This is a genomic window from Fictibacillus enclensis, from assembly GCF_001457035.1.
Lineage (GTDB): Bacteria > Bacillota > Bacilli > Bacillales > Fictibacillaceae > Fictibacillus_C > Fictibacillus_C enclensis.
The window spans coordinates 1-56489 of sequence record NZ_KQ758617.1; the positions used below are offsets into that span (position 1 = coordinate 1).

The 56489-nt window shown below is 44.0% G+C and carries 63 protein-coding genes, 14 tRNA genes, 1 pseudogene and 1 riboswitch; of the genes and pseudogenes, 71 read left to right on the top strand and 7 right to left on the bottom strand.

The window, feature by feature from the left end; genetic code table 11:
- Window position 1 precedes the first annotated feature (1 nt).
- From AS030_RS00005 to AS030_RS00075, 15 genes are all read left to right on the top strand, one after another.
- Window positions 2-76: transfer RNA gene (locus AS030_RS00005), tRNA-Glu, on the top strand.
- A gap of 69 nt (window positions 77-145) precedes the next feature.
- Window positions 146-221 (top strand) — tRNA-Val (locus tag AS030_RS00010).
- A 157-nt stretch (window positions 222-378) separates the two neighbouring features.
- Window positions 379-455 (top strand) — tRNA-Met (locus AS030_RS00015).
- Window positions 456-458: 3 nt separating this feature from the next.
- A tRNA-Asp gene (locus AS030_RS00020) sits at window positions 459-534 on the top strand.
- 23 nt (window positions 535-557) lie between these two features.
- Window positions 558-633: transfer RNA gene (locus AS030_RS00025), tRNA-Phe, on the top strand.
- Window positions 634-644: 11 nt separating this feature from the next.
- Window positions 645-720, top strand: a tRNA-Thr gene (locus AS030_RS00030).
- A gap of 80 nt (window positions 721-800) precedes the next feature.
- Window positions 801-884: transfer RNA gene (locus tag AS030_RS00035), tRNA-Tyr, on the top strand.
- Window positions 885-913: 29 nt separating this feature from the next.
- Window positions 914-987 (top strand) — tRNA-Trp (locus tag AS030_RS00040).
- Between the two features lie 4 nt (window positions 988-991).
- Window positions 992-1067: transfer RNA gene (locus AS030_RS00045), tRNA-His, on the top strand.
- 6 nt (window positions 1068-1073) lie between these two features.
- Window positions 1074-1148, top strand: a tRNA-Gln gene (locus AS030_RS00050).
- A gap of 5 nt (window positions 1149-1153) precedes the next feature.
- Window positions 1154-1228 (top strand) — tRNA-Gly (locus AS030_RS00055).
- A gap of 18 nt (window positions 1229-1246) precedes the next feature.
- Window positions 1247-1321, top strand: a tRNA-Cys gene (locus tag AS030_RS00060).
- Between the two features lie 14 nt (window positions 1322-1335).
- Window positions 1336-1424: transfer RNA gene (locus tag AS030_RS00065), tRNA-Leu, on the top strand.
- A 32-nt stretch (window positions 1425-1456) separates the two neighbouring features.
- Window positions 1457-1541 (top strand) — tRNA-Leu (locus tag AS030_RS00070).
- 305 nt (window positions 1542-1846) lie between these two features.
- Window positions 1847-3481: an APC family permease gene (locus AS030_RS00075; protein WP_061967009.1), complete on the top strand. Its 1635-nt coding sequence runs from the start codon at window positions 1847-1849 to the stop codon at window positions 3479-3481.
- A 194-nt stretch (window positions 3482-3675) separates the two neighbouring features.
- On the opposite strand, the gene AS030_RS00080 is transcribed toward AS030_RS00075, so the two are convergent.
- Window positions 3676-4338, bottom strand: a complete 663-nt coding sequence (locus tag AS030_RS00080) for a B3/B4 domain-containing protein (RefSeq protein WP_061967012.1) — start codon at window positions 4336-4338, stop codon at window positions 3676-3678.
- A gap of 88 nt (window positions 4339-4426) precedes the next feature.
- Between AS030_RS00080 and queG the strand changes: the two genes are divergently transcribed.
- The 20 genes and pseudogenes from queG (at window position 4427) to AS030_RS00175 (ending at window position 23016) form a co-directional block, all read left to right on the top strand.
- Window positions 4427-5572: a tRNA epoxyqueuosine(34) reductase QueG gene (queG, locus tag AS030_RS00085; protein WP_061967014.1), complete on the top strand. Its 1146-nt coding sequence runs from the start codon at window positions 4427-4429 to the stop codon at window positions 5570-5572.
- Between the two features lie 60 nt (window positions 5573-5632).
- Entirely contained in the window at window positions 5633-6172 is a 540-nt protein-coding gene (locus AS030_RS00090) for a methylated-DNA--[protein]-cysteine S-methyltransferase (RefSeq protein WP_061967016.1), read from the top strand.
- 83 nt (window positions 6173-6255) lie between these two features.
- Entirely contained in the window at window positions 6256-7143 is an 888-nt protein-coding gene (locus AS030_RS00095; protein ID WP_061967018.1) for an amidase domain-containing protein, read from the top strand.
- Between the two features lie 72 nt (window positions 7144-7215).
- Window positions 7216-7689, top strand: coding sequence for a tRNA (uridine(34)/cytosine(34)/5-carboxymethylaminomethyluridine(34)-2'-O)-methyltransferase TrmL (gene trmL / locus AS030_RS00100; RefSeq protein WP_061967020.1), 474 nt, complete (start codon window positions 7216-7218; stop codon window positions 7687-7689).
- A 420-nt stretch (window positions 7690-8109) separates the two neighbouring features.
- Window positions 8110-10005 carry a PrkA family serine protein kinase gene (locus AS030_RS00105; protein ID WP_061967022.1) on the top strand — a complete coding sequence of 632 codons (1896 nt, stop codon included), beginning with the start codon at window positions 8110-8112 and terminating at the stop codon, window positions 10003-10005.
- A 175-nt stretch (window positions 10006-10180) separates the two neighbouring features.
- The gene (gene lepB, locus AS030_RS00110) at window positions 10181-10738 is read left to right on the top strand and encodes a signal peptidase I (protein ID WP_061967024.1); all 558 of its coding nucleotides are present in this window, start codon (window positions 10181-10183) and stop codon (window positions 10736-10738) included.
- Window positions 10739-10786: 48 nt separating this feature from the next.
- Window positions 10787-10969 carry a hypothetical protein gene (locus AS030_RS00115; RefSeq protein WP_074440504.1) on the top strand — a complete coding sequence of 61 codons (183 nt, stop codon included), beginning with the start codon at window positions 10787-10789 and terminating at the stop codon, window positions 10967-10969.
- Window positions 10970-11122: 153 nt separating this feature from the next.
- Entirely contained in the window at window positions 11123-11350 is a 228-nt protein-coding gene (locus tag AS030_RS00120) for a FeoA family protein (protein WP_061967029.1), read from the top strand.
- A complete protein-coding gene (gene feoB / locus AS030_RS00125; protein WP_061967031.1) occupies window positions 11347-13353 on the top strand; it encodes a ferrous iron transport protein B in 2007 nt (668 codons plus the stop codon). Before AS030_RS00120 ends, feoB begins: the two co-directional genes overlap by 4 nt.
- Before the next feature lie 26 nt (window positions 13354-13379).
- Window positions 13380-13559: a FeoB-associated Cys-rich membrane protein gene (locus AS030_RS00130; RefSeq protein ID WP_061967034.1), complete on the top strand. Its 180-nt coding sequence runs from the start codon at window positions 13380-13382 to the stop codon at window positions 13557-13559.
- Window positions 13560-13769: 210 nt separating this feature from the next.
- On the top strand, window positions 13770-14936 hold the full coding sequence (yhbH, locus tag AS030_RS00135) for a sporulation protein YhbH (RefSeq protein WP_061967036.1): 1167 nt from the start codon (window positions 13770-13772) through the stop codon (window positions 14934-14936).
- A 104-nt stretch (window positions 14937-15040) separates the two neighbouring features.
- Window positions 15041-15904 (top strand): ComEC/Rec2 family competence protein, encoded by an 864-nt coding sequence (locus AS030_RS00140; protein WP_061967039.1) that lies wholly within the window; start codon window positions 15041-15043, stop codon window positions 15902-15904.
- Window positions 15905-16043: 139 nt separating this feature from the next.
- Window positions 16044-16697, top strand: coding sequence for an HAD family hydrolase (locus AS030_RS00145; RefSeq protein ID WP_061967042.1), 654 nt, complete (start codon window positions 16044-16046; stop codon window positions 16695-16697).
- Window positions 16694-17089, top strand: a complete 396-nt coding sequence (locus AS030_RS00150) for a VOC family protein (protein ID WP_074440422.1) — start codon at window positions 16694-16696, stop codon at window positions 17087-17089. Before AS030_RS00145 ends, AS030_RS00150 begins: the two co-directional genes overlap by 4 nt.
- Window positions 17090-17128: 39 nt before the next feature.
- The gene (locus AS030_RS00155; RefSeq protein ID WP_061967044.1) at window positions 17129-18682 is read left to right on the top strand and encodes a bifunctional GNAT family N-acetyltransferase/carbon-nitrogen hydrolase family protein; all 1554 of its coding nucleotides are present in this window, start codon (window positions 17129-17131) and stop codon (window positions 18680-18682) included.
- Between the two features lie 207 nt (window positions 18683-18889).
- Complete coding sequence (locus AS030_RS00160; RefSeq protein WP_061967047.1) at window positions 18890-20635, top strand: phospho-sugar mutase; 1746 nt, start codon at window positions 18890-18892, stop codon at window positions 20633-20635.
- A 75-nt stretch (window positions 20636-20710) separates the two neighbouring features.
- Window positions 20711-21082, top strand: a complete 372-nt coding sequence (locus AS030_RS00165; RefSeq protein ID WP_061967049.1) for a YidH family protein — start codon at window positions 20711-20713, stop codon at window positions 21080-21082.
- 102 nt (window positions 21083-21184) lie between these two features.
- A pseudogene (locus AS030_RS24480) lies at window positions 21185-21370 on the top strand (MerR family transcriptional regulator); the annotation flags it as partial.
- Window positions 21371-21373: 3 nt separating this feature from the next.
- Window positions 21374-21592 (top strand): hypothetical protein, encoded by a 219-nt coding sequence (locus AS030_RS24155; protein ID WP_240482182.1) that lies wholly within the window; start codon window positions 21374-21376, stop codon window positions 21590-21592.
- Between the two features lie 80 nt (window positions 21593-21672).
- The gene (locus tag AS030_RS00175) at window positions 21673-23016 is read left to right on the top strand and encodes a hemolysin family protein (RefSeq protein WP_061967054.1); all 1344 of its coding nucleotides are present in this window, start codon (window positions 21673-21675) and stop codon (window positions 23014-23016) included.
- Window positions 23017-23069: 53 nt separating this feature from the next.
- Here the strand turns inward: AS030_RS00175 and AS030_RS00180 are convergent, their stop codons facing one another.
- Window positions 23070-23660 carry a YitT family protein gene (locus AS030_RS00180; protein ID WP_061967058.1) on the bottom strand — a complete coding sequence of 197 codons (591 nt, stop codon included), beginning with the start codon at window positions 23658-23660 and terminating at the stop codon, window positions 23070-23072.
- 81 nt (window positions 23661-23741) lie between these two features.
- Entirely contained in the window at window positions 23742-24068 is a 327-nt protein-coding gene (locus AS030_RS00185) for a hypothetical protein (protein ID WP_061967061.1), read from the bottom strand.
- 189 nt (window positions 24069-24257) lie between these two features.
- Here AS030_RS00185 and AS030_RS00190 point away from each other — a divergent pair, with 189 nt between their 5' ends.
- The 12 genes from AS030_RS00190 to AS030_RS00245 all read left to right on the top strand — a co-directional run bounded on the left by AS030_RS00190 (window position 24258) and on the right by AS030_RS00245 (window position 35507).
- Window positions 24258-24491, top strand: coding sequence for a DUF2642 domain-containing protein (locus AS030_RS00190; RefSeq protein ID WP_061967063.1), 234 nt, complete (start codon window positions 24258-24260; stop codon window positions 24489-24491).
- 163 nt (window positions 24492-24654) lie between these two features.
- Window positions 24655-25920: a cation:dicarboxylate symporter family transporter gene (locus AS030_RS00195; protein ID WP_061967065.1), complete on the top strand. Its 1266-nt coding sequence runs from the start codon at window positions 24655-24657 to the stop codon at window positions 25918-25920.
- Between the two features lie 132 nt (window positions 25921-26052).
- The gene (locus AS030_RS00200; RefSeq protein ID WP_061967068.1) at window positions 26053-26934 is read left to right on the top strand and encodes a YitT family protein; all 882 of its coding nucleotides are present in this window, start codon (window positions 26053-26055) and stop codon (window positions 26932-26934) included.
- Window positions 26935-27045: 111 nt separating this feature from the next.
- A complete protein-coding gene (locus AS030_RS00205) occupies window positions 27046-28413 on the top strand; it encodes a TrkH family potassium uptake protein (protein WP_061967071.1) in 1368 nt (455 codons plus the stop codon).
- 141 nt (window positions 28414-28554) lie between these two features.
- Window positions 28555-29475 carry a PhzF family phenazine biosynthesis protein gene (locus AS030_RS00210; RefSeq protein ID WP_061967074.1) on the top strand — a complete coding sequence of 307 codons (921 nt, stop codon included), beginning with the start codon at window positions 28555-28557 and terminating at the stop codon, window positions 29473-29475.
- A 159-nt stretch (window positions 29476-29634) separates the two neighbouring features.
- Window positions 29635-30183: a Chromate resistance protein ChrB gene (locus AS030_RS00215; protein WP_061967077.1), complete on the top strand. Its 549-nt coding sequence runs from the start codon at window positions 29635-29637 to the stop codon at window positions 30181-30183.
- On the top strand, window positions 30180-30899 hold the full coding sequence (locus AS030_RS00220; protein WP_061967080.1) for a polysaccharide deacetylase family protein: 720 nt from the start codon (window positions 30180-30182) through the stop codon (window positions 30897-30899). The genes AS030_RS00215 and AS030_RS00220 overlap by 4 nt, the downstream gene beginning before the upstream one ends.
- 1 nt (window position 30900) lies before the next feature.
- Window positions 30901-31479 carry a DedA family protein gene (locus AS030_RS00225; RefSeq protein ID WP_061967082.1) on the top strand — a complete coding sequence of 193 codons (579 nt, stop codon included), beginning with the start codon at window positions 30901-30903 and terminating at the stop codon, window positions 31477-31479.
- 23 nt (window positions 31480-31502) lie between these two features.
- Entirely contained in the window at window positions 31503-32630 is a 1128-nt protein-coding gene (locus AS030_RS00230; RefSeq protein WP_061967085.1) for an MGDG synthase family glycosyltransferase, read from the top strand.
- 30 nt (window positions 32631-32660) lie between these two features.
- Window positions 32661-33617 (top strand): magnesium/cobalt transporter CorA, encoded by a 957-nt coding sequence (gene corA / locus AS030_RS00235; protein WP_061967087.1) that lies wholly within the window; start codon window positions 32661-32663, stop codon window positions 33615-33617.
- A gap of 49 nt (window positions 33618-33666) precedes the next feature.
- Complete coding sequence (locus tag AS030_RS00240; RefSeq protein WP_061967088.1) at window positions 33667-34386, top strand: DedA family protein; 720 nt, start codon at window positions 33667-33669, stop codon at window positions 34384-34386.
- 68 nt (window positions 34387-34454) lie between these two features.
- Complete coding sequence (locus AS030_RS00245) at window positions 34455-35507, top strand: hypothetical protein (RefSeq protein WP_061967089.1); 1053 nt, start codon at window positions 34455-34457, stop codon at window positions 35505-35507.
- A 44-nt stretch (window positions 35508-35551) separates the two neighbouring features.
- Here AS030_RS00245 and AS030_RS24485 read toward each other — a convergent pair whose 3' ends face one another.
- Window positions 35552-35674 (bottom strand): hypothetical protein, encoded by a 123-nt coding sequence (locus AS030_RS24485; RefSeq protein ID WP_276203817.1) that lies wholly within the window; start codon window positions 35672-35674, stop codon window positions 35552-35554.
- 115 nt (window positions 35675-35789) lie between these two features.
- Window positions 35790-36497 (bottom strand): DUF421 domain-containing protein, encoded by a 708-nt coding sequence (locus tag AS030_RS00250; protein WP_061967090.1) that lies wholly within the window; start codon window positions 36495-36497, stop codon window positions 35790-35792.
- Between the two features lie 144 nt (window positions 36498-36641).
- On the opposite strand from AS030_RS00250, the gene AS030_RS00255 reads away from it, so the two are divergent.
- The 22 genes from AS030_RS00255 to AS030_RS00360 all read left to right on the top strand — a co-directional run bounded on the left by AS030_RS00255 (window position 36642) and on the right by AS030_RS00360 (window position 53432).
- Window positions 36642-38060, top strand: a complete 1419-nt coding sequence (locus AS030_RS00255; protein ID WP_061967092.1) for a SpoVR family protein — start codon at window positions 36642-36644, stop codon at window positions 38058-38060.
- A gap of 475 nt (window positions 38061-38535) precedes the next feature.
- Window positions 38536-38796: a metal-sensitive transcriptional regulator gene (locus AS030_RS00260; RefSeq protein WP_061967095.1), complete on the top strand. Its 261-nt coding sequence runs from the start codon at window positions 38536-38538 to the stop codon at window positions 38794-38796.
- Window positions 38797-38903: 107 nt separating this feature from the next.
- The gene (locus AS030_RS00265; protein WP_061967098.1) at window positions 38904-39386 is read left to right on the top strand and encodes a DsrE/DsrF/DrsH-like family protein; all 483 of its coding nucleotides are present in this window, start codon (window positions 38904-38906) and stop codon (window positions 39384-39386) included.
- A 17-nt stretch (window positions 39387-39403) separates the two neighbouring features.
- Complete coding sequence (locus AS030_RS00270) at window positions 39404-39697, top strand: rhodanese-like domain-containing protein (protein WP_061967100.1); 294 nt, start codon at window positions 39404-39406, stop codon at window positions 39695-39697.
- Between the two features lie 50 nt (window positions 39698-39747).
- A complete protein-coding gene (locus AS030_RS00275; RefSeq protein ID WP_061967102.1) occupies window positions 39748-40326 on the top strand; it encodes a sulfurtransferase TusA family protein in 579 nt (192 codons plus the stop codon).
- Between the two features lie 3 nt (window positions 40327-40329).
- Window positions 40330-41457, top strand: coding sequence for an MBL fold metallo-hydrolase (locus tag AS030_RS00280; protein WP_061967104.1), 1128 nt, complete (start codon window positions 40330-40332; stop codon window positions 41455-41457).
- Between the two features lie 16 nt (window positions 41458-41473).
- Window positions 41474-41701 carry a sulfurtransferase TusA family protein gene (locus AS030_RS00285; protein WP_061967107.1) on the top strand — a complete coding sequence of 76 codons (228 nt, stop codon included), beginning with the start codon at window positions 41474-41476 and terminating at the stop codon, window positions 41699-41701.
- 30 nt (window positions 41702-41731) lie between these two features.
- The gene (locus tag AS030_RS00290) at window positions 41732-42514 is read left to right on the top strand and encodes a sulfite exporter TauE/SafE family protein (protein ID WP_061971362.1); all 783 of its coding nucleotides are present in this window, start codon (window positions 41732-41734) and stop codon (window positions 42512-42514) included.
- Between the two features lie 144 nt (window positions 42515-42658).
- Entirely contained in the window at window positions 42659-43417 is a 759-nt protein-coding gene (locus tag AS030_RS00295; RefSeq protein ID WP_061967110.1) for a GTP cyclohydrolase II, read from the top strand.
- Window positions 43410-44504 (top strand): bifunctional diaminohydroxyphosphoribosylaminopyrimidine deaminase/5-amino-6-(5-phosphoribosylamino)uracil reductase RibD, encoded by a 1095-nt coding sequence (ribD, locus tag AS030_RS00300; RefSeq protein WP_061967112.1) that lies wholly within the window; start codon window positions 43410-43412, stop codon window positions 44502-44504. Before AS030_RS00295 ends, ribD begins: the two co-directional genes overlap by 8 nt.
- A gap of 16 nt (window positions 44505-44520) precedes the next feature.
- Window positions 44521-45087, top strand: a complete 567-nt coding sequence (locus AS030_RS00305; protein WP_061967115.1) for a 5' nucleotidase, NT5C type — start codon at window positions 44521-44523, stop codon at window positions 45085-45087.
- Window positions 45088-45229: 142 nt separating this feature from the next.
- Window positions 45230-45481, top strand: coding sequence for a FeoA family protein (locus AS030_RS00310; protein WP_061971365.1), 252 nt, complete (start codon window positions 45230-45232; stop codon window positions 45479-45481).
- Window positions 45471-46169, top strand: a complete 699-nt coding sequence (locus AS030_RS00315; protein WP_061967118.1) for a FeoB small GTPase domain-containing protein — start codon at window positions 45471-45473, stop codon at window positions 46167-46169. The genes AS030_RS00310 and AS030_RS00315 overlap by 11 nt, the downstream gene beginning before the upstream one ends.
- The gene (locus AS030_RS00320) at window positions 46166-47566 is read left to right on the top strand and encodes a nucleoside recognition domain-containing protein (protein WP_061967121.1); all 1401 of its coding nucleotides are present in this window, start codon (window positions 46166-46168) and stop codon (window positions 47564-47566) included. The genes AS030_RS00315 and AS030_RS00320 overlap by 4 nt, the downstream gene beginning before the upstream one ends.
- Before the next feature lie 78 nt (window positions 47567-47644).
- Window positions 47645-47786: riboswitch (cobalamin riboswitch) on the top strand.
- Window positions 47787-47882: 96 nt separating this feature from the next.
- Complete coding sequence (gene cobT, locus AS030_RS00325; RefSeq protein ID WP_061967124.1) at window positions 47883-48962, top strand: nicotinate-nucleotide--dimethylbenzimidazole phosphoribosyltransferase; 1080 nt, start codon at window positions 47883-47885, stop codon at window positions 48960-48962.
- A complete protein-coding gene (gene bluB, locus AS030_RS00330; protein ID WP_061967127.1) occupies window positions 48949-49590 on the top strand; it encodes a 5,6-dimethylbenzimidazole synthase in 642 nt (213 codons plus the stop codon). Before cobT ends, bluB begins: the two co-directional genes overlap by 14 nt.
- Before the next feature lie 86 nt (window positions 49591-49676).
- Window positions 49677-50483: a DUF2971 domain-containing protein gene (locus AS030_RS00335; protein ID WP_061967129.1), complete on the top strand. Its 807-nt coding sequence runs from the start codon at window positions 49677-49679 to the stop codon at window positions 50481-50483.
- Window positions 50484-50613: 130 nt separating this feature from the next.
- Window positions 50614-51273 carry a molybdate ABC transporter permease subunit gene (gene modB, locus AS030_RS00340; protein WP_061967132.1) on the top strand — a complete coding sequence of 220 codons (660 nt, stop codon included), beginning with the start codon at window positions 50614-50616 and terminating at the stop codon, window positions 51271-51273.
- A 240-nt stretch (window positions 51274-51513) separates the two neighbouring features.
- On the top strand, window positions 51514-52200 hold the full coding sequence (locus AS030_RS00345) for a zinc metallopeptidase (RefSeq protein ID WP_061967135.1): 687 nt from the start codon (window positions 51514-51516) through the stop codon (window positions 52198-52200).
- Between the two features lie 155 nt (window positions 52201-52355).
- Complete coding sequence (locus AS030_RS23300; RefSeq protein ID WP_061967136.1) at window positions 52356-52580, top strand: spore coat associated protein CotJA; 225 nt, start codon at window positions 52356-52358, stop codon at window positions 52578-52580.
- A gap of 6 nt (window positions 52581-52586) precedes the next feature.
- Window positions 52587-52841, top strand: coding sequence for a spore coat protein CotJB (locus AS030_RS00355; RefSeq protein WP_061967138.1), 255 nt, complete (start codon window positions 52587-52589; stop codon window positions 52839-52841).
- 21 nt (window positions 52842-52862) lie between these two features.
- A complete protein-coding gene (locus AS030_RS00360) occupies window positions 52863-53432 on the top strand; it encodes a manganese catalase family protein (RefSeq protein WP_061967140.1) in 570 nt (189 codons plus the stop codon).
- Between the two features lie 112 nt (window positions 53433-53544).
- Here AS030_RS00360 and AS030_RS22775 read toward each other — a convergent pair whose 3' ends face one another.
- On the bottom strand, window positions 53545-53700 hold the full coding sequence (locus tag AS030_RS22775; RefSeq protein ID WP_074440424.1) for a YjcZ family sporulation protein: 156 nt from the start codon (window positions 53698-53700) through the stop codon (window positions 53545-53547).
- 143 nt (window positions 53701-53843) lie between these two features.
- Here AS030_RS22775 and AS030_RS00365 point away from each other — a divergent pair, with 143 nt between their 5' ends.
- A complete protein-coding gene (locus tag AS030_RS00365; RefSeq protein ID WP_061967142.1) occupies window positions 53844-54668 on the top strand; it encodes an MBL fold metallo-hydrolase in 825 nt (274 codons plus the stop codon).
- 97 nt (window positions 54669-54765) lie between these two features.
- Complete coding sequence (locus AS030_RS00370; RefSeq protein ID WP_061967145.1) at window positions 54766-55140, top strand: hypothetical protein; 375 nt, start codon at window positions 54766-54768, stop codon at window positions 55138-55140.
- 64 nt (window positions 55141-55204) lie between these two features.
- Here AS030_RS00370 and AS030_RS00375 read toward each other — a convergent pair whose 3' ends face one another.
- The gene (locus AS030_RS00375) at window positions 55205-56452 is read right to left on the bottom strand and encodes an aminopeptidase P family protein (protein WP_061967147.1); all 1248 of its coding nucleotides are present in this window, start codon (window positions 56450-56452) and stop codon (window positions 55205-55207) included.
- Window positions 56453-56489 lie beyond the last annotated feature (37 nt).

Genomic DNA, 56489 nt, shown 5'->3' on the forward strand with positions numbered 1-56489 from the left:
CGGCCCGTTGGTCAAGCGGTTAAGACACCGCCCTTTCACGGCGGTAACACGGGTTCGAATCCCGTACGGGTCACCAAGTTTTTTCATGAAAATGAAAACAACCATGTTTTTTTCGAAGAAAAAAACTTATACATATAAACCTTTCGGAGGATTAGCTCAGCTGGGAGAGCACCTGCCTTACAAGCAGGGGGTCGGCGGTTCGAACCCGTCATCCTCCACCATTTTATCTTAATATATTGATTATCATCGCGGGGTGGAACAACGAGCGCTACAGCACGATTAAGCTGCGAGTAAACTCGACGCATACACTTCAAAGAAAATACTGGTAGAGGAAGAGTTCCTCATACTCGGACACATCGTCCGTAACCTTAATATCATCGCGGGGTGGAGCAGTCTGGTAGCTCGTTGGGCTCATAACCCAAAGGTCGCAGGTTCAAATCCTGTCCCCGCAACCAAATGGACTCGTGGTGTAGCGGTTAACATGCCTGCCTGTCACGCAGGAGATCGCCGGTTCGATCCCGGTCGGGTCCGCCATTTTATCTTTAATAAGAAGTTTTGGCTCGATAGCTCAGTCGGTAGAGCAGAGGACTGAAAATCCTCGTGTCGGCGGTTCGATTCCGTCTCGAGCCACCATTATTTTTGGGGCCGGTTTAGCTCAATTGGTAGAGCAACTGACTTGTAATCAGTAGGTTGGGGGTTCAAGTCCTCTAGCCGGCACCACTATCCTTTTTGTTCGAAGTGTAAGAAATTTCCTCTTGAAGAATACATGGATATGTATTAAAATAGGTTTTGTCTCTCATGGAGGGGTAGCGAAGTGGCTAAACGCGGCGGACTGTAAATCCGCTCCTTTGGGTTCGGCGGTTCGAATCCGTCCCCCTCCACCATCTAATTTTTAGCACATTTATTTTGATTTAGGGGCATAGTTTAAAGGTAGAACGAAGGTCTCCAAAACCTTTGGTGTGGGTTCGATTCCTACTGCCCCTGCCATATGGCGATCGTGGCGAAGTGGTTAACGCACCGGATTGTGGTTCCGGCATTCGTGGGTTCGATTCCCATCGGTCGCCCCATATGATTGGGCTATAGCCAAGTGGTAAGGCAACGGACTTTGACTCCGTCATTCGTAGGTTCGAATCCTGCTAGCCCAGCCATATATGCGGAAGTAGTTCAGTGGTAGAATACAACCTTGCCAAGGTTGGGGTCGCGGGTTCGAATCCCGTCTTCCGCTCCAATTATATGATCTTTAAATGGCGGCATAGCCAAGTGGTAAGGCCAGGGTCTGCAAAACCCTTATCCACCGGTTCGAATCCGGTTGCCGCCTCCACTACATACCACCCAGCCGGGGTGGTGGAATTGGCAGACACACAGGACTTAAAATCCTGCGGTAGGTGACTACCGTGCCGGTTCGAGTCCGGCCCTCGGCACCAATTAAATACACTGCCAGCTTTACTTTTCACATGCCGGTGTGGCGGAATTGGCAGACGCGCACGACTCAAAATCGTGTTCCCTTGGGAGTGTCGGTTCGACCCCGACCACCGGTACCATTACATAACATAATAACGTTAAATATAGACGTTCCTTGCACAGTGCAAGGAACGTTTTTTTTCTTTATACTTTTCAGTACGCAGAGATATACGTTTTTTCTCCATTACATTATCGCATACTAATATACGTGCATTTGGCGCCTAATACTATTCCACTCTCAAATTGTTCACAAAAGAATAAACACTTTTCCAATTATGTGCTCTACCCTAAACAAATGTAAAAAAAAAGGCGAAATTTGTAGATGGAAGGCTGTCGGTAATCATATTCAGTATTCCTCTTTAAAATTTGGAAGGGAGTTTCATGAATGAGTGATTTGCAACGAAAGATGGGAACTTTTGCCCTGACCATGGTCGGGCTCGGATCGATCATTGGATCCGGCTGGTTATTTGGGGCATGGAGAGCTGCACAAATCGCCGGTCCAGCCGCTGTTTTTTCCTGGATCATCGGCATGATCGTTATTTTATTTATAGCGCTTTCTTATATTGAATTAGGCGCCATGTTTCCTGAAGCCGGAGGTATGGTGAAATACACACAGTATTCTCATGGATCGTTTGTAGGATTTCTTGCAGCCTGGTCCAATTGGATTGCCATTGTTTCTGTTATTCCTGTTGAAGCAATCGCCTCTGTGCAATATATGAGTTCATGGCCGTGGAAATGGGCAAGGTGGACGCACACGTTAGTGACGGAAGGCACCCTTACCGGGAAAGGATTGCTTATCGCTTCAGTATTGATGCTGATTTACTTTTTTTTGAACTATTGGGCAGTCAGCCTGTTTGCCAAAGCAAATAACCTGATAACAATTTTTAAAATTGTTATTCCTGGACTCACGGTTGGAGCGCTTCTTTTCGTAGGATTTCATGGGGAGAACTTTACATCCGGGCACAGTGTAGCTCCTTATGGATGGGCAAGTGTACTAACTGCCGTAGCTACTTCAGGGATTGTATTCGCGTTCAACGGTTTCCAAAGCCCCATTAATATGGCGGGCGAGGCAAGGAATCCCGGCCGCACTATTCCATTTTCAGTTGTAGGGTCTCTTCTGATCGCAACCGTTATCTACATTTTATTGCAAGTGGCCTTTATCGGGGCTGTCAGTCCTGCCACGATTGCTAAAGGCTGGCATCATTTAAATTTCAATTCGCCATTTGCCGATTTGGCCATTGCACTGGGCATTAACTGGCTTGTCATTTTACTTTATTGTGATGCATTCATTTCTCCTTCCGGCACAGGAACTACGTATACGGCCACCACAGCGAGAATGATCTACGGAATGGAAAAGAACGGATATTTACCAGAAGTGTTTGGAAAGGTTCACCCTTTTTACCGTGTGCCTCGTCCTGCTATGTATTTAAATCTTGCTGTATGTTTTCTGTTTCTGTTTGTCTTTAGAGGCTGGGGGGTACTAGCAGAAGTAATTTCAGTAGCAACCCTTATCTCTTATATCACCGGCCCAGTTACCGTCATGACATTAAGACGGACAGGCAGGAATCTATATCGTCCATTACGTGTTAAAGCACTAAGCATCATCGCACCATGCGGGTTCGTCTTTGCCTCTTTAACGCTGTATTGGGCAAGATGGCCGCTGACTGGACAGGTGCTATTCTTTATTTGGATTGGCCTTCCGATTTACTTTTATTATCAGGCGAGAAAGAAATGGAAAGGTTTCAAAACGAATTTCCTGGCAGGACTCTGGATGGTTGTTTACTTAATCTGCATGATGTTTATCTCCTACCTGGGAAGTGAAAAATTTGGAGGAGCCAACATCATTCCATTTGGCTGGGATATGGTTCTCATTGCATGCTTAGCCCTTGTGTTTTATTATTGGGCTGTAAAAAGCGGGATTCAAACCGAGTATTTAGACGAAGCAGCTAAACTGAATGAGCAAGTTAGAGTTAAAGAAATGTCGAAACGAGGGAACGAGTCTGGGGAAGAAGTAGGTTAACTATTACGGTAAAAAGAAGTGCATAAATGGTGCACTTCTTTTTTTATGGTTTTAATACATCGTGTAAAAATTCCTGATTTCATAAAAAGTAATGGAAGGTTGTCATATTTTTAATACACGCTGATTATATTGGTATCAAGGCAGTTGTAGGTTTTAGCGCAGGACTTCGTTTTAAATGAAGTCCTGCGCTTTTTTTATTGGATGAGATAGGAGTCAGAGGAACCGCCGTGGATTTGAACAAACATTTTCTCGATCGCTGATAGCAGTTTTTGGGCCTCATCGTCCGCCATGGAGGGTCTGAGGTAAACGAGCTGGAGGGCATTTTTGACCTGTTCTCCTGTCATGGTGCGTTTGGAATCGACGATAGGGCTTCCAAATGCGCCGTTTTCGTCTGCTGACAGAAGTTTCCCTTCCATGTTCATTAAACGACCGTTTAACCCTTCATATTGATCTCCAGGATCTCCTATTTTAATTTCAACGTCTCCATGGACCCCATCTGCATTATAAATCCCTAAAGGTATACCATATTGAAGGGAAAAGAAGTTATTTACGTCAACGGCCGAATTGACCAGTGCTACGTCCTTGCCGCCATATACACGGCGCAGGAGAGCTTCAGAGGAAGGCCTGTAGCGGGACGGATCCATGGAGAGCTTTTTGAAGACCTGACGCCATTCCTGTATACCCGGGTGGTCGGCCGCCGCCTTTTCAAGAGCATCTAGTTTCAGGGATTCAAGAAATAATTGGAATCTGCCTTTTAGCATTTGCGGTGATTCTTCAATCACGATATCATGATATAGTATTACGCCCATTTTAAAGGAAGGAACAAGCTTTTTTATGTCCTCTGCCAGTTTAATCATCAACTTTTCACCCTTATCTTATAGCTTTATTTTATAGTTAGTTTACCATAGATGAAATCATCCATTTAAGGAGAAAGGAGGTGCAGTCATGACAGGCGCCCAGTTAAAAGAAGAACTCATTGCATATAGTAAATCAATTGGTATCGACAAGATTGGGTTTGCTGCCGCGGATGTCTTTGCGGAACTGAAGGAAAGGCTGAAGGAACAGCAGAACCACGGATACCAATCTGGATTCGAAGAAAAAGATATCGAGAAACGGACGAATCCCCAGCTGCTGCTTGAGGGAGCGAACACCATCATCTCGATTGCTCTTGCTTATCCTTCTAGGATGAAAGATGCTCCACAAAGTACAAGGGAAGCGAGAAGAGGAATATTTTGCAGAGCTTCCTGGGGTGTGGATTACCATCATATTTTGCGTGAGAAATTAAGGCTGCTGGAAGCATTTATCGCTGAAAAAGCCCCGCATGCCCGTTCTGTGTCGATGGTGGATACCGGCGAACTGTCTGATCGTGCGGTGGCAGAACGTGCCGGAATTGGCTGGAGCGGAAAAAATTGCGCAACCATTACGCCGGAGTTTGGTTCATATGTTTATTTGGGTGAGATGCTGACGACGGTTTATCTTCCGCCTGATACGCCCATCACAGACCAATGCGGAGATTGCAACATCTGTGTGGAGGCTTGTCCTACGGGCGCTCTCGTACAAGGGGGACAGCTCGATTCGAACAAATGCATCGCCTTTTTAACACAAACTAAGGATTTTCTTCCTGATCAATATCGTGAAAAGATCGGCAACCGGTTGTATGGTTGTGACACATGCCAAACGGTCTGCCCTAAAAATAAAGGAAAAGATTTTCACCTTCATCCCGAAATGGAGCCGGATCCTGAAATTGCAAAACCTTTATTAAAGCCGTTACTGAAGATGAGCAACCGGGAATTCAAGGAGAAGTTCGGCCATGTGTCCGGTTCCTGGAGGGGGAAAAAGCCGATTCAACGAAATGCCATCATAGCGCTTGCCCATTTTAAGGATACCAGTGCTGTCGGAGATTTGGCGCAGCTCATGAAGGAGGACCAAAGGCCTGTTATTCGCGGAACCGCTGCCTGGGCACTCGGTAAAATAGGCTCAGAGGCGGCGGAAAACGAGCTTATTTCGGCGAAAGAACAAGAAAATGACGGAAATGTGTCAGCTGAGATCAACAAAGGCCTTCAAATGATTCAAAATCAAGGCATACACTAATCGCATCGCAACTACATGTCCGTTAGTATAGAAACCAAGAAAATAAAAGAAGGGATTTTTATGTGTAATATCAAAACCTTATTCTCTTACGAGGAAATGGATAGCCCCATGGGCCCCCTGACTGTTATCGCTACACAAAACGGCATTTGCCGGATTGACTTTGGGAGCCTTGAAGAAAATTTACCATCCCTTCAATCCTGGATGTCAAAGCACTATCTTAAGGGGGAACTGATCCATTCACCGGAAGAACTCAAACCGGTTGTTGATCAGCTTGCAAGTTATTTCAACGGGAATCTCCAACAGTTTACTATTCCTTTGGATTTATATGGCACTCCTTTTCAAATAAAAGTGTGGGAGGAGCTTAAGGGAATTCCCTATGGTGCCACATGTTCCTATAAAGACATTGCTCAAGGAATTGGTGCACCAAAAGCAGTAAGAGCTGTAGGCAGTGCAAACAATAAAAATCCAGTTCCGATCATTATTCCTTGTCATCGTGTGGTAGGGAGCAATGGCGCCCTGGTCGGTTACGGCGGGGGTCTGGATAAAAAAGAGCTTCTTTTAAACATCGAGCTTCAAAACTTTATACCTAAGTCTTCTTGAACCGTTTATTTTGACGGTTCTTTTTTTTTGGCTCTGATTCATATGGTAATAGTACGTTACTTTTGCAGCAGTGGAGGTGCCATATGAACTGGCTGGAACATCTCAAATTTTATGTCCAAAAGCTGACCGACTGGATGGTCAATGAGAACTGGAGTGATAGTGTTCAGCTTCCGATGGAGGAAAGGGAAAGCTTTGCAAGGAAAAAACAGGCACTGCATGAAAGGAATGCGGTTCTTGTCAATAATAATGTGGAGGCGCAGGTTCTCAGGCATTCGGTTTTTAATGATACGAGACAGGTAGATTATGTACTTCACTTCAGCAATTTAATCCGGCATGGATTCGATTTTTATGTTGAGGAGTGGATCCAGCAGAGGCGGGCTGTGTTTAAAGACGACGTGCTGATCAGCGACCAGCTGCTGAATCCTGAAGGGAAGCATAAAGAAAAAGTGAAGATCGAAAGGGAAACGGATCCGCCTGAACCTCGAAAGCATACGTACGATCGGCTTGCAGCGGTACAGTATGCCGAGCGATGGTGGAATACCTACAATCCAGCCTACAAGTCATTTGATGTTGATTGTACAAACTATATCTCCCAGTGCCTTCATGCGGGGGGAGGCATTCCCATGGCCCATCACGGGACACGTTCCAAAGGGTGGTGGTTTAAGTATCATGACTGGAGCTACAGTTGGACAGTGGCCAACGCCATGCGGTGGTATTTAAGCGGATCAAAGGCAACCCTCCAGGCGAGGGAGAAATCCTCTGCCAGCCAGCTCATCCCGGGTGATGTTATTTGCTATGATTTTGACGGCGACGGTCACTGGCAGCATACCACCATTGTCGTGGGGAAGGATTCTTCGGGCGAGCCGCTGGTAAATGCCCATTCCACGGACAGCCGGATGAGGTATTGGAGGTATGAAGACTCTACGGCTTATACTCCGAAAATTAAATATAAGTTCTTTCATATTACGTAAAGTCCCACCTCAGGGCTAATTCTTCATAAAAGTGCTATAATAATGAAGATATAAGTATACGAGGTGAGAGTTTTGGGTTTACATGTAGTTCTTTATCAGCCGCTGATCCCGGCGAATACAGGGAATATTGCCCGTACATGTGCGGGAACAGGCACTTCACTGCATCTGATCCGGCCGCTTGGCTTCTCAACGGATGACAAACAGCTAAAGCGTGCAGGTCTTGATTACTGGGAACATGTAAATGTTCATTACTATGATTCGCTGGAAGAACTGTTTGAACGGTTTCCGGAAGGATTGTTTTACTATATTACAAAGTTTGGAAAGCAGCGGTATACCGATATGGATTACAGCGTGCCGGCCAGGGATCACTTTTTTGTATTTGGCCGGGAGACAACCGGATTGCCGGATGAATTATTGAAGGCAAACGAGGAGTATTGTTTCAGGCTGCCGATGAATGATAACATCCGGTCGCTGAACCTTTCCAATACAGCCGCCATTTTAATTTATGAAGCATTGCGCCAGCAAGGTTTTCCGGCGCTCACATAAGCTGCTGGTGAAATAAATAAAAAAACGTCCCGGGCTCGGGGCGTTTTTTTATATGTACTGATTATTTGGCTCCAGGATTATCATTGTATCCCGCAGTGAAAATAGCGGTCAAGAACGTAAGCATAACTCCTAATATCAGGATAAAACTCATGCGGTCTCCTCCTTTTGGTGTAATGGTTCCGTATCTTCTTTTATTATAACGAAACCGCTGTCATCGTACAACGGCAAACACAGCCACAAAAAGAAAAGACTATTTCTTCAACTCGTATCATACCCATACTAAAACCACTATCATTCATTAAATTCTGTGGCAATACGGCAATCCTGCGAAATTCATAAAACAAGTTGAATGATTGGGGACATCCTCGCATAAAGTAGATTAACAAACGAAGGATGCAAACACTACGCAAGGGGGTACACATGGATATTTTAGGTAAAATCCAATTGCACCGTGAAGAAGAGAGGCGTCTTGCCTGGGAAGGTACCTTCGGAGAATACCTTGAGATTTTAAAGGAACGTCCCTATGTCGCTCAGTCCGCTCATTCCCGAGTCTATAATATGATTAAAGATGCTGGAATAGAGGAAGTGAACGGAACCAAGAAGTATAACTTTTTTAACAACCAGATTTTTGGACTTGAAGATTCAATCGAGCGGCTGGTGGAGGAGTATTTCCATCCTGCAGCCAAACGGCTGGACGTGAGAAAAAGGATACTTTTGCTGATGGGGCCAGTTTCCGGAGGGAAATCCACCATTGTCACCATGCTTAAGAGGGGTCTGGAAGATTATTCGAAAACAGAGGCAGGGGCAGTCTATGCCATTAAAGGTTGTCCGATGCACGAAGATCCGCTGCACCTCATACCGCATCATTTAAGAGATGATTTTTACCGGGAATTCGGCATTCGAATTGAAGGCAACCTCTCCCCGTTGAACACTATGAGGCTTGAAAAGGAATATGGCAATTGCATTGAAGATGTAATAGTGGAGAGAGTCTTTTTTTCCGAGGATAAACGGACAGGGATTGGAACGTTCAGTCCGTCTGATCCGAAGTCACAGGATATTGCCGACTTAACCGGCAGCATTGATTTTTCCACCATTGCAGAGTTCGGTTCAGAATCGGATCCCCGCGCTTACCGCTTTGACGGAGAACTGAACAAAGCCAACCGGGGGATGATGGAATTCCAGGAAATGCTGAAGTGTGATGAAAAATTCCTCTGGCATCTCTTATCATTAACGCAGGAAGGCAACTTTAAAGCAGGACGTTTTGCCCTTATCTCGGCTGATGAGCTGATTGTGGCCCACACCAATGAATCAGAATACCGTTCGTTTATCGCCAACAAGAAAAATGAAGCACTTCATTCGAGAATTATCGTAATGGGTGTCCCTTACAATCTGAGGGTTTCGGAAGAAGAACGCATTTATGAAAAAATGATTAAAGAAAGTGACATATCCCATGTTCATATTGCTCCTCATGCGCTTCGGGTGGCGGCCATTTTCTCAGTACTTACCCGCTTGATGGATTCCAAAAAGCAGGGCATGGACCTCATCAAGAAAATGAGGCTGTATGATGGTGAAATCGTGGAAGGTTATAATCATATTGATCTCGAAGATCTTCAAAAAGAATTTGCCGATGAAGGCATGAGCGGTATTGATCCGCGGTATGTCATCAACCGGATTTCGTCTGCCATCATCCGCAAAGAGATAACTTCCATCAACGCACTGGATGTGCTCAGATCGATGAAGGATGGACTGGATCATCATGCGTCCATTACGAAAGAGGATAAAGAACGCTTTATTAACTTTATCTCTCTTGCCCGAAAAGAATATGACGAGATTGCCAAGAAAGAGGTTCAAAAAGCATTTGTTTACTCTTATGAGGAGTCTGCCAAGACACTGATGGACAATTACCTCGACAACGTTGAAGCTTATTGCAACAAAAACAAGTTGAGAGATCCGCTCACAGGTGAAGAAATGAGCCCGGATGAAAAACTCATGCGATCCATTGAGGAGCAAATCGGGATCTCTGAAAATGCCAAGAAAGCCTTCAGGGAAGAAATATTGATCCGAATATCAGCGTATGCCAGAAAAGGAAAGAAATTCGATTATAATTCTCATGAACGGTTAAGAGAAGCGATTCAGAAAAAGCTGTTTGCTGACCTAAAAGACGTGGTAAAGATTACAACATCCTCAAAAACACCGGATGAAGCACAACTGAAAAAGGTGAATGAAGTAATCGCCCGTCTCGTGGATGAGCATGGGTATAATACGACATCAGCGAATGAACTACTGAAATATGTAGGAAGCCTGTTAAACCGGTAACTGTAAAAAACGCATCCCTTTGTAAAAATGGGATGCGTTTTTTTATCTTTAAAAAGGTTGTCAGCAGAACACATTACAGATAAGAATAAAAACCAAACAGGAGGAGAATACCTTGTAATATGATAAACTATAGTGGTAAATTAATACTATACGCTAACAAAAAGGAAGTGAAAGGATGAGTTCCAGGGAGAAGAGCAGCCAATTATGGGATTGGATCAAAGCCATTGGAATTGCACTTATTCTAGCGTTGCTAATAAAAAACTTTTTATTTGAGCAGTACGTTGTTTATGGAGAATCAATGATGCCTACGATCGAAAACGGGAACAGGCTGATTGTAAATAAATTAGGCTACAATATAGGTGAACCTAAGCGATTTGATTTAATCGTGTTTCATGCAAATTCGCAGGAGGATTACATCAAGCGGGTAATCGGTATGCCGGGAGAGCACATCGAGTATATAAACGATCATCTTTTTATCAACGGCAAACAGGTGGATGAACCTTACTTGGATGATTATAAAAAACAGGTGACCAACGGGAACCTGACGGGAGATTTTACGCTGGAAGAAGTCACCGGGAAAAAGGTGATCCCGAAAGGAAAGGTTTTTGTGATGGGAGACAACCGGCTTCATAGCATTGACAGCCGGCACATCGGGCTGGTTGATGAAAGCAAAATCGTCGGGGAAGTGAACCTGCGTTATTGGCCGATGGAGGAATTGAAAGTCATAAAGTAGTTTATTGACGAGGAGTATTGGGAATAGTGGAGGCAAGAGGTGATGGTTATGTCCAGAGAACAGGATTATATCGATAAACCAAAAAACAGCTCCATGACACCCAATTTAAAAGAAATGAAAGAGCATGGAAAAGTGATGGAACACATGTCCACCAACGTAAATGTGAAAAAAAGCGGAAAAATGCCTGATCCGGATCAATTTGAGGATGAAGAAGCAAAAAAAGATAAATAATCGTTGCGAAAAACCTGCTCCGGGATGACCTGGACAGGTTTTTTTGCGGAATTTGTTTGGAAATTCAAAATATCTATTTACTAATGAGAATCAATCTCATATAATGAGATTAAAATACTGATAATAATTATCATTCTCTCAGAGGTGCTATATATGGTATTAACGGACATTAAAGCTGGCGGAAAAGCAAAAATCACCAATACGGAACATGTGAATGTACTTGTACGAAGAAGATTGCTTGACTTGGGTATCATGGAAGGAACGGAAATCAGCATTAAACGAATCCTCCCTTTTGGAGGTCCGTTTGCGGTGGAAGCCGGCGGACAGTGGGTGGGCATTCGCAGAAGTGAAGCCAAATTGATCCAGGTGTGCCATTCATGATTGAAATCGCACTTGCCGGAAATCCGAATACCGGAAAAACCTCTTTATTTAATATTCTCACCAATTCGTATGAATACGTTGGGAACTGGTCAGGTGTAACGGTAGAGAAGAAAGTCGGCATGCTGAATAATAAAAAAGGGCATCTTATCGATCTGCCCGGTATATACTCACTTAATCCTTTGTCCAGGGATGAAGGGGTGGCAACCCGCTTTTTGATTGAAGAGAATTTTTCCATGGTTCTCAATATCGTTGACGCCTCCCAGCTTGAACGAAACTTATACTTAACGATTCAGCTTCTCGAATATGGAAAACCTGTAGTGATCGGGCTGAACATGGTTGACGTAGCCAAGGGCCGCGGAATCATGGTTAATGAAAAGAAACTGTCCGAGAGATTACAAAGCCCCGTTTTGCCGATAGTGGCCCGTACAGGATCCGGCTGTAAAGAGCTTGCAGGGCTTTTAACCAATGAAGAACAAGAGAACAAGCCCTTGTATATTTTATATGGTCAGCCGCTGGAAAGAGCGATGGAGACGCTCGTGGCAAAAATGCCGGACGCCGAAAATTTGCCGCCAAAACGCTGGCTTGCTCTTCAATTTTTTGAAGGAAATGAAGTGGTGCATGCGTTGCTGAAAACAATGATGCCTGAAGCTGAGCTTCAACGCATTTTTGCGGAAACCGAGGCACAGGTTCAATCCGAAGAGGGGGCCAAATCACTTTCCTATCATATCCGCGCCGTACGGGCGGAGTATATAAAGGGAGTGCTTGATGTTTCCCTTCAAAAAGGCGAAGAGGTCACCTATACATTGACCGACCGGATCGATAACATCGTGACCAACAAGTTTTTGGGGATACCAATTTTTATCCTTTTTATGTACCTGATTTTCAAATTGACGTTTGACTGGCTTGGCAGCCCGATCTCAGACATGCTTGACGCGTTCTTAACGGGACCGCTCACTGACGACCTGACGTCAATGCTTCAAGCCGCAGGAGCTTCTGCCTTTATTAAGGCTGTTATTCTCGATGGGATTGTTGCCGGTGTAGGCGGCGTTCTTGTCTTTGTTCCGCAAATCATGATCCTGTTCTTCCTGATCTCCTTTATTGAGGATTCTGGATATATGGCGAGAATTGCCATGGTGATGGATAAAACGCTGGAGAGCATTGGTCTGAACGGAAAAGCCTTTATCCCGATGATTATCGGGTTTGGATGCAATGTACCCGGAATTATGGCGGCACGTACCATTGAACAGCCAAAGGAAAGGCTTTTGACCATCATACTCACACCGCTCATGTCCTGTTCCGCGAGACTCTCGGTATACAGCCTGTTCGTGGGTGCCTTTTTCACACAAAACCAGGCACTTGTTGTCCTTTCGCTCTACCTCCTTGGTATCGTGATTGCACTAACGCTGGCAAAGATTTTCTCTTCCACCATTTTGAAAGAGGAAAGTTCGATGTTTGTGATCGAGCTTCCTCCATACCGTATTCCTCAATGGCGTACATTGATGCGCAATACATGGGAGAAGGGCAAAGGCTTCATCAAAAAAGCAGGTACGTTTATTTTCGGAGGATCCGTTATCATCTGGTTCCTCAGTTATGCAGGTCCCGGCGGACTGGGTGTGGACATGAATAAAAGCTTCCTTGCATTGATCGGCGGAGCCATCGCCCCGCTGTTTGAACCGATCGGGTTTGGCAGCTGGCAGGCAGGTGCTGCGTTGATCACCGGCTTCCTGGCCAAAGAAGTCGTTGTTTCTACCATGAATATCATTTATGTTGCGCCGGATCTTCATACATTGCAAGGAGTCATGGCCCACCATTTCACCTCATTATCGGCTTACAGCTTTATGGCATTCTTGCTGCTCTATGTTCCTTGTCTGGCGACAGTGGCTGTTATCAAAAAAGAAACAGGATCTGCCAAGTGGACGTGGTTTTCCATCATCTATGCCCTGCTGATCGCCTATATTGTTTCATTGATCATATACCAGGGCGGCAAGCTGCTCGGATTTTAAGTTTAACCAGAAAGTAGGGAGTATAAATGCTGCTTAATATTTTGCTCGGAATACTGATTTTTGGATACGCAGGTTTTACTATCTTTCGTTTTGTGAAAAAAAGCAAACAAGGAAAATGCGCGACCTGTTCAATGAAGAAAGGCTGTCAATCCGCATGCAGTGATATGGCAGAAAGCAAAGTCGCATTTAACAACTACACGAAATAAAAAAAGCATTCCATGGCTTGCCATGGGATGCTTTTATTTTTTTACGGTTCTTTATAAAATGTGCCAATTACATAGCAACTCTCGTCTTATCTTGCATAGGATAGTGTAACCAACCCTTTTTACATTCAAAAAGCGGGTGGTTCTTTTATCAATTTGATCCATTACCATTCAAATAAAACAATGAGCATGTACAAAGAAGGAGGGGAAATAATGGGCGAGGAAGCGAAAAACAATTTTGTAGTTTCTCAGGAAAACTGGTCCCTCCACCGCAAAGGCCACCATGACCAGCAGCGTCACATGGAAAAGGTCCAGGAGGCCATTAAAAACAATTTGCCTGATTTGATCAGTGAAGAGAACATCATTCTTTCCAATGGGCGGGACGTCATAAAAATACCCATTCGTTCATTGGATGAATACAAAATACGTTACAATTATGAAAAGAACAAGCATGTGGGGCAAGGAGAAGGAGACAGCAAGGTCGGCGATGTGGTGGCCAGGGACGGAAATCCGGGCCAGGCCGGAGCCGGAAAGGGCAAAGGCGCGCCGGGAGATAAGCCGGGATCCGACTATTCGGAGGCGGAAGTTTCCTTGGCGGAGCTTCAGGAGTTCTTATTTAAAGAATTGGAACTGCCGGATCTGAAACAAAAAGAACAGGATAATATCGTTCTTGAAAAAGTTGAATTTAATGACATCCGAAAAACCGGCCTGATGGGCAATGTCGATAAAAAGCGCACGATTCTTACAGCGTTCAAGCGTAATGCCCTAAAAGGCAAACCGGCCATTGCGCCGATTTATAACGATGATCTCCGGTTTAAGACATGGAATGAAGTCGTAAAGCCTGAATCCAAGGCTGTGGTGCTTGCCATGATGGATACATCAGGAAGTATGGGGATTTGGGAGAAGTATATGGCAAGAAGCTTTTTCTTTTGGATGACCCGTTTTCTTCGATCCAAATACGAAACCGTTGAAATTGAATTTATTGCTCATCATACTGAAGCAAAGGTGGTCTCTGAGGAAGACTTCTTTAATAAGGGGGAAAGCGGCGGAACCATTTGTTCTTCCGCATACAGAAAGGCATTAGAACTTATCGAAACCAAATATTCTCCATCCCGTTTTAATATTTATCCGTTTCATTTCTCAGATGGTGATAACCTGACAAGCGACAACGCACGCTGTGTGAAGCTCGTACAGGAGATCATGCAGCACAGCAATATGTTTGGCTATGGCGAGGTTAATGCCTATAATCGCCATTCCACCTTAATGAGTGTCTATAAGAACATAAATGATCCGAAGTTCAATTATTACATTTTAAAGGAAAAAGCAGACGTATATCATTCCATGAAAAGCTTCTTTAAAAAGAGGGAAGCTGCGCGCTAACGAGGGATCCCATTATCCATCTATTGGATAATGGGATTTCTTTTATTATTCCCGAAAATTACATATAACTAATTCATAACCAAAGTTGGGAGGGACCGGAGCCTGTGAATATCCGAATAATAAAGCTGATGGTCACGGTTTTTTTTCTGTCTGCGCTTGTATTGTGGTTCTCTCCTCAAAATGCGAGTGGGGCCTGGTTTGAGCCGCTCAAAGTGCATTTTCTCGATGTTGGCCAGGCCGACAGTATATTAATCCAAACGCCAAATGGTAAAAATGTTCTGGTGGATGCGGGAGATGAAAATGACGGTCCGGAAATCACCCGCTATCTTCAAAGCCAGGGTGTGGCTGATATTGATGTACTGGTGGCAACCCATCCCCACCATGACCATATCGGTTCAATGGACGATGTGATCCGGAATTTTAACGTCAAAAAGATTTATATGCCGAATTTGCCCTATGACACCGCTTACTACCACGATTTGTTTAAAATAATCAATGAAAAGAAAATACCGGTAGAGCGGGCAAAAGCAGGAGTCAGCTTTCGATTTGGATTTTCTGTAAAGATGGAAATGCTTGCTCCAAGGTCTTCTTATTATAAATACATTAATGATTATTCAGCCGTAATGAAAGTGACCCACGGCAAAAATTCATTTTTATTAATGGCGGATGCCGGTATGGAATCCGAAAAGGAGATGCTTTCGTCCAAGAAAGATGTGCGGGCAGATGTCTTAAAAATCGGCCATCATGGAGCAAATACAGGGACAACCATGGCGTTTTTAAAAGCGGTCCATGCAAAAACGGCCATTATCTCTGTTGGCAAGAACAATCCTTATCACTATCCCTCAAAGGAAGTGTTGTACCGGCTGGCCCGCAGAAACATGACGACTTACCGAACCGATCAGCTTGGCGTGATTACCGCCATCAGCAACGGAAAAAAGATCACATACCGGACGAACGGTTTCAAATAAGGCAGCCCGCAATGAGGCTGTCTTGTTTTTTTAATGAGAAAAACGGGTATAAATGTTGGCTGGCATCTAAAGCTTCCCCCTTGCACTTTTTTGTGCTGGATAAGAAAATAAGAAGGAAGAGAGGGGAGATGAGAGCAATATGATTAAAGCTGTTGTTTTTGACTTTGACGGGCTGATTCTGGATTCGGAAACATCCGTGTATCTTGCCATCCAGGAAATTTTTTCAGAGCATTCAAGCCATATGCCCCTTGAAGTCTGGCAGCAATGCATTGGAACAAAGGATTTCTTGGATCCCTTCGAATATCTAGAGGAACAGATAGGTGAAAAAGTGGACAGGGAAGGACTCCGTGCCATGCATCATGAACGGGTGGTGGCCATGCTTGATGGAACAAGCGCTCTTCCTGGTGTAGAGGATTATCTGGAGGCGGCCAAGGAGCTCGGTTTGAAAATTGGTTTGGCGACAAGCTCATCCCGTGCCTGGGTGACGGGTTACCTGGAAAAACTGAATCTGCTTCCCTATTTCGACTGCATCAAGACCTCTGATGACGTAGAACACGTGAAGCCAAACCCTGCTTTATACCGTGAAGCTGTAAAATGTCTCGGTGTGAAGCCTGAAGAGGCTATTGCATTTGAGGATTCCGCGAATGGAGCCATAGCAGCCAAAGAGGCTGGCTTGTATTGTGTGGTTATTCCAAATGAAGTAACAAAGGGGCTTGTGTTTGGGGATGTTGACCATCAAATGGAAACGATGGCCGAACTGCAGTTTAAGGAATTGCTGAGGAAATTCGGATGATTCCCATTCGGGGCATCAATCATCTCACACTGACTGTCAGCAGCCTGACAAGATCCCTTTCTTTTTATGTTGATGTTTTAGGTGCGGTTTTGATACACCGGGGCCGGACCGATGCTTATATCGAGTGGGGGCCTGTTTGGATTTGTTTGCTTGAACGGGGAGAAGATAATAGGGCAGAAGCTGGCAAAGCCGGTATGGATCACGTGGCATTTACGATCTCTGATTCTGATTTTGATGAGGCCGTTGAAACCTTAAAAGCCAGTTCAGTCAGCATCATCAGAGGACCCGTTATTCGCGGGGACGGCAGGTGTGTGAATTTTGTGGATCCTGACGGGATTCAGCTTGAATTGAATACAGGTTCTTTAGCCGGAAGAATGAAAGTCTGGGGCTGAAAAACATTAAAATAAAATAGGAGTTAAGGAGTGAATCCATTGAGCGAAGTTGATGTTTCAAAATTCGAGAAAAAAATTGAACTGAGAAATATTCAATACAATGATATAGATGAAATACTTGAATTGCAGCGGATCTGTTTTCCGGGGCATATGGAACCCTGGAAGCGGGAACAGCTTGAAAGTCATCTTGATATTTTCCCGGAAGGCCAGTTTGTTGTTACCTTTGAGGGGAAAATTATTGGAAGCTGTTCGAGCCTGATCGTTAACTTTGATGAGTACGATGATCAGCATACATGGGATGAAATAACGGATGAGGGCTATATCACGAACCATAATCCAAATGGCTATAATCTATATGGAATAGAGGTTATGGTTCATCCCGATTACCGGCGGATGAAAATTGGAAAACGCCTGTATGAAGCAAGAAAAGAGCTTGCGGAAGAATGGAACTTAAAAAGTATTATTCTTGGAGGACGGATTCCCAACTATTATAAATACTCCAAAGAAATGACACCACGCGATTATGTGAAGGAAGTCATCCACCACAACATTTATGATCCAGTGCTTACCTTCCAGCTCATGAACGGTTTTACCGTGATGAGAATCAACCGCCATTATCTGCCGGATGATAAGCAATCTAAGGAATATGCCACATTAATGGAATGGAACAATGTGGACTACCATCCGCATAATACACGAAGGCACTTCAAAACAAGTGAGCCGATCCGCATTACTGCGATTCAGTACATGATGAAAACCATTGAATCATTTGATGACTTCGCAACACAGGTAGAGTATTATACCGATGTGGCGGCAGATCAGGGATCTGATTTTGCCGTATTTCCGGAATTGCTTACGACTCAGCTTCTCTCATTTGTGGAGGAGAAAAGCCCAAGCCAGGCCATTCGCCGTTTAACTGAATTTACCGAGGATTATATTGAACTGTTTACAGGGTTAGCCGTACGATACAACGTAAATATTATCGGCGGTTCCCATTTTGTGGAGGAGGATGGAAATATTTATAATGTTGCCTATCTGTTCCGCAGAGATGGGACGATCGAGAAACAATATAAGATTCATATCACCCCGAATGAAAGAAAATGGTGGGGAATCACACCGGGAGATAAGGTTCAGGTGTTTGATACCGACTGCGGAAAGATCGCCATCCTTATTTGCTATGATATTGAATTTCCTGAGCTTTCAAGAATTGTTACGGATATGGGAGCGAATATTATTTTCAGCCCGTTCTGTACAGAAGACAGGCAAGGCTATGTCCGGGTAAGGTATTGTTCGCAGGCAAGAGCGGTAGAAAATGAAATTTATACGGTGATTGCGGGGACTGTTGGAAACCTATCGCAGGTAGAAAACATGGATATTCAATATGCACAGTCCGGAATCTTTACCCCTTCAGACTTCGCATTTCCGCGTGACGGCATCGTAGGAGAATGCCACCCGAACATTGAGACCGTGGTCGTCGGGGATGTGGACCTGGAAATCCTGCGCAGACAGCGCAAGACCGGGAATGTCACCCAGCTCCGGAACAGGCGGCTGGATCTCTATGAAGTCATTCAAAAAAGCAAAAGTAAAATGTAAGGTGCATGGCGGCAGGGAAATTCCCTGCCGTTTTTACATGAAATGAAATATTCCTCGGGAAATATGTCACTTCTTACAGAAATGGAAAGATATTTATGCGAAGCATGTCGAAAGCGGTTTTCCTGTCTGCGGCTCTGCGCTATAATAAAGAGACAATAATGATTTAATAAACAGAGATTCAGCATATAAAAGGAGGAGAGTCGGAAAATGACCTGGCAGACATCATATGAAAAATGGCGAAACGAACCAACTCTTGATGAGGAGCTTCGATTGCAGCTGGAAGAATTAGAAAAAACAGAGACGGGCCTGGAGGATTCCTTTTATAAAAATCTGGAATTCGGTACAGGTGGAATGAGGGGCGAAATCGGACCAGGAACGAATCGAATGAATACATACACGATCCGAAAAGCATCCTCCGGTTTGGCAAGCTTTATTGAAGAACAAGGTGAAAAAGCAAAGGTACGCGGTGTGGTGATCGCGTATGACTCAAGACATAAATCTCCTGAATTTGCAATGGAAGCTGCCGGTACACTGGCTTCAAGGGGAATACAGACCTATGTGTTTGAAAGCCTGCGGCCGACTCCCGTTCTTTCATTTGCTGTCCGCTATTTAAAGGCGTTCAGCGGAATTGTGATTACAGCAAGCCATAACCCGCCGGAATATAATGGATTTAAAGTGTACGGGCCTGACGGCGGCCAGCTTCCTCCACGTGAAGCAGACCTATTAACCGAAAAGGTGGAAGAGGTTGAAAATGAACTTGCCATCTCTGTAAAAGATAAATCCCAATTGCAGGAGGACGGTCTAATTCAGATCGTGGGTGAAGAAATTGATACTGCTTACCTGGAGCAGTTGAAAGGCATCACTGTAAATCCAGACCTGATCAAGGACATGGAAGACTTAAGCATTGTCTTTACACCTCTTCATGGAACGGCGAACCTTCCTGTTCGAAATGGCCTTGAGGCGATCGGTTTTAAAAATGTCACGGTAGTCAAAGAACAGGAACTGCCTGATCCCGATTTTTCCACGGTCAAATCACCAAATCCTGAAGAACATGCCGCTTTCGAGCTTGCCATTCAGTATGGAAAAGAAAAAGATGCGGATGTGCTGATTGCGACGGATCCTGATGCAGACCGGGTGGGGGTAGCAGTCAAGAATCTGGATGGTGAGTATGTGGTGCTTACCGGAAACCAGACAGGAGCACTCCTGCTGCATTACCTTTTATCACAAAAAGAGGCACAGGGCGAACTTTGTCCAAAAGGCGTTGTGCTAAAAACAATTGTTACTTCTGAACTTGGAAGAGAGATTGCAAGCTCCTTTGGACTTAAAACGGTGGATACGCTCACTGGATTTAAATTTATCGGAGAAAAGATTAAAGAATATGAGAAAACCGGGGAGCATACCTTCCTGTTTGGATATGAAGAGAGCTACGGCTATCTTATCGGTGACTTTGTGAGGGACAAAGACGCGGTACAAGCCTGCCTGCTGGCAGCTGAGGTAGCAGCTTATTACAAAAAGCAAGGCAAAACGATGTATGAGGGCCTTATGGATGTGTTCTCCACTTACGGCTATCACCTTGAAGGCCTGGAATCCCTTACGCTTAAAGGAAAAGCAGGCGCTGAACAAATTGCAAACATCCTCGACAGCTTCAGAGCTACACCTCCGTCCGAAATAGCAGGGAAAGCAGTGTTGTATGTGGAAGATTACAGCATAGGCAAACAGCGTAACCTTCAAACGGGAGAGAAGACCCAGATTGACCTCCCAGCCTCCAATGTTTTAAAATATGTTTTAGAAGACGGCTCATGGTTCTGTCTACGTCCATCGGGTACTGAACCAAAAATCAAATTTTACTTTGCCGTCCAATCCAATACGTACAGTGACAGTGAAAATCTGCTGCAAAGTCTGAAGAATGACGTTATGGACCTTGTCAGCCAGCTTGTCGCTGCTGCTCAGTAATCCATCTCAAAGCAGCCCGGATCTTCCGGGTCTGCTTTTTTGGTGATTCAAGAAATGCGGATCCGGGAGGTGTAAATGATCGAAAGGGAGCGTAAACAGACCGTGGATTCAAAATACATCCAGCAGCATCTCGCGAACGAAAGGACCTATCTGGCCTGGATACGGACAGCCATCGCTATGGCGGGCATAGGCTTTGTCTTTTTGAACTTTCATTTCTCCTTGCAGCTCAGGGTGCTGCAGCTGGAGGGAAAGGTGGTTGCTGCAGTAGGAATGATATTCTTTCTCCTTGGAGTGGCGGCCATCATTTTTTCGACGGTTGATTATTTGAACAAACGGAAACAAATTAATTCCCAGACCTTTCAGTCCCCGGTAACCATGGTTTTTATCATGTCTTTGTCGCTGATCCTTGTCATTCTGATTTTAATTGTCAGCTATTTTTTTGTGTAAATCTCCGTTGCTGGAGGAACTGAAACGTTTGACTGTATAGTTGAAATTCTGTAAAATTGTTTATTATCTATGCATTGGGGTGATTGATTTGGGAAGTACCGTATCAGTGAACTAGCAACATTAGCAGGCGTTTCAAAAAGAACTATTGATTATTATACGAAGCTTGGCCTGTTAAAGGCTGAACGTTCCCAATCAAATTATCGATTTTACAGTGAAGAAGCTTTAGAGCAGCTTAAGTGGATTAATTATTATAAAAATCAGCATCTTCCTTTAGAGAAGATTAAAGAAAAAATGGCATCACTCAATGAACATTCAGGAGAGTATGCCGAAACACTACAAAAAGTTGATATGCAGCTCAATACGCTTGAAAAAGATGTTCAGGAGCTCAAACCTCTGCTTCAGCAACTGAACAAAGAACAACTTAAACTGGCAGTTAAACATATGCCTGCCGAGCGTGTTGCATTACTTCACAGCCTATTATTGATTATTGGAGAAACGCCGTTTGTTTAAGGGAACGATTGGTTATCCAGTAAAAACTCTAGGAGGTGACATCTTTATTCCTCTTTTAGACGGGAGAATAAAGAGTCTATTTGGACATATTTAAGCTATTCTTAGTAGCATTATTGATTGTATTAACCGCCTTTTTTGTGGCAGCTGAATTTGCGATTGTGAAAATTCGCCGGACGAGAATTGATCAGCTCGTTGAGGAAGGAAACAAAAAGGCCATTGCCGTCCGAAAGGTACTGATGAACCTTGATGGATATCTTTCGGCCTGCCAGCTTGGAATTACTATTACGGCCCTCGGGCTCGGGTGGCTTGGTGAATCAACACTTGAACACCTGCTGCATCCTTTGTTCAGCCAGCTGGATTTATCACCGGCACTCACAAAAACAATTACAGTTGTACTCGCTTTTGCCGTCATTACTTTTCTTCATGTCGTTCTTGGTGAACTATCGCCTAAAACCTTTGCGATTCAAAAAGCCGAAGAGATCAGTTTAATGCTCTCGGGTCCCCTGATCATGTTCTACAGGGTCCTGTACCCGATTATCTGGGTGTTGAACGGAAGTGCCCGGCTGTTTACCAAAATGTTTGGTCTGCATGCTGTTTCGGAACATGATATGGCCCACTCCGAAGAAGAATTGCGTTTGATTTTATCAGAAAGCTATAAAAGCGGAGAAATTAATCAGTCAGAATACAGCTACGTGAATAAAGTATTCGAATTCGATGACCGTATCGCGAAGGAAATCATGGTGCCGCGTACGGAAATTGAGTGTTTGTATCTAAATAAATCCATTGAGGAAAACCTTGCGATTATTACGAGTGAGAAATATACTCGTTATCCTGTTGTAGACGAAGATAAAGACCATGTGGTTGGAATGGTTAACGTTAAAGAAATTTTCTATGACCTCATGTCCGGCAAGGAAAAAACGCTGGAAAGCTATCTGCGTCCAATCCTGACGGTTCTTGAGACCATGCCTATTCAGGAAACACTGGTAAAACTTCAAAAGCAACAGGTTCATATGGCTGTACTGATGGACGAATACGGAGGAACTGCGGGACTTCTAACGGTTGAGGATATCTTGGAAGAAATCGTAGGAGAAATCCGTGATGAATTTGATACAGATGAGACACCGATGATTTTAAAAATTACACCGAAGGTCACCGCACTGGACGGAAAGGTTTTAATTTCTGAAGTGAATGATTTATACGGTCTTGAAATTGACGATTCAGATCTGGACACGATCGGCGGATGGGTACTTTCCCAAAATTCCGATATTGTGGAAGGTGAGGTTATCAATTACGAAGGATTAACCTTCAAGATCGTCGAAATTGATGGCCACCAAATTAAACGGATTGAGGTGAACAAGGTGGAGAGCCCGAAAAAGGAAGAAGAATCCTTTAGGCAGCCAGCCTTGATCACCGATCCAGAATAAATATAAAAACAGCAGCCTGCCATCAGCGTGATGGCAGGCTGCTGTTTTATCCACTATCTCGGGCTAAGAAAGATGGATACCGAGCGGATCAATGTCAGGGAGCTGGTCGCAAACGCCACGGAAAGGATGGTAACCATGGAATAAAAGAACATTCCTTCCCCGATAAAGTACAATCCCGCCAAAATAACGGAGGCATCGATAAAGAAAATGATGATACCGACATTAAGGGGAGATCTCTTGGCGATAAACAAAGCCAAGAGATCGGTACCTCCTGTACTTGTTTCGTATCGGAGCATGATTCCGATCCCTGTACCGATCAACAAGCCTCCCACCACCGCGCTTTCCATCTCAGGCAAATGGAGAAACCCATTGAGCGGTACAAGCAAATCGATGACAAATGAGGAGATCAACATGCCGTGCAGGCTGTTTAGGAAATACCTGCGGTCAAATTTCCAAGCCAAGAAATAAATGGGGATGCTGAGCAGTATGATCGTCATTCCCACTTTAAATCCCCAGATGTATTTAAGTAGGAGACCAATGCCAATCATCCCGCCGTCAAGGAGATGAAAAGGCAGGATAAACATGTTGATTCCGATTCCCATCAGAAAACTGCCGATGAAGACGGCTGTCATTTTTGCCAGCATAGTCTCACTCCTGTCCACCCTATATTTTTACTTTATGATGGGAGGGAGGCAGCAATTCCACTTCATTAAAGACGATAATATTTATGCCTTTTTTAGAAGGTCACTGATTTCACCTGAGCTTACCGATTCTATATCGAATTGATTTTTTAACGTGTCCAGTTGATTCATTCTTTCTTCAAATTCCTCTTCTTCATCTTCCATATACCGTTTGGAGAAGTAAAGGGAGTCATTTTCTGCTTTCAGAAGAAGTTTGATCTCGAGCTCCAGAGGCTGTTTTCCTGAATCTTCATCACTGAACAGGATACCGCCTGGTGAGGTTTCTCTCTGACTCAGATACATCTTCCCATGAGCTGATTGGTGAGCATTGGAGAATTCCAGGACCTCTTCGAACGATTCAGCATTTCGCATATGAACGTCATCCCTTCTTTTGAGTTATCTTATTACAGGTTTCCCTGTGCGTTTTAATTTAAACAACCGTTTAATTTTAAAATATCAGCTTAAGACCATGATGATTGTCCACACCAAAACCAGTGGATTTGCATTAACTATTAGTAACATCGGTTGTGCTTTTAATCGATGATGAAAGGAGAGTAATTCATGGGTTTTGGTTTTGATGGCGGATGCTTTGGCGGCCGCCGGGGAGATACGTTTAGAAGAGAAGCGTGTGCGCTGATTAACGAACGTGTACAAGTAGATACCGTAAACCAGACATTCCGTGGCCGATTGGTAGAAGTAGGCCGCGATGTCATCGTACTGCGTGTTCGAAAAAACAACTGTACGTTCCGTGTCGTCATCCGCATATGCGAGATTGTAGCGATTTTCCCGATTTAACAAGTCTTTTATCAGTACTAAACATCCCGTTAAGGGGTGTTTTTTTTATCTTTTATACTTAAAAAATCAAGTTAGCAATTATTTACTTTGACAAGTAAATTACCTTGAATATAAAATGGTAGTATGATGTGTTAACGATTACAACAAAGAGGTGAGATACAACATGAGAAGAATTGGACTAGCTTGGCAGATTCTTATCGGTTTGATTCTGGGTATTGCGGTCGGTGCGATTTTTTACGGCAGCGATGATGTTGCAAAATTTTTGCAGCCAATAGGTGATATCTTTATCAGGCTAATTAAAATGATTGTTATTCCTATCGTGGTTTCCAGTTTGATTGTCGGTGTAGCCGGTGTTGGCGACATGAAAAAGCTGGGTAAACTCGGCGGCAAAACAATTCTTTATTTTGAGATTATTACGACCATCGCAATTGCGGTTGGTTTGCTTGCTGCAAATATCTTTCAGCCAGGTGCGGGAGTAGACCGTTCTGGACTGGAAAAAACAGACATCGGAAGTTATGTAGACACGGCAAAAACAGCCGGAGAACATGGATTTGCGGAAACCTTTGTAAATATTGTCCCTTCAAACCTCTTCCAATCCCTGATGAACGGCGACATGCTTGCGATTATCTTTTTCTCTGTAATCTTCGGGCTTGGAGTAGCGGCTATTGGAGAGAAAGGTGAGCCCGTTCTTAAATTCTTCCAGGGAACAGCGGAAGCGATGTTTTATGTGACCAACCAAATTATGAAGTTTGCTCCATTCGGCGTGTTTGCGCTTATTGGTGTGACGGTTTCCAAGTTTGGTTTAACATCCTTGATTCCATTAAGTAAACTGGTGGTACTCGTATACGCCACCATGATCTTCTTTGTGCTTGTAGTACTTGGTCTTGTAGCAAAAATCGCAGGCGTTAATATCTTTAATATTTTCCGTATTTTAAAGGATGAACTTATTCTTGCCTATTCCACTTCAAGTTCGGAAACGGTTCTCCCAAAACTGATGGAAAAAATGGAGAAGTTCGGCTGTCCAAAGGCGATTGCATCCTTTGTTATTCCGACAGGCTATTCGTTTAACCTGGATGGCTCGACCTTGTATCAGGCACTTGCCGCACTGTTTATCGCCCAGATGTACGGAATCGATATGCCGATTTCTTCCCAGATCACCCTCCTTCTCGTATTGATGGTGACATCTAAAGGGATTGCAGGTGTTCCTGGAGTATCGTTTGTTGTACTCCTTGCCACATTGGGTTCAGTCGGGATTCCGGTTGAAGGATTGGCGTTCATCGCAGGAATCGACCGTATTCTGGATATGGCACGAACAGCTGTTAACGTGGTTGGTAATTCTCTGGCGGCAATTATCATGTCCAAGTGGGAAGGCCAGTTTGATGAATCCAAAGCACAATCCTATATTGATGAAGTGAAACAAGCATCATAAAGAAGAAGCTCCTGTACCGTACAGGGGCTTTTTTTATTTGGCATACAGGCATATTGATTAAGATAGTGGTAAAAAACTGTTATAATTAAGATATACCATAAGAGAAACTTATAATTAAGAGGGGGAGTGCTTTTGGAAGCTTTACAGCAGCAGGATGCTCATAAACGAATTACCAAGACAAATCTTTTAAAGAGAGTGGTTTTTATCGCATTAGGGGCTGCATTGGTAGCCACAGGACTTGAAATTTTCCTCGTTCCCAACCAGATCATTGACGGCGGAATCGTCGGCATATCCATTATTCTTTCCCATTTAACCCATTGGAAACTTGGTCTTTTTCTTATCGTTCTTAATATTCCTTTCTTTTTCTTTGGATATAAACAGATAGGTAAAACCTTTGCCCTTTCCACGTTGTTTGGAGTCACTATCATGTCCATTGGGACAGCCGTTCTGCATCCCGTTCCTGTACTCACCGATGATCCATTATTGGCCGCTGTATTTGGGGGAATTATCCTTGGTGTTGGAGTCGGAATGGTCATTCGGTATGGAGGATCACTTGACGGAACCGAAGTGATGGCCATACTCTTTAATACGAAAACCCCGTTTTCAGTCGGTGAAGTGGTTATGTTTTTTAACATTTTCATTCTGGGCAGTGCCGGTTTTGTTTTCGGCTGGGACCGTGCCATGTATTCATTAATCGCCTACTATATTGCTTTTAAGGTGATTGATATTACGCTGGACGGATTTGATCAATCCAAATCGGTTTGGATTATCAGTGATGAACATACGAGAATCGGTGAAGCATTGCTTGCACGTCTCGGACGTGGGGTCACCTACCTGAACGGAGAAGGTGCCTATTCCAGAGACGAGAAAAAAGTCATTTTTACAGTCATCACCAGGCTGGAAGAAGCCAAGCTCAAAAATATCGTTGATGACATTGATCCTACTGCCTTTTTAGCAGTCGGTAACATTCATGATGTAAAAGGCGGCAGATTTAAAAAGAAAAACATCCACTGAATGATGAGTGGAAAACAGCCCTTGAATTATTGCCCGGCATAGGGTAGATTTATCCTTGTTTTGGGTATAGTTTAAGAAAGTATAGTTGATATAGACAGGGTTGTGAGAAGATTGCTCGGAGTAAAAAGAAAAGGGGATAAAAAAGCGTTATTTTTAACGTCTGTTCAAATTATTGTTCTTTTTTACCTCATATCTGTAGTGGTTGCAACTGGAGTTTTAAGTCTGCCGGCATTTCACAATCCCGGTGTTTCATTAAGTTTTATTGATGCGCTGTTTACCGCAGTCAGTGCGGTCAGTGTTACAGGCCTTTCTGTTGTAACGATTCACGAGACATTTAATACCAGTGGTGTTGTTGCTTTGGCCATCATCGTTCAAATTGGCGGTGTAGGGGTGATGACCCTCGGGACGGCTTTATGGATTTTGCTCGGAAAGAAAATTGGCATGCGCGAGCGTCAATTGATCATGACGGACCAGAACCAGTCCACATTGGCTGGTATTGTTAATTTGATGAGGCAGATCCTTGGCCTTATTATCATTATTGAGTTCATCGGTATGGTCCTATTTACATTTCTTTTTCTTAAATATTATCCGACCTGGCAGGAGGCTGCCTATCATGGGTTCTTTGCTTCTGTTACGGCTACAACCAATGCAGGTTTCGACCTGACAGGACAATCACTAATCCCATTCAGGCATGATTACCTGATCCAGGTATTGACAATGATTTTGATTATTACCGGGGCGATAGGGTTTCCGGTGCTCATTGAAGTGAAAAACTTTATTGCGGAACGGAAATACAAAGAGCGGTACACGTTTACACTGTTCACGAAAGTAACCACCCTTACGTTTTTAATTCTTGTTGTGCTTGGAACCGTAGGAATTTATGCTTTTGAATCCCACCGGTTCCTGGCGGATAAAACATGGCATGAAACCTTTTTTTATTCACTTTTTCAATCGGTTACCACACGGAGCGGCGGGCTTTCCACTATGGACATGAACCACTTTTCCGTGCCCACCAATCTTTTTCTAAGCGCCATGATGTTTATCGGTGCGTCGCCGAGCAGTGTGGGTGGCGGGGTTCGGACAACAACGATTGCCGTTGCCTTTCTCGCCATATTGTTTTATGCAAAAGGACGCAATACGATTAAAGTTTTCAAGCGTGAAGTGCTTACCGAAGATATTCAAAAGGCTTTTATCGTGCTTATCGTTGCATTTATGCTGTGCAGTATCGCTTCTTTAATAATGGCGGTTACCGATCCGATGCCAATCGAGAAGATTGTATTTGAAGTGTGTTCCGCGTTTGGAACAACCGGTTTAAGCCTGGGGATCACCCCGCATTTAAGCACAGGCGGCAAAGTGGTGCTGATGGTGCTTATGTTTATCGGAAGGATTGGAATTCTTTCCTTCTTATTCATCATTCGCGGACGTGTCGTCATTGAACATTTTCATTATCCAAAAGAAAAAATTATTATTGGGCAATAGCCTGAGCAACCTGAAGAAGACCTATATGTACGGGGGTCTTCTTTTTTTTATATGGCCTTTTTAGCATTCCTTTTCTACGGATTTGATTAATCTTCAAAGCCGCCATAAGATAAAGCTAAGAAGATGTTGAGGAGGAATAAAATGAAATCGTTAACTTATACCCTTTTAGATGTTTTCACCAATAAACCATTCAGCGGAAATCAATTGGCTGTTTTTCAGGACAACGTTCAACTATCAACTGAATGGATGCAAAAAATTGCCAGGGAATTGAATCTTTCGGAAACGGTTTTTGTTCAATCACCGGACAATCGCAAAAATAATAAAAAGCTGCGCATTTTTACTCCAGAGATGGAATTGCCAATGGCAGGGCACCCTACTTTAGGGGCTGCATTTCTGCTCGCACAAAAAGGGTGGATTGCTACTTCAGAGGGCAGGAATGAATGGATCTTTGAAGAGGGAGTCGGCGATATTTCAGTCACAGTGCATAAAGGGAGCGGTGATGATCTCAGGATTGAGATGAATCAGCCCATGCCGCAATTCGGCCCATCCTTTCAAGAGCGCGAGTTGGCGGCGACCTTACTGTCTCTTTCCCCGGAAGACCTGGATGTGGACCTTCCCATTCAAACGGTATCCACAGGGGTCCCTTTCTTGTTTATTCCTGTTCAATCCCTTGAGGCAATGAAAAGCATTAATTTCAGAATGGATATTTGGGAGAAGGATTTTAGCCATAACCCGTCAACCAGGCATATTTTTGCCTTCACAGCTGAAACAGAAGAGGAAGAATCAACGGTTCACAGCAGAATGTTTGCACCGGCAATGGGAATACCGGAAGACCCGGCTACCGGGGCAGCAAGCGGCCCATTAGGTGCCTATATCGTTGAACATATGAACATTGTGCAGGGGCATGAAGGGATATATCAACTGCGAAGTGAACAGGGCTTTGAGATGGGAAGACGCAGCCTGATTGATATCACCATTCAGAAAGACGCGGAATATAAAGAAGTAATAATTGGCGGGAAAAGTGTCATTGTCGGTTCAGGAGAACTTTTTCTTGACCTTTAATAGGTGGTTTAAGGCACCGGTTCTAAACCGGGCCTTTTTTTGTCCGGGGAAAAATAACAAAAACCACCCATAAACGAAACAACTGTTACGTAATAGGTTGAAACAATTGTTATTTGTGTTATTATGTCTACATGATATGGATGATAAGGTGGGAGTTTAATGGAAGAAAGCAGGAAGTGGTATTTGTTTTCTTATAAAGTCCCTGTGGAGCCTTCCACACTTAGAGTGAGGATATGGAGAAATTTGAAAGCACTTGGAGTGCTTTATATACAGCAGTCTGTTTGTCTTGTCCCGAAAGTGGGGGACATAGGGAATAAGCTGACCAAACTGCATACCCTGATTAAGGACCATGGCGGTGAATCCTTTATGATGGAGATCCTGAAGTTCTCCGATTACTCCGAGGAGGAACTCATTAAAATGTTTAATGAGCAGAGATCAAAAGAGTACCATGATTGGCTGGAGAGCTGCAGACACTTTGGGCAGGATATGGATAGGGAAGCAGCAAACAGCTCTGCCTATTATAATATTGATGAAAGCGAAATGGAGCTTATGCGGTTAAAAAGGCAGCTCAGAAAAATATTAAAAAGAGATTACTTTAATTATGAATTATCCTTTCATGCCAAAGCGTGCTTGAAACAGTGCGAGGAAAACCTTTATTCGCTGGCGGAAGCTGAATATAAGTTAGAAGGAGTACAAAAAGGGAAATGATAATTCTATACTGCGTTTGTACGGTTGTACTTCTTTTTCTGTTGTATGGCATCATCCCTACCATCTTCATCAGGCTGTTTGCAGTTCGCATTATTAAAAATGGGCCAACGGAAAGAAAAGAATTTTTTCTTACATTTGATGATGGCCCCCATCCGGTGTATACGCCGCAACTGTTGGACCTGTTAAAGTCGTATAATGTACCGGCCGCATTTTTCATAGTCGGTGAACGGGCCGAAAGGGAACCAGAGCTCCTAAAAAGGATGAGTAATGAAGGACACACTGTGGGTATTCATCATCAAACCCATTCGAACAGCTGGCTTTTAACACCAGGTAAACTAAAAAAAGAAATCAGCAGATGTGCCACTGTTATTCAACAAGCGACAGGAAAAAAAGCCGATTTTTACCGCCCGCCGTGGGGAAGGTTTAACTTGTTTTCACTTCTGCTCGCAAGAGAGTATCAAATAATCATGTGGTCCTCGATCACCGGAGACTGGAAGGCCGGTCAGGGAAAGGACAAGTTGGCCGCAAAGTTAAAGAAAAGCCTGCACAGCGGATGTATTTATTTGCTTCACGATAACGGTGAAAACCCTGGTGCGGATGATGAAGCACCTTCTGTCATGCTTGAAGCTCTGCGGGGTTTTCTGGAATATGCCCAAAGACAAGGATATATCGGAATGCCTTTGGAAGAACTAAAGAATACAAACAAACGAGGTTAATATGAGTTTAGATACCGTTATTTCCTATTTGCAAAACTACGGTCATTGGATCATTTTACTGGTTTTATTTTGCGGGATTACCGGCATCCCTGCTCCTGAAGAATCATTTTTGTTTTTGGTCGGTGTACTGGTTGCGAAAGGACATTTGGAGTTTGGTACGAGCTTTCTTTATGCATTTATGGGTACCGTTGCGGGTATGTTTGCCTCTTATTGGCTCGGCCGCAAACTGGGGCTGCCGTTTATTGAGCGATACGGAAAATTTATCAAAATAACACCGGATAGATGGAAAGCTGTGGAGAAAAGGTTTCATGAACACGCCATTACGACCCTTTTGTTCGGTTTTTACCTTCCCGGCCTCCGTCAGCTGGCGCCATATATTGCAGGAATCAGCACGTATTCTTTTTTGCGCTATGTACTGCTTTCGTTTCTTGGGAGCGGTATGTGGACGGCCGCTTTTATCAGCATCGGCTATTTCTTTGGAGACCAAGTCAAGTTATCCTACTTGCCGTGGATTGCCGCAGCAGCTTTGCTGTTATTCGTGCTGACTGTATTCAGAAAGAAATTTACAAACAGGGCTTAAAAGGTTTGTAAGGAGGATTTGCCATGAAGAAAATCTTGTTTTTACCTTTATTTCAAATGCCTTCTGGTCATCATCAGGTTGCTGATGCATTAATGTCTTCCATTGAGCAAAGCAGTGATGAACAGGTGGTTTGCAAAAAAATCGACTTTCTCAGCTACTGGAATAAGCCGCTGGAAAAAGTCATATCAACTACGTATTTAAAATGGATTCATATGATGCCAAGGACCTATGACTGGATCTATCATCATGTGATGTATTCCCCGGCAAAAAAAAGATTAATGCCTCCTCATCAACTGCTTTTGTTTGAGCATAAAATGCTGCGCATGCTGAAGGAGGAAAAGCCGAATGTCATTGTATGTACGCATTGTTTTCCCTCAGCCGTCATCAGCCGGCTTAAAAAACGGGGGTTGATCGACATTCCTGTTGTGAATGTGTACACGGATTTCTTTATCAATGATATTTGGGGAAAAAGAGGGATCGATTATCATTTGGTCAGCGATGTATCCATGAAAAAAGAGCTGATAAACAGACACCAAATTCACAGCAAGCAGATTATTATTACTGGAATTCCGGTGAATGAGGACATCAGAGCTTATTTTTCCGGGAAACCCGCCTTGAAGAAGCATATCTTAATCTCAGGAGGAAGCATTGGGCTTGGAAAGATCAAAGGCTTCTTAAAACAGATTAAACCAGGTTCCAATTACCGCTATACGGTCCTCTGCGGTAAAAACCAGAAGCTGTATAAAGAACTTACTTCATGGGATCATCCGAATATTAAACCGAGAGGATATATTTCCACGAGGTCTGAAATGAACCATCTGTACGAACAGGTGGACGCAATTATAACAAAGCCCGGCGGAATCACCATCAGCGAAGCATTAAAGAAACGATTGCCCATTTTTGTCCATTCCGCGTTGCCGGGACAGGAACAGATTAATTTAAAAAAGCTCATCAGAGAAAAACTGATCATTAAGCTGAATGAGGATATGCCTCTGGAGGATCAGATCGCCTCTGTACTTGAAAATGAACCTGAAGTGAAAGGACTATTGAACAAAATGAGCTATTTTGAAAATCATCGGGAAAAAAGTGCCTATGAAGTGGTGCTCAGCTTGCTGAATGAGACGCCGATGCTTAAAGTTCAGCCAGTCTAATTCACTTTTAATAAACCGGGGGAAGCATTGATGCTTAGAATAATGGCAGTCACAAAAGATCATGAGCTTATCCTTCACCCGTCTGTTGAAGAGCTGGCGGAGGATCGGATCGAGTGGTATTGGGTCGATTTTATCGATCCGGATGATGAGGAAATTAAGCTGCTCAGCTCATATTTTCATTTTCATCCACTGGCAATTGAAGACTGCCTGCAGTTTCTTCAGCGGCCTAAACTTGAGTATTACCAGGGTTACAGTTTTTTTGTTATGCACGCCCTTCATACCCAGTCTCTTGCTGCCCAAGAAGTTGATCTTTTTATCGGAGAGAAGTTCATCGTTTCTTTTCATTATGACCAACTGGCAGAAATGGACTCTACGTGGAACTACTTTGCAGGGATTGAAAATTTTTCTTCAATTGGACCGATAGAAGTCGGACATAAAATCATGGACAAAATTGTGGATACGTATTTTCCCATTGTCCAGAACATAGAAGATCACCTGCTCGACATTGAAAACAATTATGAAAAAGGAAACAAGCACTCTCTCATTCAACAAACATTTGATGTTCGGAGTGACCTGTTGAAAGTAAGGCGTTCCATTTTTCCCATGCGGGATTTAATGTACCGGACATTGGAATCTAAACGGTTGATTATCAATGAAAATAAAAAAGCGTATTTTCATGATATTTATGACCATCTCATAAAATTAAGTGAGATGATCGATTCCAACCGGGAAATGACCTCGGATATCCGTGATAATTATATATCACTTAATTCCTATAAAATGAATAACATTATGAAAACCCTCACGGTCATTACTACGATCTTTATGCCGTTAACATTTATTGCAGGTATTTACGGAATGAATTTTCAGTATATGCCAGAATTGAAGTGGCGTGAGGGTTATTTTTTTGTGCTGGGATGTATGCTGGTTCTCGGACTGAGCATGTATTTCTGGTTTAGGAAAAAAGGATGGTTTGATCAGGACTGACCACAGGAAGCTTAAATAAAAAAATTTACAAATAAATACGGGCAAACGGGTGACCCAAACAGGCAAAAAGGGTACAGAAGATAAAAGAAAAAGGCCGGAGCTTCATGAAAATGGCCAACAGCCTGCAGGAAGGAAGGCAGAGACGATGGATTACGGCTTCTTTTTTCAGTTTTTTCATGATCATGGTTACCTTGGTGTGTTCGTGCTTTCATGGATTGGAATCCTCGGGCTACCCGTGCCCAATGAATTCATTGTAATGGTCAGCGGAATGCTTTCAGATAAAGTTCAACTGAATCCTGCTTTTTCATTCATTGCCACCTATTTGGGTGTTATTTCTGTATTAACATTGAGTTTTATGCTCGGAAGGTATGGCGGTACAGCCATCGTCCAACGGCTTTATCGATTCCGCCGGATCAGAAAGGGGATTCAAAAAGGATCTGGCCTGCTTGACCGTTGGGGAGAGAAAATCCTTGTTTTAAGCTTTTTTATTCCGGGATTAAGGATCTTGATGCCCTTTATTGTTGGCAGCAACCGAATGCCCTATGCCCGATTCGCTTTACTTATTTATCCGGCCGGTTTCCTCTGGGCAGTTTTTTACTTCGCCATTGGAAATCAATATGGCGAACATATTGCCCAGATTCATTCTTATTTTCGATCATACAGCTGGATCTTTCCTTCAGCGGCCATTACCTTTGCTTTAATATGGGCATGGCGCTATGCCAAACAATGTAAAAATCATCTTCCCCGTCTTCATAAGCATTCCAAATAAGACAATTTTGTGAAACGGCTCTTCGCTTTCCAATTATGTTATATAATGGAATTGAAGGAGGCGGTCCGATGAATTTCTCCATCAATAAAAAACGAATCTCGTTTAGTGTGCTGACTGTCCTTATTATTCTTTGCAATTTTTCCGTCTACCGGGTGAATGCCTTCGGTCCATTGCCACAGTATATGGGATGGGCTACTTTGTTCGATTTTTTGATTGTTATTCCTCTTTTAGCCTATCTGTTTATTTTCCGTCGCCAATCGGCGCTGAAGTATCTTCCCCTCGTTATACTTGCTGGTTACTGGCTGGCAGAAATCATTGTTCCCATAAGAAATTCTCCAGATGCCCAGTGGCTCACTAGTTTGATACTTGGAATGGAAGGGATATGGATTGCTGTCGAATTGTTTTTTCTTGTTCCCAAATGGGTCAAAACGACCATTGCCTTCAGGAAGGACAGCGGGCGCACATGCCACTTCCAGCACGATTTCAGAGAAGCATTATCCCGCCAATTTAAACTCACAAGGACGATGGAATGCCTGCTCACTGAATGTGCTTTATTCCGTTATGCGTTCTTCTCTTGGACGAAAAGAGTGCGAAGATCCTCTGCACACCATTTTTCCTATCATAAAAAAACGTCAGCGGTGGCCTTTCGTCTGATGCTCATTCATGCTCTTCTCATTGAGTCGGTTGGATTTCATTACCTTTTGATGCATTGGAGCCATACAGCAGCCATCCTGTTATTGGCTCTGAATCTCTATACCCTTCTATATCTTGTTGCTGATCTTCAAGTGATTCGTACTTGTCCGATTCTCCTGGATGACTACGAGCTGATTTTACAATCGGGACTTGCCCAGGGCCTCAGGGTACAATTCTCAAATATACAGAGCATTGAACACTACAGGGGGCCGGAACACCTTTCTAAAGAAGAGCAGCGGCGTACATTTGACGCTCTTCCTCAGGAATTTTCAAAAGAAAAGCCAGCATTTGAAATGAAATTGAAAACACCGGAAACGGCCAGGCTCCTATACGGCTTCACGAAAAGAGTCGATACGCTGCATGTATCGGTAGATGAGAACAATCTGTTTTTTGAAAGAGTCAAAGAAAAACTGGAGATGCCTACTTAAATCATACGAAAGCCCACCCTGACATGCCGGGTGGGCTGGTTTCATTAAAGGATTGGTTTTTTTGACGGCAAACGGTGCTTTGCCGGTGCTTTCTTTAGGTTGGCATGCCTTATTTCGTTCAGGAGAGCAATTCCAAATATACTAAGTACGCTGCATAAAAAGGTCATTTGTCATTCCTCCTTTTCTCTCAAAACTAATATTGCCTGCTTGGTTGGTTTCTAAACATTTCGTTTCTATTAAATGCCATTACTATATTCGTGATCATTCCTGGCTTTTTGTCTTTTAATTATCCTCACCGGGCTTATAGGAATATGGACCTTTGTCTTCATTATGCGGGTTGTTGGTGTCGATATGGAGCGTTCCGGATTCCGTAATCGTGGCAAGCAGCACATTCTGTACGTCGGCTCCTTTTTGTTTTACCCGTTTTAAAAGCCATTCTCTATCCAGTTTCAAGTATTTGAGGTTATGGTCAATGATTTGGCCGTCCATAATGACCGGAATGGGGATAAATTCTCGTTTTACCTTTATTTTTAAATCACCCGGCTGAACCGGCCGGAAATTGGATTTAGGTATGACGCTGATCTGTCCATTGTCCTCCATGGCACAAAGCGCGATATTCCGGGTATCGGTAAAGCCTTTCACACGCAGCTGGGCAAGGAGCTCATCCATGGGAAGCCGTACCTTTCTTAATCCTGTGCGGTCGATGTCTCCGTTTCGGATGAGAACGGTAGGACTCTCAAATAAAGTCCATCGCAGTTTGTTGTTGAGGGATAGCCACATGAACAGTTTATATAAAAGCATGACGATGAACGTAAACAGCAGGGCTTGCCATACATTGTCCTTTTGCATGGGCTGGCTGATGACATTCCCGATGATCAGAATATAAAGCATATCAAAGCTGTGCATTTGCGACACGGCTTTTTTGCCTGTAATCCGTAAAAAGATATAACCGAATAAAAAAATAAGTAAAGGATTGTAGATGAATGCCATAAGTGTCTCCCCTTCTAAACGTACAACTATTATGGACAGATTGTATCAAGCTAATACTTGACCATAGAAGTTTTCCCCTTTCTTCATGAAATGGCTTTTACCATCATAAATTGAAAGTAAGAGATGATAGAGGAGGGAACAAGCATGTCTTGGGATGAGCAAAATAAAGAGCTCGGAAATGCAATCGCCGAGATTACAGAAATCGCGGATGGATTTGGCCTCGACTTTTACCCGATGCGTTATGAAATCTGCCCAGCGGATATTATTTATACATTTGGCGCGTACGGAATGCCGACTCGTTTTTCTCACTGGAGCTTCGGAAAGCAATTTCACAAAATGAAGCTGCAATATGATCTGGGTTTAAGCAAAATCTATGAACTGGTGATCAACTCGGATCCCTGCTATGCCTTTTTATTGGATACCAACTCCTTAATCCAGAATAAGCTGATTATCGCCCACGTGCTCGCTCACTGCGACTTTTTCAAAAACAATGTCCGTTTTTCCAATACGCGGCGGGATATGGTGGACAGCATGACCGCCACTGCGGAAAGGATTTCCCAGTATGAAATCATTCACGGAAAAAAAGAAGTTGAAGTCTTTCTCGACGCGGTGCTCGCCATTCAGGAACATATCGATCCTTCGATTGTGCGCAACCGGCTGAGCTATAATTTGGAAGATGAAGAACAAGATGAGCCGGTAAAAAAAGAAACTCCCTATGATGATTTATGGAGCATAGATGAGTCAAGAAGCAAACGGAATCAGCCATCTCCAGTGAAAAAGAAGCATTTTCCTCCGCAGCCGGAAAAAGATATTCTGCTGTTTATTGAAGAATATAGCCGCGAGCTGGAAGACTGGCAGCGGGACATTCTTTCCATGATGAGGGAAGAAATGCTTTATTTCTGGCCCCAGCTGGAAACGAAAATCATGAATGAAGGCTGGGCCTCGTATTGGCACGCCAAAATTCTGCAGGAAATGGATCTGACCTCTCATGAAACCATCGAGTTTGCCAAACTGAATGCCGGGGTGGTCCAGCCGTCCAGAACCTCCATCAATCCGTATTACATGGGACTTCAGATTTTTAAAGATATTGAAGAACGGTATAACAACCCCGATGAAGAATTGCTTAGACAGGGGGTAAAGCCTGGATCGGGCCGTGAGAAAATGTTTGAAGTGCGGGAACTGGAATCCGATATGTCGTTTATCCGGAACTATTTAACAAAGGAACTGTGCCAGCGTGAGGATATGTATTTGTTCCAAAAGCAGGGGCGGGACTATAAAATTGTGGACAAAGAATGGGAAGCTGTACGCGATCAGCTTGTGGGCATGAGAGTGAACGGAGGATTTCCGTATTTGACGGTAAATGACGGCGACTATTTGAAGAATGGGGAACTTTACATCAAGCACTCGTACGAGGATATTGAACTGGATGTGAAATACCTTGAAAAGGTCCTTCCTTACATCAATCAGCTATGGGGACGGCCTGTGCACATGGAAACCAAAATTGAAGAAAAGCCTGTGCTTTTTACTTATGACGGAAAAAGCATGCATAGAAAATACCTCTAATCCCATTCTGAAAGCATCACGTTTGACAACGTGATGCTTTTTCTATGGAAAAAATGAATCATGCTTCTTGACAATATACCATAGGGGGTATATTATGTAATGAAAGTCACATTTAAAAGACAGTGTTGCGTAATATGCAGTATTTTTTAAGTGCACTTGTGTTTGCGATTGTATTGGTGCTGATCAGGCGTAGCCAATTAGGAGAATACCATGTGTTGAAATAGATTCGATCTCAAATACTAATGAGAAAATCATTTTGAACATAAGGTCCTACAATACAGCAGATGCCCATAATTTTAACAGACTATACCCATACCTCAACAGGTATTATCACGAGATTCCTTTTACGAAACTTTATCTTATATCAACGAATAGAGCGGAAAGGAACTTAGCGTTGAGGCTTTTAACGTACCAAGTAGCCGGATATATTTATTCTAAATGTCCTTGTAAAAAAGAAGAGAAAGAGGTGTAAATTATGGAATACGATAACCGAGTAAAAAACCGCCTAAAACGGATCGAAGGCCAGATCAAAGGAGTGCTCTCCATGATGGAACAAGGAAAAGACTGCCGGGAAATCGTGACCCAGCTATCTGCGGCAAGAAATGCAATGGACCGTACAATGGGGGTGATTGTAAGTCAAAATCTTGAGCAATGTGTGAGAGAAAACGTTGAAAAAGGAGCTTCCACAGAACATTTGGTGAAGGAAGCGGTAGAGCTGTTAATTAAAAGCAGATAAAAGGTTCGGGTTGACGGGCTTTTTATTTAAGTTGTAATATACCCGTACGGGTATGTGTATTTTTATTTTAATATATACCCCTATGGGTAAAAGGAGACGGTTTAGTTATGTCTGAAGAAAAAAAGAAAACAACGATTGTTTTATTTAGCGGCGATTATGATAAAGCAATGGCAGCGTATATTATTGCAAATGGAGCGGCGGCTTATGATCATGAAGTAACAATCTTTCATACATTTTGGGGATTAAATGCATTACGAAAGGATGAGCCGCTTTCCGTGAAAAAAGGTTTTCTTGAAAAGATGTTCGCCAAAATGATGCCGAGTCATGCTGATAAAATGGGCTTGTCAAAAATGAATTTTGCGGGAATGGGTCCCAAATTGATTAAACATGTGATCAAGAAGCATAACACCATGACATTACCCCAATTGATTGAAATGGCGAAAGAGCAGGATGTAAATCTCATTGCCTGCACAATGACCATGGATTTACTCGGCCTTCAGCAAGAAGAGTTGATGGATGGCATAGATTATGCTGGTGTGGCAGCATATTTGGGGGAAGCATCTGACGGCAACGTAAACCTATTTATTTAAAGGGGGGAGCATGGAACATGAAAGAGATAACACCAAAAGAAATGGAAAGCCTGTTGAAGAAAGAAAATATTCATGTCATTGATGTACGGGAAACAGAAGAAGTAAAGGCCGGAAAAATTCCAGACGCCGTAAATATTCCGTTAGGCTTGCTTGAATTCCGAATGCACGAGCTGGATAAAGCGAAGGAGTATATTATGGTTTGCCGTTCAGGGGGAAGAAGCTTTAAAGCTTCGCAGCTGCTCGAGAACCATGGATTTAAGGTGTTCAATATGGCAGGCGGCATGCTGGAATGGGACGGCCCAACAGAATAAATTTTTTTACAAATGAATATACCCGTGTGGGTATTTAAGGAGGAATAACAATGATTAAATCAAACGTTATGCTGGATGCCAAGGGGCTCGCTTGTCCGATGCCGATCGTCAAAACAAAAAAAGCAATCAATGAATTAGGCGCAGGTGAAGTGATTGAAGTACAGGCAACGGATAAGGGATCGAAAGCTGATATGAAAGCCTGGGCAACGAGCAGTGGCAATCACTATTTAGGCACCATTGAAGAAAACGGAGTTCTGAAACACTATATCCGCAAAGCTACGGCTGAAGAGGAAAAGATAGAAAAGCATCATCCTGATGTGATTTCCAATGAAGAACTATTACTCGAAATGGAACATCAAACGGAAGCTTTTCTTCTGGATGTCAGAGAGTCTGCAGAATATGAATTCGGCCATATACCAGGCGCTGTATCTATACCGCTAGGAGAGTTAAACGACCGTTTAAATGAGCTTAAAACAGATTTAAGTGTTTATGTATATGTCGTTTGCCAGACAGGAAACAGGAGCGATCTTGCTGCACAAAAGCTGACAGAAGCAAGCTTTAAGAACGTCATTAATGTTGTACCGGGAATGAGCGAATGGAAGGGACCAATCACAAAATTGGAGGGATAAGGAATGGCTATTCAAAAAATGACGGCAGCACAGGTAGCAAGCCGTGTCATCAGAAAAAGTAACCTATTTATTTTGGATGTGAGAAATGAAGATACTTTTCAAGATTGGAAAATTGAAGGGGAAGCTTTCCAGTACTTAAATATTCCCTATTTTGATCTGTTGGATGGGGTAGACGATATCTTGGATCTGCTCCCAAAGGATACAGATATTTTGGTGGTTTGTGCCAAAGAAGGATCATCTGTCATGGTGGCAGAAATGCTGTCAGAACAGGGGCTGGATGTTTTCTACCTTAAGGGGGGAATGAAAGCATGGAGCGAGTATTTGAGACCGGTAAAGGTGGGCAGCCTGAAGAATGGCGGTGCATTATACCAGTTTGTCCGCTTAGGAAAAGGCTGCCTGTCTTACCTGATTGAATCTGATGGAGAAGCGATGATCGTGGATCCTGCAAGAATGACTGAACCATACGAGTCGTTTGCGAAGGACAAAGGGATAATGATTAAATATGCAGTTGATACCCATCTTCATGCGGATCATATTTCCGGGGGACGTATGCTTGCAGAAAAAACCGGAAGCACCTACTATCTCCCGCCGAAGGATGCGGACGAAATAACGTTTGCCTACACCCCTCTGGATGATGGCCGAACCATAACCGTCGGCGGCACGTCTATATCTGTGGAGTCCATTCATTCTCCGGGACATACCTCCGGAAGTACCACGCTTCTGATCGACCAAACGTATTTATTAACCGGAGATATCCTGTTTGTAGAATCCATTGGCCGTCCGGACTTGGCGGGAAAAGCAGAAGATTGGGTTGGAGACTTAAGAAACACACTGTATCATAGCTATAGAGACCTTCCGGGCAATCTTACTGTCCTGCCCGCCCACTTTTCAAAAGTTTCAGAGCTTGGGGACCAGGGTGAGGTTAAAGCTGTACTAGGAGATCTGTTTGAAAAGAATGAAGGTCTTCATCTCGATGAGGCTGAATTCAGAAAGGCGGTTACTGAAAATCTTCCTCCGCAACCGAATGCCTATCAGGAAATCCGCAAGACCAACATGGGAAAATTAAGCCCTGACCAAGAGGCACAGCAGGAGATGGAAATCGGTCCGAACCGATGCGCCATTCAGGACTAAAAAGGAGGTAACAATAATGAAATCTGATCAATTACTCGATGCGAAGGGTTTGGCCTGTCCGATGCCCATCGTACGTACAAAAAAGGCAATGGATGCACTCGAATCTGAACAGGTGCTCGAGGTCCATGCTACGGATAAAGGGGCAAAAAGTGACCTTACTGCCTGGGCAAAAGCTGGCGGCCATACGCTGCTGGAAATGAACGAAGACAACGGAGTATTTGTATTCTTTATCCAAAAGAAATAATCGCAGGGAACACGGGGTGAAATGATGGCAATGGATGCAGGTTATCTTTTAACCATATTTGTGATTGGCTTTATTGGCTCTTTTATATCAGGCATGCTTGGTATAGGCGGAGCGATTATTAATTACCCCATTCTTCTGTATGTTCCTCCATTACTCGGGTATGCAGGTTTTGGTGCTCATTATGTTTCAGGAATTGTGGCGGTACAAGTATTCTTTTCCACGCTTGCAGGACTTGTGGCATACAGGAAAGGCGGCTTTATTGATACGAAGCTTCTCATGATCATGGGATTAAGCTCCTTAACAGGCAGTTTCATTGGAGGTTTTGGCTCTCATCTTTTAACTGAAAAAGTTATTAATATTATTTATGGTCTGCTGGCGGTTATTGCTGCTGTTCTTATGCTTTTTCCAAAAAAAGAAGCAGTGGATGATACCAGGTCCGAACTGGTATTTAATAAAAAATTAGCAGGAATCCTCGCACTGACCGTTGGAGTATTTGCTGGAATTGTAGGGGCAGGGGGAGCATTTATTCTCGTACCGATCATGCTGGTCGTGCTGAAGCTGCCAACAAGGGTGACCATCGCCACCTCACTGGGAATCACCTTTCTTTCGTCCATCGGTTCCTTGATTGGGAAAGCAGCAACAGGACAAATTCTGTACCATCCTGCCGTTCTTATGCTGATCGTCAGTCTGATTGCAGCTCCTCTCGGAGTAAAAGTCGGAAAAAAGATCAGTACAAAAGTGCTCCAGTCCACTTTGGCCATCTTGATTGCCGGAACGGCGGTCAAAATATGGCTGGATATTTTTATGCATTAGAAGGAAAGCCGCTTAACAAGCGGCTTTCCTTTTGCTATATACTTACTTTTTGTTTGCTGTTGGTGTATAATCAAGGATAATGTTCAAATAAGCACGCAGACTAATTTTAAACGCGTAACAATAAACAAAAGGGGATTCATCAAGATGGAACAATCACTTCTTAAATCTGATGTTATTTCATTGTTGAAAAATAAAATTGAATTGATTAAAACATCCGAAAACGGGGGCATTTACCTTGTCGGCCCTATTCGCCTTCCGGTTAATCTGTCTGGAGAGACCGTTGTTTTTCAGTGGTATTGCTGGCTGGAGCGGGAGCAGGTTACAGAGAATATTGAAGAAATCATTGAAAAATTATCTTCCACAAACCTTTCTGAATATCAGCAATCAAGCGTGCTGGTTTATGGCGACTTCAAAAACAACGAAGATGCGCTCATCCGCATGCATTCCATTTGCCATACCGGGGATATCTTTGGCAGCAAACGCTGTGACTGCGGTTTTCAGCTGAAAAAATCAATGCAGATGATCAAAAATCATGGAACAGGCGCGCTTTTTTACTTGGCCAATCATGAAGGACGCGGAATTGGCCTGTTTTCAAAAGCCATGGCTTATGTGCTTCAGGAAAGTGGTTATGATACAGTAGAAGCAAATCTGAACCTTGGATTTGTGGATGATTCCCGGAATTATGAGGATGCCATCTCGGTATTAAAAACACTTCGAACCAAACCGGTGACCTTGATCACGAACAATCCAAAAAAGCTGGATGCGTTAAAAAAATCCGGCATGCTGTTTTTAGGACGGACACCGTTATGGGGAGATGAGTCAGAGTATAACGCCAACTACCTGAAGACCAAGGTTTCCCGTTCTGGCCACTTAAAAGAGGAGGAAAGCTGCCCGAATGACTGATCATACCTTTTATATGAAATTAGCGCTTGAAAACGCCAGGGCCATGAAAGGCCAAACCGATCCAAACCCCATGGTCGGTTCTGTTATTGTCAACGAGAACCGAATTGTGGGAATCGGCTCCCATTTAAAGCCTGGAGAGCCTCATGCTGAAATCCATGCGCTTAGAATGGCTGGAGAGAAAGCAGAAGGGGGAACCATTTATGTGACCCTTGAGCCTTGTTCCCATTATGGAAGAACGGGCCCCTGTGCACAAGCCATTGTGAAAGCTGGATTAAGCAAGGTGGTCATCGCAAGTCTGGATCCAAATCCGCTCGTATCCGGAAGAGGAGTTGCTATTTTAAAGGAAGCTGGTATCGAAGTCATCACCGGTATCATGGAGAAGGAATCGCAACAAATGAATGAAGTGTTCAATAAATTTATTGTGCAAAAGCTCCCTTTTGTCACGGTGAAATCAGCTGCAACGCTTGATGGGAAAATCGCCACCGCAACCCACGACAGCAAATGGATTACCGGAGAGGCAGCCAGAAAGAATGTTCACCAGATCCGGAATGAAAACATGGCCATCCTTGTGGGTGTTAACACTGTGATCAAGGATGATCCGGAGCTGACCGCGCGTATTCCGAACGGCCGCAACCCTGTCCGGGTTATACTGGATTCCACCCTGCGAATTCCCGTCTCCTCCAAAGTCGTGCAGGACAAAAAAGCAGAAACCTGGATCTTTACGACAGAACGGGCACGAGAGGAGAAACGCCAAGTGCTGGAAAGTCATGGTGTCTCCATCTTTACAACTAAAAGCCGGGATGGTCGGGTGAATCCCGAAGAGGTCTTACATCTTCTTGGAGAACAGCAAATCTCATCTGTGATGATTGAAGGAGGCGGAGCCGTCAATGCATCTTTCCTTGAGCAGCAGCTCATCGACAAATTCGTGGTTTATATGGCTCCCAAACTCCTGGGCGGCAGCCTGTCGCCCACGTTTCTTGAAGGTCAGGGTGCTGAGCGGATGAGTGGAGCGGTGGATCTTCGCGAGATGACAGTGGAACAAGTCGGGGATGATTTTAAGTTTACAGGATACCCTGTTTACAAGTAACAGAAGGAGCACAATGATGAAATTCGGGTTTGATATTGACGATACGTTGATTAATTTGAGAGGCTATGCCTTTACGGTCTATAATAAAAAATTAAACAAAAACCTGGCGATGGATATTTTCGAAGCATTGAAAACGGTTGAAATCCATGAACCGTTCGGTCTGACGAATGCCGAAGGAAAAGAGATGTGGAACACTTTACGCGAAGAAATCTATTTCTCTGATTGCCCACCATACCCTGATGCGGTAGAAACCTTGCAAGAGTTGAAAGAACAGGGTCATGAAATTTATTACATCACGGCTCGTCCGGGAGAACACGGTGAACGGACGATGAATTGGATGAAGAAGCAGGGATTTCCTGTTGATGGCGATAAATTTTATTGCGGAATGAAGGATCATGAAAAAGTAAAAATCATTGAAGAGCTTGGCTTAGATTTTTATTTTGACGATAAACCAGGCGTGCTCGATACCTTATCATCAGGCTCTTTAAGAGTTGTGGTCAGGGACCAGTCGTACAACCGGCATTTACAAGGGGAACGACTCTCGCATTGGAAAGAGATGAAGACGTTTCTTTCTTCAAAATAACAAAAATAACTGCGGCAATAAGCCCCTGTATATCAGAGGGCTTTTTTTTATTTTTCAAGAAACATTGACAAAACCATTGGATATACATATCATATAAGCAAATGTTGCACTAAGGAAAAAAATAAGGGTGGAGGAAAAAGAAGTGGATGAGACTAACTATATCACTCTTTTTGAAGGGAAGAACGGCGACTTCATACAAATCACCTCCATGGATATCGAAGGTGTGATGAGAAGACGGCTGCTGGATCTTGGATTTGTACCAGGAGCAGTAGTGGAGGTTGTACGAAAGAGCCCGCTGGGCGATCCCATTGCTTTTCGTGTCAGCCAGACAACCATTGCCCTGAGAAGGGAAGAAAGTTCGAAGATTCAAGGGGAGTTGATGAATCGTGACTGAAACGTACCGGATCGCACTGGCCGGAAACCCAAACACGGGAAAAAGTACATTGTTCAATGCATTGACCGGATTAAAACAGCATACGGGGAACTGGGCTGGAAAAACCGTTTCGCTTGCTGAAGGAACATTAAGCCATAGGGGGACAGTCTACCGGCTGATTGATTTGCCTGGAACGTATTCCATCTTCTCGAACTCCCGGGATGAGGAAGTGGCAAGAAATTATATTGTATTTGAAAAACCGGATGTGACACTTGTCGTGGTGGATGCAACCTCTCTGGAACGGAACCTGAACCTTGCTCTGCAAATACTGGAAATGACTCAAAATGTAATTATTTGCATTAATTTGATGGATGAGGCAGAAAAGAGAGGCATCTCGATCAATGAACGATTACTGACCCGCCGTCTTGGTGTTCCTGTCATAAAAATTTCAGCCCGGAACAAAACGGGATTTCCCATGTTGCTCGACACCATCGAGCGCCTGGCAGAGGGCAAACTTGTATGCGAACCCGCGCGGATGACATACGACAAAGACATTGAAACAAAGATCGCTTCATTGGAGCCCCTTGTGGCTGATCTGGTGGAAGATCGCATCTCTTCCCGCTGGGTGGCTTTGCGCTTGTTGGATGGGGATGAATCTCTGCTGGATGAGTTGAAATCAAGGCTGAAGGTAAAGGAGGGATCGGCATGAATACAGAACTGGCAAGTTCAGGTTCTAGAGGAGATTTGAATGCTCTCTATGAAAAGGCACAGCAGCTTACATCACCAGATCTTCGTGATAAAATTGTGGGCAGCCTTTATCAGGAAAGCAAGCGGCTTTGCGAGGCGGGTGTTCATCATTCAAACACCAAACGTGATCGGCGAACGGAGAAACTGGATGCTGTTTTCACCTCTCCCATTTGGGGCTTTCCAATCATGATGGTCATGCTAGGCATTGTTTTTTATCTTACAATCGCCGGCGCCAACGTTCCATCTGACATGATTGCCCGGTTTTTCGGATGGCTCGAAAACTACATTACAGCCTTTTTCCAGTGGATGAGTGCTCCGGATTGGCTATATGGTGTTCTCGTTTTGGGTCTTTATCGCGGCACCACCTGGGTCGTAAGTGTGATGCTGCCGCCGATGGCAATCTTTTTTCCAACGTTCGCTTTGCTTGAAAACTATGGATATTTACCGAGAGTAGCGTTCAATATGGACCGCATCTTCAAAAAAGTGGGCGCACACGGCAAGCAGTCCCTGACGATGGCGATGGGGTTTGGCTGCAATGCTGCAGCAATGATGTCTTCGCGGATAATTGAATCACCGAGAGAGAGGATGCTTGCCATCCTAACCAACAATTTTGTACCATGCAACGGCCGTTGGGGAACACTGATTGTGCTGGCTTCCCTCTTTATGGCGGCAGGATATACAGGTGGAGCCAAGTCCCTTGTTACAACGTCGGTCATTGTTGGCATTGTGTTGTTTGGGATTCTTGTTACCTTTTTGGTCTCCTGGGTATTATCAAAGACGGTTCTCAAAGGGGTGCCTACCCACTACACACTCGAGCTTCCTGCATATAGAAGGCCAAAATTTTGGGAAACGGTCATCCGTTCATCACTTGAGCGTTCATGGGCGGTACTTCTAAGGGCTGTTAAGGTCGCTGCGCCAGCAGGTATACTGACTTGGGTGCTGGCTAATGTTACGGTTGGCGACACAAGCATTCTTATGCATATCGTCAATTTCCTGGATCCTTTTGGACAGATGCTGGGGCTCGACGGCTATATTCTGATGGCATTCCTGATCGGGCTGCCAGCAAATGAAATTGTCCTTCCCATTTTGATTATGGGATATCTTTCTACAGGGGCACTGACAGAGGTTCATAACCTGGGAGATTTGAAACAAATTTTCGTAGACCAGGGGTGGACGTGGCTCACAGCATTGAATACGATGCTGTTTTCATTGCTTCATTTTCCATGCGGAACGACTCTGGTCAACATTTATAAAGAAACAAAAAGCATAAAATGGGCATTTTTGGCTTTTCTCATTCCAACCATGATCGCCATTTTCGTAACATTCGTTATTGCACAAAGTGTGAGAATGCTGGGATGATATAAAAACCAGGACCGTTTGACCGGTTCTGGTTTTTCCTATATCAAATTCTTTAAAGAATTGTTATGATAAAAAAACAATTACATAAAATTTATGAGTGCTCAAGACCAAAAAGGTTGAGAGATAATAGGGAATCCAGTGTAATTCTGGAGCAGCCCACGCTACTGTAAAACCAGTTAAACCGGTAAGCCAGGAGACCTGCTTATAAATCTTGATTTCTGTGTCTTCGGTGGGAAGAAAGGGATAGTGTACGTTAGATCAAAACCTTGGCGCCTGCAGTCAAGGTTTTTTGTTAAATTGGAAGGGAGAGAAAAGGATGAATAACCATTGGAAAAATGCCCGTATTCCGGCAATCGATGAAAAGATGGGAAGTGCTGCACAGACCTACATTCATTCATTAACAAAACCGGTTGGCAGTCTTGGAAGGTTGGAAGCTTTGGCGGTGAGTCTTGCCTCTATGACGAAAGAACGTTTTCCAATTGTATTTCCGCCGGGTGTTCTGATTTTTGCTGCTGACCATGGCATCGTTTCAGAAGGAGTGTCAGCCTATCCCCAGGAAGTAACGAGCCAGATGGTGCGTAACTTTTTGAATGGCGGAGCTGCAATCAACGTGTTCAGCAAACAAATCGGTGCCAAGTTGAACATCGTGGACATTGGAATAGCCGCTGATATTGACAGCCAGACCCTGATTTCCCGAAAAGTACGTTATGGCACGGCCAATTTCCTTGTGGAAGATGCAATGACCCGGGAGGAAGCCGAGCAGGCTGTGGACGCGGGGTATCAGACGGCAAACGAAATGATTAAAAGTGGAGTTAAGTGTCTTATTCCGGGTGAAATGGGGATTGGCAATACGACGGCGAGCAGTGCCGTAGTCGCGGTGGTGAGCGGTGAAACAGTCGGAACACTGGTTGGGACAGGCACCGGCATTAAAAAAGAGAAGCTGCAGGTCAAAAAAGAGGTCATTCAAAAGGCGCTGGAGCTGAGGAAACCGAATGCGGATGATCCGGTTGATATTTTATCCAAAGTGGGAGGGCTGGAGATTGCCGGAATGGCCGGAGCCATGCTGGCAGCATCCTCAAGCAGAATTCCCATTTTGGTGGATGGCTTTATCGCGAGTACGGCTGCCTTAATCGCAAAGATGATATGCAGCCGTTCTGCTGATTATATGATCATGGGTCATCGCTCGGTTGAACCCGGCCATAAGATGTTGATAAAGCTGCTTGATAAGGAACCGATTCTGGATTTAGGCATGAGGCTGGGTGAAGGGAGCGGTGCGGCGGTTGCTTTTCCCATTCTTTTGTCGGCCTCACTTATGATCAATGAAATGGCGACATTCGAGACCGCTCAAATATCGGCCAATAACCAGGAAGGAGAAACACGCCTTGTTTACAAATGATGAAAAAGAAGCTGTCTATAAAGTCATTGCTGCTCGAAGGGATGTCCGGAGTTTTTTGCCGGACCCTGTTCCGGATGAAGCCGTTTATTCTATATTACAAGCAGCCCATCAAGCTCCGTCTGTTGGTTTCATGCAGCCATGGAATTTTATTCTGGTCACCTCGGAAGAAGTAAAGAATCGTTTGGCATGGGCCGCCGACAAGGAAAGAAGAGCCCTGGCCATACATTACGAAGACGATTCGCGGTCATCCATGTTTATGAATCTGAAAATAGAAGGAATAAAAGAAGCACCTTTAACGATTTGTGTAACTTGTGATCCTACGCGGGGCGGCTCTCATGTTCTGGGCAGAAATTCAATTCCTGAAACCGATAGGATGTCCACGGCTTGTGCTATCCAGAATATGTGGCTGGCATCCTGTGCAGAAGGATTGGCCATGGGCTGGGTCAGCTTTTACAAAAAGGCAGATATCCGTGATATTTTACATATTCCACCCCACATTGAGCCAGTGGCGCTCCTTTCCCTGGGATATACGGAAGATTATCCGCAGAAACCCATTCTCGAAACGGCGAAATGGGAAAACAGAAAAGAACTGGATTCCTTGATTTATTCTGACCGGTGGGAAGGATAAACAGGAAAGGTAACCTGTTATAAAAGGCAACCACCAAGCATAATCATAGACCATGTGCAGAAAACATATGAAGGAAGGACTGCCGTATGAGTGAATACTGGGCGGAAAAAGCTTTGGTTAAATTCCAGTCTCAGTTTGATCAAAATACGACCTACAACATAAAGAAGAGCCAAAGATTGTCCGGCAGCTCAAAGATATGGAAGTATATGGATTTCGCCAAGTTTGTCGGTATGCTTTATCAAAAATCGTTGTTCTTTCCGAAACCGTCCCTTTTTGTGGACAATCATGAAGGCAGTTATTCTGCCCTGGACGTAAATAATATCCTCAATGATCCGCTGTCTTACCTTACCGTGCCGGTGGATGAAAATCTCTCAAAAGCCGAGAAAAGAAGACAACTCCATGAATATATCAAGCAGATGCATGATTATGTCGGGGTCAATTGCTGGCATTTGAACGAAGAGGAATCAGCGGGGATGTGGAACCTGTATTTGAAATCGGATGAAGGAATTGCCATCTGTTCCACACTTGATAAGCTGTTTACCAGCATCAATGACAAACGTTTTCGGACATATGTCGGGCAGGTTCAATACATTAATTTTAATTCGGAAATGGCCAGTCTGAACCCCTATGAAACGTTATTCTATAAACGGAGGTCTTTCAGCCATGAAAATGAAATCCGGCTGCTTGCCTTCGATGATCCAAATCATCGGAGATTCAATCATAAGGACGGGGCCTATGTCGATTGCAATTTACACACGTTAATTGACGAAGTGTATGTGTCTCCCACCAGTCCGGAGTGGCTGAAGGAAGTGGTCCAGTCGGTGCTTGAAAAATACAGGCTTCCGTTTAAGCCGGTGATCAAGTCTTCCTTGTATGAAAGTCCCTTCTATTAAAAAAGACAGCATTGGCTAAGCCGATGCTGTCTTTTTGTTGCCTGTGGGCTTTTTCGTTATAATGGAGGTTGAATATATTCTTTGAAATCTAGTACATAAGTGGTTTGATGCTTAAATCTAAGGAGAACCTATGCTAGCAAACATTTGGCCGCCGATCTATTTGTCCATTACCGTTGCGGCTTCCGCATGGATCATTGTTATACTGTCAGGCGTACTGCTGGGGAAGGCAATGGCAGGCAAGTCGTTTAAAGGGAAACTCATTATTGAAACACTATTAATGCTTCCTCTCGTTCTTCCTCCAACCGTCATCGGGTTCCTTCTCATTATTGTCTTTGGAAAACGAAGTCCGGTTGGCCAATTTATAGAATTATTGTTTCAGCAGCCTGTTATTTTTACCTGGTGGGCCGCAGTGCTTGCCTCGAGTGTCGTTGCCTTCCCGCTCATGTACCAATCGGCAAAGACCGGGTTTGAAGCCGTTGATCATGATATTGAGAATGCCGCCCGTGTGGATGGAGCAGGGAAATGGAATGTTTTTTTCTTTATTACAATTCCTCTTTCCTACACGTCCATTGTTTCAGGAGCCATATTAAGCTTTGCGAGAGCGCTTGGAGAATTTGGAGCAACCTTAATGTTTGCAGGTAACATCCCCGGGCGCACGCAGACCATTCCGACCGCAATCTATCTTGCCATTGATTCAGGCGACATGAAGGAAGCCTGGATTTTGGTTCTTGCCAGTATTGTCATTTCTTTTGCGATGCTTACAGCAGCATACCGAATAAAACGTTACTGAAAAGAGGGGCTCCGGCCGTTCTTTTTTTGTGTAAAAGTTGAAACCTTCCCTTCCTTTTTTCGTATATAACGGTAAATGCAGCAGCAGAAAGGCAGATTATGATCAAAGAAATTGTCTCAATACTAAAAAATGACACTGGTCCGACTTTAGCAGACGATGTGTGGAAAAGGAATTGAAAGGAAAACTGCTTACCGTGACGGAATAAGCTTTTTGTCAATATGGAGGAGGAGTAATAAAAAAATGTTTTTTCATCCGATGGATTTTCTGATTATTATTGCGTTTGCCATTTCATTATGGGCCCAATTTAAGGTAAAAGGAAATTTCAAAAAGTGGTCGGAAGTTAGTGCCTATTCCGAAAGAACCGGGGCAGAGGTGGCACGGTCCATACTTGATCAAAATGGGCTGTCACATATACCGGTAGAACCTGTGCCGGGAATGCTGAGCGATCATTATGATCCCGTTTCAAAAGTGGTACGTTTATCCGAACCGGTGTATTACGGCGATTCGATTGCCTCCGTTTCGGTGGCTGCCCATGAAGTGGGGCATGCGGTTCAGCACAAGAATTCCTATGGAGCCCTTGTTTTCCGCCATCGCATGTTTCCGCTTGTTAACCTTACTTCAGGTATTGCGCCATTTTTATTGATGGGTGGGCTCTTGCTTCAGCAATTCCAATTAGTTGGAGTGGGTATTGTATTGTTTTCATTTGCGGTTCTTTTTCAGCTCGTTACCCTTCCGGTAGAGTTTAATGCGAGTTCACGGGCAAAACACTATTTGCTGGCTGAAGGATTTATACGCAATGATGAGGAACGCGGTGTAAATAAGGTGTTGAATGCAGCTGCCCTGACCTACGTGGCTGCCGCCCTCATTTCGTTATTGGAACTGCTGAAATTTGTGATGATCTTTTTTCAGGGACAGCGCGAAGAATAAGAATTGTATTGAAGAAGCTCCCTATCAAGGGAGCCTTTTTATATTAATTATAAATAAGTAGTTTAAAGGATTTCCAAGTGTGGGATACATAACTGAACCATGCAGTTATCAAAAGGTAAAGCAGTAACCAACTATTTTTATAGGAGGTTTTATTTTTGGCTAAAAACCAGGTTTACACCAAATCCTATCACCCCTACCACAGCCCTGATGACCCTTGTCCGGATCCCGGCGAGAAGCATTATTCAACTCCTCCCCATCTTTACATGGGATTCCAGCCGGAAAAACTCCCGCAGTATACACCAAAAGAAGCTTTGCAAAAAGGCACCTTATGGCCCGCCTTGTATGATCCGTATGAAAAAAATCAAAAACTGAAGGGGTGAAGAGTGATGCCGAAGACGTTGCCTAAGGAATACTATTCGATGCTTGAAGAGATACAGGCCGTTGATTTTGCAATCACCGAGCTCAACTTATATTTGGACACCCACCCTGAGGACCAGGATGCGTTTAAACAGCTGACAGAGCTTTCAGAAGAAAAGCAAAGGCTGCTGAAGCCTTTTGAGAAGAAGTTTGGGTCCATACGGGCGGACGGAATGGATGACCATTGGACATGGAGCAAAGGGCCGTGGCCATGGCAGGTTTAAAACTGAAGGGGGAGATCCGTAATGTGGGTTTATGAAAAGAAACTGCAGTATCCGGTAAAAGTAAGCACCTGCAATCCTCAGCTCGCCAAGTTTTTGGTGGAACAATACGGAGGAGCAGACGGGGAGCTGGCAGCAGCGCTTCGTTATTTGAACCAGAGGTACACCATCCCCGATAAAGTGGTTGGCCTGCTGAATGACATAGGCACCGAAGAATTTGCCCACCTCGAAATGATCGCGGCCATGGTTTATAAACTAACAAAAGATGCAACGCCTGAACAGCTGAAGCAGGCAGGATTAGGTGATCATTATGTGAATCACGGAGAAGCCCTGTTCTACTCCAATGCTGCTGAAGTGCCGTTCACCGCGACATATATCCAGGCAAAAGGAGATCCCATTGCGGACCTTTATGAAGATATTGCCGCCGAAGAAAAAGCAAGGGCCACCTATCAATGGATCATTGATATGTCTGATGATGTGGACTTGAACGACTCCCTTCGCTTCTTGAGGGAAAGGGAAATTGTGCATTCCCAGCGATTCCGCGAAGCGGTGGAAATCTTAAAAGAAGAGCGGGATCGAAAGAAGGTATTTTAACCAAACAAAAAAAGATGTTTCTCTCACGAGAGAAACATCTTTTTTAAACCTGCAATTTTCGGGCACAGGACAAGTTTCCCCGTGCTTTTTCTCATTAACGGTAAAACTTGGATTAATAGATCCCGCCGTAACCGATACCGCCTGCGCCAAATCCGGCACCATAACCACCGAACCCGCCGCCGCCCCAGCAAGCGCAACCGACGATAACCAAAAGAATAAACAACACGACGATCAAGGCGAAAATTCCGCCGCCACCAAAAAATCCCATAGTTTACACCTCCTCAAACTTAGAATATGATGGCTTGGCTTTATTGGTTTAGGCAAGACATGAAATGTGCCGATGCCTTGGTGGTATTGGATCTGTGGTTGGAGGGATGAGCTTTTATCGTAACGACGACAAGGAGGCTGAGCATGAAAGAATCTTTTATTCCGGTAACATCAATCGCAAGCGGTATTGGCCTGGAGGTTATGCCTGATCTGTACTATTTTCCCGTACAGATTGTTAACGTTATATTTGCAGGAACCCAGGATGAATGGGTATTGATTGATGCCGGCATGCCAAAAACAGCGGATAAAATTTCAAAAGAAGCCGAAAAACGATTTGGAGAGGGAACACGGCCTAGAGCCATAATCCTTACACATGGACATTTTGACCATACCGGGGCTTTAAGGGAATTAGTGGAGAGATGGAAGGTGCCGGTCTACGCCCACAACCTTGAATTGCCTTATTTAACGGGGAAGAAAGATTATCCAGAGCCTGATTCGTCTGTTGGTGGAGGACTTGTTTCAGGCATGTCTCCCATGTTTCCGACGGAACCGCTTCATCTTGAAAATGATGTGTCACCTTTGCCTGAAGACGGAACGGTTCCCTTTATGAACGGCTGGCGATGGATCCATACGCCAGGCCATACACCGGGGCATGTCTCCTTCTTCAGGGAAAGTGATGCCTCGCTGATTGCCGGGGATGCGTTTGTTACCGTTCAGCAGGAATCTCTGTACAAGGTGATGACTCAAAAACAGGAAATCAGCGGACCGCCCAAATATTTAACAACAGACTGGGAAGCGGCGTATGAATCAGTTAGGAAATTGAATGATTTAAATCCCCATCTTGCCGTGACAGGCCATGGTCTTCCGATGGCCGGCCAGCTTCTTGGGACGAGCTTGAAGAGACTGGCTGACCGGTTCTATGATTTAGCTGTTCCCGCGCATGGAAAATACGTTGACCGGGATGATTGAGAGCAGAAACCTTACGGATGGGTCAAACAACCATTTTGGTAACCACCCTTGTCTTACGTGAATAATCTGGCTATATACCACACAAGGAGGATCTACTTTGTACGAAAACTACAGCAATATTCACCCAGGCTATCACATGCCGAAAGACAACAAAGCGATGCATCATCACCATCATCATCATCATGGCCACAAAGAAAATTGGATGAAGATGTGCAAGCAGTACGCAGGGGCCAACTGTGAAATTGAAATGTCAGATGGAAAGATCTATCAGGGCAGAATCCATAGCCACGATAATGATAACATCTATCTGGTCATGCCTATGCAGAACAGGGATGAAGCGGCAGAACGTTTCTTCCCAGGCTTTGGTTTGGGATTTGGCTTTCCGTTTTTCGCAGGCCCGTTTTTGCCAGGTTTCGGTCTGTTCGGTTTTCCATTCTGGGGTTTCAGAGGATTTAGACGTTTTTGGTGGTAATCAGTAGATAGATTGACGGATAAAAAAAGGAGTCACAGACCATGTTGTCTGTGACTCCTTTTTCTTATCGATCAGACATGAACGCTTCAATCTCGTCCGTGGTGCGGATGATATCCGCGGACAGGTTCTCATATCCGTCTTCTGTGACCAGGATGTCATCTTCAATTCGTATACCAATCGCTTCTTCTGCGATATAAAGTCCGGGTTCAATAGTGAGCACCATCCCCGGCTCAAGCACCCGGTTCTTGTAGGACCCAACATCATGGGTATCAAGCCCAAGGAAATGGCTTACGCCGTGATAGTAGTAATTGGAGATTTCAGATGTTTCTTTTATTAATCCGATCTTCATGCATTCTTCGGCAAGGATGGCTTTTGTACGTTCGTTTAATTCGGCGAATTTCAGTCCGGGTTTAATAAGAGAGGTGGTTTCTCTTAAAGCTTTCAGCACGATGTTGTAGAATTGTTTTTGCCGCTCAGTGAATTTTCCATCAGCCGGGAAAGTGAAGCTGATATCGGCGTTATAGTAGTCTTTTTGTGCACCAAGGTCAAGCAAAATCAAGCTGTCCTTTTCAATGTGCGAATCATTGTTTTCGTAGTGCAGTACAGTCGCATTTTTTCCGCTTGCCAGGATGGTGTGAAAAGCAAAGTCCTTCACTCCGGCCGTTTTGAGGACAAAGTTAAAGTGCGCCTCCAGCTCATTTTCCAGCATGCCGGACCCTGCGTGCTTCATCACATTGTAGATGCCGTCTTTAGTAATTTGAATCGCTTCTTTGATCTTTTCAATTTCCTCGGCTGTTTTGAATACCCGCAATTCAGTAATAATGGGATATGCATTTCGAATCGCAACTTGCGGGTAATGCTCCTGAAGATGCTTGGCAAAGAGGGAGGCTTTGGACTGCCATCCTTTGAACTCCCGTTGCTCCAAATCTAGAAATACAGTTTGTACCTGCTCGGTAAACAAGGTCCGGCCCATCGAAGATTCGAAGTTTTCAAGGTATTGGACCTGCCCGATTCCCGAGACTGCTTTCGCTTCTTCTTGTGAAATGGTAACGCCAACCCACTTTTCCATTACCGGATCCGGCTTTTCAATAAAAAGTGTCTCTTCAACAGTTCCGGCTGTCTTCTTAATCACAAGAATGACGTTCGGACCGTCAATGCCTGTGTTGTAATAAAAATTTCGGTTCGGGGTGAACGGATAGCGCTCATCTGCTGATTTATAAGGAGCTTCACCGGCAAACAAAACAGCAGTGCTCTCATTTGGAAGCTGTGCGGCAAGCTTTTTTCGGTTCTCGGCATAAAATGATGGTTTCATAGGATCCTCCTTTTTTGTAAAACTGACTGACTAGTTT

Excerpts from the sequence above, each read along its gene's own strand:
- AS030_RS00075 (WP_061967009.1), top strand. The coding sequence starts at position 1,847 with ATGAGTGATTTGCAACGAAAGATGGGAACTTTTGCCCTGACCATGGTC.
- AS030_RS00080 (WP_061967012.1), bottom strand. The coding sequence starts at position 4,338 with ATGATTAAACTGGCAGAGGACATAAAAAAGCTTGTTCCTTCCTTTAAA.
- queG (WP_061967014.1), top strand. The coding sequence starts at position 4,427 with ATGACAGGCGCCCAGTTAAAAGAAGAACTCATTGCATATAGTAAATCA.
- AS030_RS00090 (WP_061967016.1), top strand. The coding sequence starts at position 5,633 with ATGTGTAATATCAAAACCTTATTCTCTTACGAGGAAATGGATAGCCCC.
- AS030_RS00095 (WP_061967018.1), top strand. The coding sequence starts at position 6,256 with ATGAACTGGCTGGAACATCTCAAATTTTATGTCCAAAAGCTGACCGAC.
- AS030_RS00105 (WP_061967022.1), top strand. The coding sequence starts at position 8,110 with ATGGATATTTTAGGTAAAATCCAATTGCACCGTGAAGAAGAGAGGCGT.
- lepB (WP_061967024.1), top strand. The coding sequence starts at position 10,181 with ATGAGTTCCAGGGAGAAGAGCAGCCAATTATGGGATTGGATCAAAGCC.
- AS030_RS00115 (WP_074440504.1), top strand. The coding sequence starts at position 10,787 with ATGTCCAGAGAACAGGATTATATCGATAAACCAAAAAACAGCTCCATG.
- AS030_RS00120 (WP_061967029.1), top strand. The coding sequence starts at position 11,123 with ATGGTATTAACGGACATTAAAGCTGGCGGAAAAGCAAAAATCACCAAT.
- feoB (WP_061967031.1), top strand. The coding sequence starts at position 11,347 with ATGATTGAAATCGCACTTGCCGGAAATCCGAATACCGGAAAAACCTCT.
- AS030_RS00130 (WP_061967034.1), top strand. The coding sequence starts at position 13,380 with ATGCTGCTTAATATTTTGCTCGGAATACTGATTTTTGGATACGCAGGT.
- yhbH (WP_061967036.1), top strand. The coding sequence starts at position 13,770 with ATGGGCGAGGAAGCGAAAAACAATTTTGTAGTTTCTCAGGAAAACTGG.
- AS030_RS00145 (WP_061967042.1), top strand. The coding sequence starts at position 16,044 with ATGATTAAAGCTGTTGTTTTTGACTTTGACGGGCTGATTCTGGATTCG.
- AS030_RS00150 (WP_074440422.1), top strand. The coding sequence starts at position 16,694 with ATGATTCCCATTCGGGGCATCAATCATCTCACACTGACTGTCAGCAGC.
- AS030_RS00160 (WP_061967047.1), top strand. The coding sequence starts at position 18,890 with ATGACCTGGCAGACATCATATGAAAAATGGCGAAACGAACCAACTCTT.
- AS030_RS00165 (WP_061967049.1), top strand. The coding sequence starts at position 20,711 with ATGATCGAAAGGGAGCGTAAACAGACCGTGGATTCAAAATACATCCAG.
- AS030_RS24155 (WP_240482182.1), top strand. The coding sequence starts at position 21,374 with ATGGCATCACTCAATGAACATTCAGGAGAGTATGCCGAAACACTACAA.
- AS030_RS00180 (WP_061967058.1), bottom strand. The coding sequence starts at position 23,660 with ATGCTGGCAAAAATGACAGCCGTCTTCATCGGCAGTTTTCTGATGGGA.
- AS030_RS00185 (WP_061967061.1), bottom strand. The coding sequence starts at position 24,068 with ATGCGAAATGCTGAATCGTTCGAAGAGGTCCTGGAATTCTCCAATGCT.
- AS030_RS00190 (WP_061967063.1), top strand. The coding sequence starts at position 24,258 with ATGGGTTTTGGTTTTGATGGCGGATGCTTTGGCGGCCGCCGGGGAGAT.
- AS030_RS00195 (WP_061967065.1), top strand. The coding sequence starts at position 24,655 with ATGAGAAGAATTGGACTAGCTTGGCAGATTCTTATCGGTTTGATTCTG.
- AS030_RS00210 (WP_061967074.1), top strand. The coding sequence starts at position 28,555 with ATGAAATCGTTAACTTATACCCTTTTAGATGTTTTCACCAATAAACCA.
- AS030_RS00215 (WP_061967077.1), top strand. The coding sequence starts at position 29,635 with ATGGAAGAAAGCAGGAAGTGGTATTTGTTTTCTTATAAAGTCCCTGTG.
- AS030_RS00220 (WP_061967080.1), top strand. The coding sequence starts at position 30,180 with ATGATAATTCTATACTGCGTTTGTACGGTTGTACTTCTTTTTCTGTTG.
- AS030_RS00225 (WP_061967082.1), top strand. The coding sequence starts at position 30,901 with ATGAGTTTAGATACCGTTATTTCCTATTTGCAAAACTACGGTCATTGG.
- AS030_RS00230 (WP_061967085.1), top strand. The coding sequence starts at position 31,503 with ATGAAGAAAATCTTGTTTTTACCTTTATTTCAAATGCCTTCTGGTCAT.
- corA (WP_061967087.1), top strand. The coding sequence starts at position 32,661 with ATGCTTAGAATAATGGCAGTCACAAAAGATCATGAGCTTATCCTTCAC.
- AS030_RS00245 (WP_061967089.1), top strand. The coding sequence starts at position 34,455 with ATGAATTTCTCCATCAATAAAAAACGAATCTCGTTTAGTGTGCTGACT.
- AS030_RS24485 (WP_276203817.1), bottom strand. The coding sequence starts at position 35,674 with ATGACCTTTTTATGCAGCGTACTTAGTATATTTGGAATTGCTCTCCTG.
- AS030_RS00250 (WP_061967090.1), bottom strand. The coding sequence starts at position 36,497 with ATGGCATTCATCTACAATCCTTTACTTATTTTTTTATTCGGTTATATC.
- AS030_RS00255 (WP_061967092.1), top strand. The coding sequence starts at position 36,642 with ATGTCTTGGGATGAGCAAAATAAAGAGCTCGGAAATGCAATCGCCGAG.
- AS030_RS00260 (WP_061967095.1), top strand. The coding sequence starts at position 38,536 with ATGGAATACGATAACCGAGTAAAAAACCGCCTAAAACGGATCGAAGGC.
- AS030_RS00265 (WP_061967098.1), top strand. The coding sequence starts at position 38,904 with ATGTCTGAAGAAAAAAAGAAAACAACGATTGTTTTATTTAGCGGCGAT.
- AS030_RS00270 (WP_061967100.1), top strand. The coding sequence starts at position 39,404 with ATGAAAGAGATAACACCAAAAGAAATGGAAAGCCTGTTGAAGAAAGAA.
- AS030_RS00275 (WP_061967102.1), top strand. The coding sequence starts at position 39,748 with ATGATTAAATCAAACGTTATGCTGGATGCCAAGGGGCTCGCTTGTCCG.
- AS030_RS00280 (WP_061967104.1), top strand. The coding sequence starts at position 40,330 with ATGGCTATTCAAAAAATGACGGCAGCACAGGTAGCAAGCCGTGTCATC.
- AS030_RS00285 (WP_061967107.1), top strand. The coding sequence starts at position 41,474 with ATGAAATCTGATCAATTACTCGATGCGAAGGGTTTGGCCTGTCCGATG.
- AS030_RS00290 (WP_061971362.1), top strand. The coding sequence starts at position 41,732 with ATGGATGCAGGTTATCTTTTAACCATATTTGTGATTGGCTTTATTGGC.
- AS030_RS00295 (WP_061967110.1), top strand. The coding sequence starts at position 42,659 with ATGGAACAATCACTTCTTAAATCTGATGTTATTTCATTGTTGAAAAAT.
- ribD (WP_061967112.1), top strand. The coding sequence starts at position 43,410 with ATGACTGATCATACCTTTTATATGAAATTAGCGCTTGAAAACGCCAGG.
- AS030_RS00305 (WP_061967115.1), top strand. The coding sequence starts at position 44,521 with ATGAAATTCGGGTTTGATATTGACGATACGTTGATTAATTTGAGAGGC.
- AS030_RS00320 (WP_061967121.1), top strand. The coding sequence starts at position 46,166 with ATGAATACAGAACTGGCAAGTTCAGGTTCTAGAGGAGATTTGAATGCT.
- cobT (WP_061967124.1), top strand. The coding sequence starts at position 47,883 with ATGAATAACCATTGGAAAAATGCCCGTATTCCGGCAATCGATGAAAAG.
- AS030_RS00335 (WP_061967129.1), top strand. The coding sequence starts at position 49,677 with ATGAGTGAATACTGGGCGGAAAAAGCTTTGGTTAAATTCCAGTCTCAG.
- modB (WP_061967132.1), top strand. The coding sequence starts at position 50,614 with ATGCTAGCAAACATTTGGCCGCCGATCTATTTGTCCATTACCGTTGCG.
- AS030_RS00345 (WP_061967135.1), top strand. The coding sequence starts at position 51,514 with ATGTTTTTTCATCCGATGGATTTTCTGATTATTATTGCGTTTGCCATT.
- AS030_RS00355 (WP_061967138.1), top strand. The coding sequence starts at position 52,587 with ATGCCGAAGACGTTGCCTAAGGAATACTATTCGATGCTTGAAGAGATA.
- AS030_RS00360 (WP_061967140.1), top strand. The coding sequence starts at position 52,863 with ATGTGGGTTTATGAAAAGAAACTGCAGTATCCGGTAAAAGTAAGCACC.
- AS030_RS22775 (WP_074440424.1), bottom strand. The coding sequence starts at position 53,700 with ATGGGATTTTTTGGTGGCGGCGGAATTTTCGCCTTGATCGTCGTGTTG.
- AS030_RS00365 (WP_061967142.1), top strand. The coding sequence starts at position 53,844 with ATGAAAGAATCTTTTATTCCGGTAACATCAATCGCAAGCGGTATTGGC.
- AS030_RS00375 (WP_061967147.1), bottom strand. The coding sequence starts at position 56,452 with ATGAAACCATCATTTTATGCCGAGAACCGAAAAAAGCTTGCCGCACAG.